We start from the raw sequence: 54,270 nt of genomic DNA, 5'->3' as shown, positions 1-54,270 counted from the left end.
CAGGTTCAGGAACCCGAGCGGGCCAAGGACTGGCATTCCCAATCGATTGGCCGGCCGCCAGCCATGTTCCCCATCTAATTGAAGTCCAAACACAACCTTCATGTGATGAACTCGTTCAGATAGAAGTGCGTGTTCACGTTACGCAATTACCAAATTCCGCCGGTGACACAAACCGGCGACCACGGCATTCCTTTCGCGCATCGGATATCCTGCGCACCGCGCGCCTCACATCGCAGAATACCTCTGTTTACAACCGCAGTCATTCGCTATTTCGCCTTCCGAGCTGCAGTCATCCTTCCAAGCGCTCATCGGGACCTTGTCCATCTTGGGCACCTTAGCCAGACAGCCTCGAACGTGATCCTCGCGACAAACCGCCGTTGCGCTGACGTCTCCACCGCATGCGGGATTGCTCAGCATGGGTTTGTACCACGTCTACGATCGAGCGCCTCTCGGTCCTGTTACTCCCGCATGTGCGTGATGTCCAATTGGTGCTGCCGCTGCCGGATGTCGTCGAACTGCTGGGCACTGCCGCGGGGTGCCGCCGGTTGGCCTTTGAAATCATAGAAGGTGCCGGCCACCGTAAGCCCGCCCGTGATAAGCCTGCCGAGAATCGCGCCTCGAATGAACGGTCGCCTAGTTTTCTCTTCCGCATCCGACACGATCAGTTCCCTTCAATTCGCCAACCCTGCCCATACGGATTCTTCGGGGAATCGGGCCTGAACGGACTCCCGGCCCCATAGGGATTGTTCAACGAGTCCGGCGAAAGGGGTGAACCGTATCGGCCATACGGGTTGCTCGTGGAATCTGGATCAAAGGGACTCGCGCTCAGCTTACCCCGGTAATTTCCCTGTTGGTCATAGAGCCTGGGCGCGTCGGTCGCGAAAGGGTTGGTCGCCGATTGGTTACTGAATGGACTGCCGTAGGGGCTGAACGGATTGTTCACACCGTTTGGCGCAAAGGGACTGCCCTGCCCCAGCGAGTTGGCCGTGGACTCGAAGAGAAACGGATTCGCACTCAAATTGCCCAGATCCTCAGCATGGGCCTCGCTTGTCACTAGCATCAGTACCGGGAGCAGAATCAACGCGAGTGTCATGGACACCTCCTGCTTGGGCTTGATCGCGCACATCTTACGAGGAGGTAAGGACAGGAGAGGTCCCAAGGCAGGTCAAAGCGGGTTTGGCAAAATTCCCTGGCAGCACTGTGAGTTAGACGGACCAGGCTGCCAGCGTCATCAGCCGCGGTGTGACATCTGAGGTCACTGGGCCAGGAGCTTTTGGGCTTCCTCTTTAACGGCATACCGGAGATGGTCAGGCTTCAGGACTTGAACCCCACTGCCAAAGCTGAGGATCCATCCAAGCAGTTCTCTCGTGTCCGCCACTGAGAGCGTCATGAGCAGTTGGCCGTTCTTAAGCGGCGTCGCCTGCTGGCTGGGATGCCAGATGCGGTCTTTCGCCCAGGCGGCCGTGGCCTTATCGAACTTGATTTCGACCGTGATCCGCTTTCCCCGCATGACGACGAGGGTGTCTTCGACATAGGCATCGAGATCAAAGTGGAGCGGCATTTGGTAGGGATGGTCCGTCATGGTGAGCGACTTGATCCGCTCCACCGCAAACATCCGCACGTCCTTGCGCCAATGGCAATAGGCAATCAGGTAGAGCCCGCCGTCAACATATCGCAGCCGGTACGGATCCACTTCGCGCCGGGTGGTCGCGTGGCGTCCTGCCGAGAAATACCGCATCTGCACCGTATGGTGATGAGCGATCGCTTGGGAGAGCCTATCGATCGTCTCGCGATGGTGGCGGTACGTCTTGTGCGGACCTAGCCCGACGGAAAACCACTGGTCCAGCCGCAGGAGATACTCAGTGGCCCCCGCCGGGATGGCTGCGGTGATCTTCGTGAGCGCGGAATTGAGCGAGGCCGCAATGAGCGTCCCTTGGAGTGGCGTCAGCAACTGCCGGCTGAAGGCCAGGGCCATCAATTCCGGCGGGGACAGGCGGAGGCTCGGAATATTCTTGAAGCCGTCGAGCAAGCGCCAACGCACCTCCCCGTTCACCCGGTCGGTGAGGAGGGGGAAGTGCGAGGCTTCGAGGGCGGCCAAATCCCGACGGACTGTGCGAGGATGCCGGGTGAGGTCCGGCGGGATCGCGTCCACAAGCTCAGCCAGCGTAAGCCCGTGACGTGCCCCGCTCAGCCGCTGCAGCAAGTGCCACTGGCGCGTGACTTGATCGTTGCGTGGCATGGCCCCTCCTCGGCGCAGTTCGATCCCCAGCGACCTGGATGATCCCCGTAGGGCCTTACCTTGCCACAATTCATTCGACCGTACTATCCCCGCAGAGGCGGGATATCGTCTCGGGGAAGTCCGTGAACACAGTTACGAGGATCAGCGCTATCGGGCCAGTGGCCTCAATCTCGTGGTGGCGGGGATTGTGCTGTGGAATACCGTCTATCTCGAACACGCCGTGGAGAAGCTGCACGCACTCAAACTGCGATTTCTAGAAGAACGGGCCACTCACCTGTCCCCGCTGGCGTGGTCCCATATCAGTTTGACCGGAGATTACATTTGGCCCACAGATAGAGGTGTCAAGCCCGACCATCAGACCGATACACGAATTACCCGGTTCTCTACTCAACCGTCAGCGTATAATTTTGGCAGAATCGGCGAATGACCCCTACCGCATGGGAACCGCTCGCCGGATTAGGAATGGCAAACCAGACAGCAGCAAGCTACCCTGTCGAATCTGACTCTTCCAAGGATTGGGGGTCAGCTCAATTGAGGGGAGGAATCTCATTTTTGCAGCAACTCTTATCCCTTGCTCTCATAGCGCCGGATCGCCGCCAACAACTCGCGACGCGGAAGTCTTACAGAAGTATCGTCCGCAAGTACGCGCAATGTGGTCGCCAGTGCTGTTGCGTTTTGAAACCCATGGATATGAATTTGATCCACAACCCAGAGCAGGCCGTGAACTTCAATGCCGTGTCGTATAGCGAGTGCCTTGAGACCGCCGTCACCGGTTACCAAGATGGATTCCTGGTGACTCTCGGCCAGTGCAAAGACAAACCCGTCATGAATGGAGAGGCGTGGCTTGGCGCGAATGACTTCCTGCGCGCGCAGCACACCTGGACCTGGTATATCGATCACTTTTAACCCACCCTGGACCAGGGCTTCCTTCTGAGCGGCGGTAAATTTGAGCAACTCCTCCTCGAACAGTGTATTAGGGATACATATCTCGTATGGTAGGCTCAAGAACGCATTGAGCAATGAGGCCTTCCTGAGGTCGATCAAACAACTGCTGTCACTGACGATGATCCTCATCCGCGTGCGGCCCCTTCAGGCCCGCCTCCACATCAGGGACGGGAAGCCGCAATAACTCGGCAGCCTTCGTCAGTGAAATCAATCCTTCCGCCAAGGAGCGGTAGCACAGGCGCTCAAAGCGTCGAGGCCGCTCCCATTGCCCACGTTGGGATTCGAGCTCAAGCTCCTCCGGCTCGTGCGTTCGCCACCCGCGCGCAATTCCCTGAAACGCATAGACCAGCGTGGACTCGTTAATGACGTTCAGTTGGTAGAGTCGCATGAGGAGTGCGGCACCACTGACGCGATACAGTCGCTTCAGATCAATCAGTTCTCGGTATCCTAGGGCATGGCGATGTTTGCCGACCTCAAGCAAGAGGTGTTCGCGCGTCATCATGAGAGCACCGGCGAAGATCGTACCAGCCTTTTCCTCCTCCTTATCCGACAGGCTCTCAGGGTCGATGAGTCGATGCGCCAGTTCATGCGCCAGCGTCAGGCGTCTGCGTTCGAGCGGAAAGTAACTGTTCACCACGATGACGGGCAGTTTCCGCTCACAGTCAGCCCGTCCCACTAGACAGGTGAACCCGGAGATGCGTTTCGAAAGCGGGACCACCAGCACCTTGAGGCCCTTCTCCTCAAGCAACTCCGTCATGTTGGGAATCGGGTCGAGACCGAGCTTCCAGGCGTTGCGCACGTCGCGGGCCAACTGCTCTGCGTCCTCCACTCTCCTGAGCTTTTGAGGGGGCGAGATGGGGGTTTGCCAATGCGTACTATCGAGTTCCAGGATGGATTCTACCTGCAAGTAGCGCTCGATCCATTCGAGCACTTCCGTCTCCACATGTGCCCTATCGCGTACAGTGGTGTCAGCCTTCTTCCTAAACTCGACGCCGGTTAGTTGGATACCCTGCGTGTCGAGCAGATAGGCCACAGACACTTTGAGAGCTACGGCAAGCGCGAGCAGAACTCCAGAGCTTGGGATGTCCTCGCCCCGCTCGTACTTGCCGATGGCCTGCGCCGTGACCTTCTCCCCCATCGCAGAAGAGAGGGCACGGAGCGAGAGGCCAGCTTTTCTCCTGGCGACTCTGATGCGGTCTCCGATCATCTTACCTCCCAGTTTACACTTGCATATAATCCGTATGTATTGTAAACTGCCACCATAAGCAATGCAAGTGGATTCAAGCTGGGCATTCTTACGCTATGAGTGAGCGCACCACATGAGCAATCCTGTAGGCGTGGCGCGTCAGTGTCAGCTGCCTCATAAAGACTTCTCTCCAGCCTGGACATCGATCAAACTGGAGGCAGGCGTCCGCGAACGCCTGCTCGCGCAGGCCCTCCTTGCACTCACGGTGCGCCAGCAACTCCCGTTCGCCGAGGCCCCGATCCACGGCCTGATCCTCCTGACCGGCGCACCCGGGACAGGCAAAACGACGCTAGGTCGAGGGCTGGCCAATCAGATCGCCGAGCGCCTTCCAGGAACCAAGACCACATTTGCTGAGATTGATCCGCACGCTCTGACCAGCTCAGCCCTCGGTCGCAGTCAACAGGCTGTCGCCAAGCTGTTCGAACAGACGATTCCCGAGCTGGGGATGGATGGCGTTGCGATTGTGTTGCTGGACGAGGTGGAGACCCTCGCCGTTTCCCGCCATCGCCTCAGCCTTGAGGCCAATCCCATCGATGTCCACCGGGCCACAGATGCGGCCTTAGCTGGCATGGACCGGCTCACACGCGACCACCGTAACATCCTGCTCATCGCAACGACAAATTTTCCGGACGCGCTCGACGCCGCGGTGCTGTCTCGCGCCGACCATGTGGAGGAGATCGGTCTTCCAAACGCGATCGCCCGTTCAGAGATCATCGCCGATACGCTGAGGTCGGTCGGCAGTGTGTGGAGAAATGTGAAGGCTCTCGAAGGGCAGGCAGACCGTTTGGCGAAAGCAGCTGATGGCCTTGATGGCCGACGCATCCGCAAGGGGATTTTCGCCGCAATGGCCTCCGATCTTGAGACCGCCAAAGACCCCAACCGGCTCACGGTCTCGCAGATTGAATCCTCGTTCCGGCAGGCCCTGAAAGTCCAGAAGGGAATAAGCCAATGAGAGTACGGCGCGACATCAGTTCCATCCCTCACCGTTCCGCGACCGAGACATGGCAGCAGATTATTGGTCTCGTTACTGGTGTGGATTCGCGCGACATCCAGCAGCTTAAGGCCGTTAGCGGAGTCATGGGCTCGCTCATCACCGACGAGCATCCGGCGGCTCGTCCCATTGTGCTCGAGGGAGTTGGCCCGCAGCTTCGTATCTATTGCCGGTATGGCATGGCGGCGATCGAGGAAGGAAGTGCGGTGGATTCTTTAGGCTGGAACCCAACCGCCGGGGATTGGACCATGCACGTCCCCTGCGCCCGCGAGGACATGGCATGGGTCACAGCGTCACTGGCGAAGACGTCGCCTCGCATACGGGTGTTCGACGTGGCTGAAGAAGAGTGGGCCGAGACCGAAGAATTCAGTGTAACTAGTAAAGCGAGCAGTCCCATCGTCGTTGATTGGCACCTGAAAGGATAATATGACCGTCGCGTATGCACAGACCACGACCTATACGCAGACCCACAGCATCGTCTTTCTCAGCGACAACCTTCGTAACACGCTCCGCGAGGTGATCCGCGAGAATGGCCTCAGCCCTGAAAAGCTGATGCAGGATTGGGAGACGATCGAACGTGGTATCCGGACGTGGCTGCGCAGCGGGCATCTGACGAACGTCGTTGTCGAATTTTATAGGCCAGGCGCGACGGCAGTCGCCGCACGTTGGGAATTTCCTGTTGGCTACTCTGGCTCAGGGATTAACGACGATATGTGGCTCGACAAGAACTATCTCCGGCAACTCATCGCGAAGGCCAGTCGACCTACGAACGACTGCGTCTATCGTATTGTGCTTTGCACAAGCGATAGGGCACCCTGGGTGGACGGCCTTTGTGATTGCGCTTTCCTGTCAACGAGCCATCTTTCGGCACGACAAGCCGGCACGGTGATCGCCACAGGTCATATGACTGCAGGCGTCACGTACTGGAGATAGGGAGCCATGTTGACTACCACGCAGGCTTTCGACAAATTCCGGCAACGCCTCGAGCTGAGTGAGACCGAGAAAAACGATGCCGCAAACCGGCAACAGGATGTGCGGAACTGCATTCGGTCATCGTTTGACCTGACACAAGATTTTCTCTCCGGTTCGTACAGCCGCCATACCAAGACCAAACCGCTGAAAGACGTGGACGTGCTGTTTGTCCTCGGTCCAGCGGAACTTTGGCGGCGTGAAAAGCCTCCGATTGACACGCTGCAGGCGTTTGAGAAGTGCCTGAAGCAGAAGTACGTCGAACCGGGGCAGGTGGAGATCGGGCGACGCTCAGTTACGGTGGAATTCGCGAAGAGCTACTATCCCGAGGAACATGACGGTAAGGTGCTGAGCATCGACTCGGTCCCTGCATTTCAGTCCGGTAAAGACGAGTACGAAATCCCTGACAAGATCACGGGGACTTGGATTAAGACAAATCCAGAAGTGCACCAGGAACGATCGACGGCCAAGAACAAGGAACTAAGCGGGCGCTGGGTGCCGCTCGTGAAGATGGCAAAAGGCTGGAACCGAACGAGTGGTAAGCCGATTAAGCCTTCGTTCCTCATTGAGGTCATGGCCCTGGAGCTCGTGGAAGCGCCATTCTCAAACTATCCCGACGAGATCCGCAACCTCTTTGCTGCGCTAGAGGCCAACATCGGTCGACCGTGGCCGGATCCAGCCGGTCTGGGCCCTCCTGTGTCTGACCAGATGACACCAACCCTTAGTGCCGCCGCGAGGAAAGCGCTGCAGGAGGCGCAACGCAAGGCTACGATTGCGCGACGAGCAGAGGAAAGCGGCCGCCAGGGCGAGAGTCTACGTATCTGGCGTGAGATTCTCGGGGAATATTTTCCCCTCTCATAACGGGTGGATGAATGAACACCTGGTCCCTTGCGAAACTATTGGCGAATCTCCACGACGACATCGAACATCGCCTCGCGCGCGCCCGGGAGTCGTTCGGGCACTCGACGACCAAGGGTGATGCCAGCGAGCACGTGTGGCTTGAGCTGCTACAAAAATATCTCCCCCAGCGCTATCAGGCCAAGAAGTCTCACGTCGTCGACAGCGAGGGGGTTTTCAGTCAGCAGATGGACATCGTGATCTTTGACCGGCAGTACTCGCCATTTATCTTTGACTACGAAGGTCAGATCGTTGTCCCTGCAGAAAGCGTCTATGGCGTGTTCGAAGCGAAGCAGGCCATCAACGCGGGCGAGGTGGAGTATGCTCAGATTAAGGTTGAAAGCGTGCGCAAACTCCACCGAACCAGCCTGCCAATTCCTCACGCCGGCGGGGTCTATCCACCGAAACCCTTGCCGCATATTCTGGGCGGACTGTTGACCTTTGAGAGCAACTGGAGCCCGGCCCTTGGGAAGCCACTGACCGACGCATTGGAGCGAAGCCAAGGGGATCGCCGTTTGGATCTAGGCTGTGTGGCGGCGCATGGGATATTTGGTTTGGACAGGGCTGGGTGTTACACCATCACGCCCCAGGGGAAACCTGCAACCGCGTTCCTGCTGGAGCTCATTGCACGGCTTCAGAGTAGCGCAACCGTTCCGATGATTGATGTCCGGGCCTATGCCAAATGGCTCGCGATGTGAACTGACAGTTGATCGCTTTTCTCCACAGAAAGAACAGTTCAATACCTCGGGCAGTCTCACATCTCGATGCCTCTGTTGAAAACTCGATACTGTCCTTCCCGATGGATTGAAATTGGGTGCTTTCCAAAGCCTAACCGTGACGGTCTGAACAGGCCGAACACCTACCCGTCAGAGGCAGTCTTTCTTGAGGCAAGTCTGTAGCCATCAGCCGGCACATGCTGAACGAGTGATGACTTAGCGCCTGTGACCAGTCAGTCGTCTAAACCGTGCGACCAACAGACGGCTCCCCGCTCACACCCCCACCCTCCCAGGTGGGGAACTCCCGCGTCATTAGACCCTCAGCCTCAAATGTAAGGAGGCCTACCCCGACGATCGCGCCGGTTAGTGCATGGGCGGTGGAAACAGGCAAACCGTTCCTTGAAGCAACCAGCTCCCACAGGACTGCGCCAGCCAGCACGCCGGCTGCAAGGATGGGCGATGAAGGAGTGTCTGGCGCCAGGAGTCCTTGTCTGAAGGTCTTCACCATCGCGGTGGCGACCCATCCCGAAAGCCCAGCGCCGATGGTCGTCCAGATCGTTCCCCACAGAATGGTGATCCGATAATCGGCGATCCCGCGCAACTCCCACAGTTCCTGGCCAGACCGGGCCACTCATATGAATCACACTTCTCCCGCCCTGATTGACGTAGTTCCTAGGACAAGCTGATCGTGTTCAGTTCAAGCACTCTCCTATGCCTTTCAATCTTTCAGATCGCCGCAGGCACAGCACCATGGGTCTGTACCAACATTGATGGCTCTGTCTGTAAGCTTATATCCCAGACCTCTCACACTCACGATCGCTCGATTCAGCATGGGAATCTTTTGCTTGAGTCGGCGTATATGGACGTCTATTGTCCTGGTCGTTCCGTAGTAGTCGTACCCCCATACGGCGTTCAGCAGAACTTCTCGGGGTCGCACATGTCCTGGATACTTGAGCAGACACTCAAGTAGATCAAATTCTTTTCTGGTCAATACGATTTCCCGACCCTGTACTACCACTTCATGCCGGGATCTATCAAGAATCAGGGAGCCATAGACATATCGAGACCGTTCCGAATGGGGACCATTCGAATCTTCCTCCGAACTGACTGGAGTGGTGATGCCACCTTGATCGAAACCTGAACCAGAATCCATTTGAACCGAACTCCCTCCCTCCGTTTCAGACAAGTCTTCGCGTGCCGCAACTAATACGGGAAGCATGACAACGTGCGCCATCGTTGAAAAATCATGGGAGGCCGGATCGAAAGCTTCTAAAGATTTCTCTCTCACAATCATAGTCCGTGCTTTACGAGAACTATCCGGCTCCCGATCGAACGTTAATTGAGCAGTCTTCGAGCGCTTGCTGTCCTCCACTATCTGAATCTGAAGAGATTTGAAGGCGACGACCGTCTCGAGGGATTTTGCTCTGTTAGTTGCTTTCATACAACGCAGGCCTCCACGTAATCGATATCCTCCCGTGACTTCTGCCGAAGGCCGCCCAGATAGGCTACCCATGCCGCCCTCTACTCGATAGAGCTTGATCGAAGAAGCAGCCTGCGGCTATCCTCTCATTCCACTGACATAGGCCGCAGTCAGTGGATCACGGGGTTCTTCAAATATCTGCTTGGCGGTTCCCGTCTCGATCAACCGTCCCGTTCCGTTTTGAACCCAGAAGAGCGCGGCATAGTCCGCGATGCGTCGAGCCTGCGCCAGGTTGTGGGTGACGATCAGGATGGTATAGCGTCCCCGCAGACTCACAATCAAATCTTCGACCACGCCGCTGGAGAGCGGATCGAGTGCGCTACACGGCTCATCCATGAGCAGCACTTCCGGTGAAAGGGCCAGTGCTCTGGCAATACAGAGGCGTTGTTGTTGGCCGCCGGACAAGGCCAAGGCCGGCGAGTCCAGGCGATCCTTGACTTCGTCCCATAATCCGACATCGTGGAGCGTGCTCTCAATCGTCCGCGCCATCTGCTCTCGATTCCGTAGCCCATGCTCGCGCAAAGAGAATTCGAGGTTTTTCCGAATCGATAAGGGAAAGGGATTTGGTTTCTGGAAGATCATGCCGACGCGACGACGAAGTCGGATGACATCGGTCTCCGATGCCAACACATCGAAGGTATCAATGGTGATACGTCCCGCTACACGACACCCGGCGATCAGATCGGTCAGGCGGTTCAAACATGTGAGGAAGCTAGTCTTCCCGCATCCTGACGGTCCCACGAGAGCCGTGATGCATCCCTTGTTGATCGCCAACGTCACGTCCTCAAACACCGGCTTGTTGCCGTAGTGCAAGCTGAGCCGATCTATTGCAACGAAGGGTTGAGGCTCACAGCAAGCAGGTCGATCTTCGAGCGGATGTCGGGGGCGCGACCCTGTAATGGGTTCGACCGGCATCATACTGTCACGACCTTTCGGTGGAGCCCGTATGTTGCCAGCCAGGAGGCGGTACCGTTGATGGCGAGTAACATGATAATTAAGACCAGCGCTGAGGCATAGGCATTCGCGTCTCCGCCGGACACATTCATGGAGAGATCGAAGATGTGGATAGACAGCGCGCGACCGGAATCGAGCAGCGACTCCGGCATCCGATCCACATAGCCACTTGTGAAGATGAGTGCAGCCGTCTCGGCAATCGCACGGCCGACTCCAAGGACCAGACCAACCAAGAGACCGGGTACCGCTGCCGGTAGCAAGAGGTGAACAAGGGTTGTGGTGCGCGACAGTCCTAGTGCCGCGGCGGAAATCCGGTAACTAGTCGGCACGGCGCGAAACCCTTCCTCCGTTGATCGGATCAAGATCGGCAACACCATGCAGGCCAGAGTCAGCCCGCCGGAGAGGATCGAAAAGCCGAGCCCCAGCGTCTTGCAAAAGAACGCGTTGCCGAACAGGCCGAAGACGATCGACGGCACACCAGCCAGGACGTCGAGGCTACGGCGGGTCATCCGCCCGAACAGGCTTTGGTCCGATGTAAATTCGGCGAGGAGGACGGCGGTGCCGATACCAATGGGGAGGGATACAGCGAGACAGACTCCCAGAATCAAGGATGTCGAAACCAGGATAGGGCCGATCCCGCCTCGGCGCCCAGCGTTCTCCGGGGGGGCAGTCAGAAACGTCCAGGAGACGTGGCTCAGTCCATGCCGAACGATGTCCCCCAGCAGCCAGCACAATGTGGCGGTCACGAGCGCTGCCGCTCCCCAGACGAGAACGAATGCAAGCCATTCACGGGAATTCTGTGGTTGGCTCAGAGTCTCAGCCATAAATTCTCCCGCGACTGATCCATTCCGCCGAGACGGCAAGCGCCACAACCATGGCCATCAAGACCAGCCCACTGACGAATAACGCGGAACGATGGTCACCGAGCGCATAGGCCATTTCTAAGGCAATATTGGCGGTCAGTGTCCGGATAGGGTCGAAGAAGCTGGAAGGAGTCTGGACCACGTTCCCACAGACCATCAGAATCGCCATCGTCTCGCCGATGGCCCGACCAGTCTCAAGGATGACTCCGGTGAACAATCCTGATTTCGCTGCAGGGAACACAATTCCTTGGACCGTTGCCCATCGTGGCAGACCTAATGCTGCCGCGCCACGCAAGTAATGTGGCGGCACGTTAGCCAGACTCGCGTCTGCCATCAAGGCGATGGTGGGAAGAATCATAATCGCGAGGATTACGATACCCGCCAATAGGCTGGGTCCAGGGGGGTGTATCTCCCCAATCAGCGGGACCAGCACCACGAGTCCCCACAAACCATAGACCACAGATGGAATGCCTGCGAGCAACTCGATCAGGCGCCGATAGGGTCGGGCAACGGCTGGCGGCGCATAGTAGTGGCAGAATACGGCAGAGAGAATGCCCAGTGGGGTGGCGACCATCACCGCCCCAGCCATGGCGAACAGGGTACCCCACAGCATCGGCGTGAGGTTGTACAAGCCCTGGGCTGGATGCCAGGAAGGATCGGTAAAGAATCGTCGCAGACCTACGTGATGGAGGACGGGAAACGCTTCCACGATCAGGAAGGCCACGATGAGCACAACGATCACGCCGGCGATTGTGGCAATGCCGCGCAAGAGCCAGCACAGGAGACCGTCAGTCGACCAATGGGACAAAGTATTGCTCCTTGATGATGTCATGCGCGGCTTTGGACTGTGCATAGCCGATAAAGGCCTTGGCCAATCCAACAGGGGGAGTCCGGGTGATGATGTGCAGAGGACGGGCAAGGGGAAAGGTTCCGTTCCGCACATTTTCGGTGGAAGCAGCAACTCCTCCGATCGGAAGGAGTTTAATGGGTACGCCTTGAGATTCATCGTATTCGGCCGTGCCGATGGAGACATACCCGATGGCATTTCGATTGCCCGCGACGGTTTTAACTCCCTGTTCGTTGTCACCGATCACGACCTGAGCCCTCACGTCCACATTCTTGATCTTGAAGTGATGCAAGAATAATTCAAGTGTAGATCGGCCCTCCGCTTTGTTCACGACGGTGATGGCCGCGTCTTTCCCTCCTATCACCGTCCAATTGGTGATCTTGCCCGTATAGATCGCGATGATTTGCTCGTCGGTGAGAATCTGGACCGGGTTCTCCTTATGAACAATGATCCCGATACCATCACGGGCAATCATAAATGCATGGAGGTCTCCCTCGTCCTCCTTCAGTGCACGCGAGACCATTCCAATATCAGCGAGTCCTTGGCGAGCATCCGCGATGCCGCGTGAGGAGCCACCGGTTTGCACGTCTACCCGCGTGCCGGGGTGTACCGATTCAAACCGTTTCCCAATCTCGGAAATGACCGGAGCTATGGTACTCGATCCGGTGATGATGAGCTTTCCGGTCAGTTGATCGGCGGCTGATGCCGGGAGAGACAGAAGGCCAGCGATCGAGTATGCGGCCAGGAACAGGGACTTCTTGGGGACGATCGAGCATAACCATGTCAGCATGTAGATATCTCCATGTAATAGAGATGCGGAATGAATCACGCGACCGCTCCTCCGCAGGACGAGCCAGCGCCGGCTGTGCACCCGTAGCAGTGATTGCCCATCACAATCCTGCGTGTGCCGAGGCGGGTCGGATCAAAGTCGCGAATATGGCGCGGCATCTCTTCCTTGACCGGCAGCGTGAGCATCTGATTGAAGTCGCAATCGTACAGGATGCCGTCCCACCCCACGGAAATCATCGATCGGCACATGACGCCTGCCGCAGCGGTAGGATTGAAGGCAGTGACCAGCCGTTCCATATAGGCGTCGTAATTACCACTCTCGGTCAGGAACTCTAGAAAACGGCTGATCGGCATGTTGGTGATGGTATAGAGACGGGTAAACTCGATACCATACCGCCTCCGGAGCTCTTTCCGAAATTGAGCTTCGATCGCCTCTTGCTTTGGGGGGAGAAACGCGCCGACCGGATTGTACACAAGGTTCAGGGCGAGGCCGCTCTCCGGTCGCCCGTACCCGAGTCTGTTCAAACGCGTGAGGGCCTCGATGGATTTCTCAAAGATTCCCTTCCCCCGCTGCGCATCAGTTTGACTGGCAAGATAGGCCGGAAGCGAGGCAATGATTTCAACATGGTGGGCGGCCAGAAACTCAGCCAGATCCGCTTGGGAGGGAAGCAGCAACACGGACAGGTTGCATCGATCCATCACATGACGGCCGAGCGCACGGGCCCCTTTGACCAGGCGGCGAAAGTTCGGGTTGAGCTCCGGTGCCCCGCCCGTGATATCGATGGTGGGAATGTCTGTCCTCGCCAACGCCGCGAGACAGAGATCGGCTATCTCGTCCGACATGATTTCAGTACGATCCGGCCCCGCATCCACGTGACAATGTCCGCAGGTTTGGTTGCAGAGTTTGCCGACGTTGATCTGAAGGATGGTGATCCCCGTGGCATGGAGCGGAAAGAGGCTGGCCTGCTCGAGACGCCGTTCGAACGGAGGACAACCACCTGTGCTCATAAGCACCTTGAGCTGTTCATTGGAGGAGGCCAGAGGATTCTGTCGTCCGAGTAAAGTCAGTGGCATGTGTGTCTCCGTGAGCACGCGAGAAGCACCTCGAAAATCCACCATCACGTCAGGAGGTGCGTCCTATGCTTACCATGGCTCAACACCGGGTCCGGGAATCGCAGCTCGCAACATCCGAAGTTGAGCGCCCGTCCTTGCCGATTGGCCAGCACGTGTTGAACCCGTGGCGCAATGCGATAACACACCTGCTGGCCCTCCCGAATTCCTTCAACTAATCTGGCATCTCGGAGAATCCGGAGATGATGGGAGATCTGCGGTTGTGGACAGTGTAAGTACCGCACAAGGTCCATCACGCATTTCTCCTCAACCAGTAACGACTCCAGGATGCGCAACCGCGTGTGGTCCGCCAGGGCCTTGAGCGTCAGGGCGCATTGGTCCACGGTGAGCATAATTCCGGTGGAGTCGGACTTCATCAGCAGCAGCCTCCATTGGGCGCACAGGTGACCTCGCCGCCATTCACACGTTGGCCAGCGCGATTGATGATCGCGAAATGCGGAGCGTACCCCTCGGTTGTCAACACCGTGAGGGTCTTGGAGCACACCTCCAGCGGTGCTCCCCGTCGATAGACGTGATGATCGTCATCGGCCACTTCGAGAAACGGTCCTGCGAATAGCGCGAAGTCCCCTTTCCACATGCAAGGGGCTTGTGCGGGCAACACCGCCCACCAGCGCGCATCGGATCGTTCGAACGAGATTGGTTCATGGGAGAGCACAAAATATGGGACGAACGGAGGCTGACTCAGCAGCAGCGCCGTCTCGGGCCCGATTGGCTGTGAGACCCCTCGTGGGTAGCTGATGCCACATTCATCCACCACGCGGCTGAAGGGGCCCCGAAGTGTCGCGTAACAAGCGGTCGGGTCCGTGGGTTGCGCCGCGAGTTTATAGCCGGTCAGCGTTACGGAGAAAAAGTGAATGCCGTCGATGACCTGCCAGGGAGAGAATGAGACGAGATGGATACCGAGAAACCCGGCTTCCACCATACCGGCAATATAGTTCGCGAGCGTCAACGCACCTGAGAGACAATCACCCCATTTCTCTGCATCATGAATCAGGTATTGCGGGGCCTGCTGGTCCGACACGATATCGGAAATCGTAAAACGTCCCCCTGGATTCGTGACACGGAACATCTCACGGAAGACCTTGTGCTTATCCGGTGCCAGATTAATGACGCAATTGGAAATGATGAGATCGATCACGTTGTCGTCCACCGGCATCGCGTCCGCCATCCCTTTTCGAAACTCCACATTCGTGGAGGCATAGCCCAGATTGACTGCTACGATCGGCGCATTGCGGCGCGCGATCTCCAACATCGTGTCCGTCATATCGATGCCAATCACATGCCCGGATGGTCCGACCAGGCGTGAGGCTTCGAAGCAGTCGATTCCTCCACCGGAACCAATATCGAGGACCGTCTCGCCGGAACGGACGGTCTTTAAACCGGCTGGCGTGCCGCACCCATAGGAAATCTTGAGTACCTCGTCCGGAATAAACGACTTCAATTCTGGGAGGTCGTAACTCGTCGGACAACACATCTGCTCGCCTGTCGCGGCAGCCCGCGCATACCGGTCACTGACTTTCTGGGTGATGTCATCGATCAGCATAGTCTCCTCTTGTGACACTACTTTTCGTGAAAGATCTGTTCTTTTTATATCGATCCTACGTCTATCGAGATACGTGTATAGGTCCATATACAGGGAAAAGCCTCTCGCTTCTGTGAGCTAGCTTACAGTCACACCATTACCAGTCTCTGGACCGTGGAGGCAGTCGAGGAAAGTCACCCGTGAAAGAGATCCTTATGGCTTGGAAGAGGATGAAAGACACACAGCCCTCTTGACTCAGTACTATGGTACAGGGTGTATCGTCATCGATGAGGTGGACATGCCGACCGAACTCACAATTGGACAATTCGCAAAAGCTGCTGCGGTGAATATCGAAACGATTCGCTACTACGAACGACGCCACATACTCGGCCCCACCTCTCGGCTGCCATCCGGCTACAGGCTCTACAACAGAGAAGCTCAAAGGCGGCTGCGGTTCATCAAGAATGCGCAGGCGTTGGGCTTCACGCTCCATGAGATCAAGGAACTGCTTGATCTTCAGGTCAGCTCGAAAGCCCGCTGTGGTGATGTTCAACGAAAAGCCGAGGCCAAGTTGAAACACGTGGGGGCGAAAGTGCGGGATCTGCAAGCGCTGGCGACGGCGCTGCGACACTTGATCCGAACCTGCCGGGCCAGACGGCCGACGAATCGATGCCCTATTCTGGCGAGCCTGGACAGTGAAGACAAGGCGTTAGGAAGAAGTCGTACAGGGAATGAGTGAGAGCAAGCCAATACTGACGATTGACGGCGTTGTGAACGAGGTGAGGGCCATGTGTCCGTATGAAGAATGATCGGGGTTCTGTCTGTTCGCGGTGGTGAGTCAGGTATGGACGCTGATCGGAAGGCTGTTTACATGACGAAAGGCGGGACGGCAACGATGATTGGCGGGCTGGTGGCCTCGGTTTTCGCCTCGATCTGCTGCATCGGGCCGGTGGTGTTCGCAGCACTCGGTGTGGGTGTGGGGGCCACAGGGTTCCTGGCCGGCACAGCCGGAACCTTGAAAGCCTTGTTGCCCTACAGGCCGTGGTTTATCGGCCTGACCTTGCTCTTACTTGGCATGAGTTTCTATTACGCGTACCGGAACCCCTCGGCCGCGTGCGCGACAGAGGTCGGAAGTGCTGCTCGATCAGCGAGTGGGCCGAACCGGACGTGGCTGTGGCTGATAGCAGCCCTGGCCTTGCTGTTGGTCTTGGCACCGTATTGGTTAGCTCTGTGAGAGGGAGAGGTGACGGGTGATCAGTGAGGGATCGGTCTGATGCGGCCGGCACGACTATTCGCTCTGAGTTATCTCTTGGAGGAAGGTGATCAGGCATGTGGCACGTGATTCGGACGTGTCTTCTTGTTGGGGTGGCGACGCTTCCGCTGACGGAGTTCCATGGTCTTGCGGCTGAGAACCGGAGGCTTCGGACGGTGACCTTGCAGATCGACGGCATGACGTGCGGGGCTTGCGTCAAGGACGTGAAGGAAGCGCTCGCCAAGGTTCCGGGCGTCAGCACGGTCGAGTTCAGGGTGGGAACAAAGTGGGTCATTTTCTCCGATTATTCGGATACGCGAGCCTCGGTGACGTTCGATGCGAACAAAGTGGGTACGGAGGCGCTGGTCAAGGCCATCGAAGGGGCTGGTAGCCCGCTGTCGGCATACAAGGCGCGGGTGCTCGAAAAGTAGGCGAGGGGCAGGAGGTGAGCGGTGCGCGGGAGGAGGAAGACAACATCATGGATCAGACAACCAATGTTGAAGCTGGACTATTCGCCGAACTCAGGAAGTTGAGTCCGAAAGTCACTGGCGGACTGCTGCGTATGCGCCAGGAAGCCTATCGAGACGCGGCGGTCCCAGCGAAGTATAAACTGCTCTCGTCCATGGCGATTTCAATCGCGATCCGCTGCGAACCCTGCATTCGTGCGTACGTGCAGATGGCGTACGACAAAGGCATCACGCAGGAGGAACTGATCGAGTTCCTCGAAGTCGCCATGACCATGCAGGGCTGCCCCGGAGAGGAGTGGGCGCTGAAGGCCTTTGCTGCTTACAAGGAATGCCTCGATAGTAGGCCGGCTTCGGCCGCGTCGGGTTGCTGCGACCACCAATCTATGAGCCATAAGAGTGAGGAGAGCGCATCATGAATCACCGAATTATGTTCTTCGTCATCGGAATGTTCATGGCACTCATGGTAAGCGTTGGATTAGGGGTAAGAGAAGCCTCCGCAGCCAACTTACTGATCCATATGAAGACATCCCTCGGGCTGGATGATGCGCAAATTTGTGCCGTGCCGAATGTGGCCTGGGCTGCGGTGAAAGCGGGCCACAAGGTCACGATTCTGGTGGATGCGAGCGCCGTCACGTCAGTGACCAAGGGATTCGGATGGTTCAGGAAGCTCGTCGGCTCCGAGTCCACTGCGCTGGATCGCGCTGGCCTGCCTGAGCGAGAACGACAAAGCCTGTCGGAGCAGATGGGCGTGCCGCTGGAGCAGGTGCCGCACAACTATGGCGAGTACTTCGATGTTCTCAAGAACAAGTTGGGCGTTGAAATCTACGGAAATCAGACCATGATGCTCCTCTACAACATCGATCCTGCGCGAGTTGCCTCTTCAGTGACCCCTGTTTCGCTGACCAACATGGTGGAGATGTTCGCATCCGCTGACCGAGTGATTGTGTATTAGAGATACCGTTGACGCTTGACCTGGACGAGGGATAGACTGACGCTATGCGATTAGGTTCCTATCACTCCCGATCATTTCTTGCCGCAACGATCGTGGTGTTTCTGCTGGCGTTCAGTTTCAACGCCTACGCCTGTCTCCTGCCACTATCGGGGACCACCGATGCCTCGATGGCAAACGGCTGTTCAACTCCCGTGGAGGAACCGGTTCGGCAGTTGTGCGACGCCTTCAAAACTCTAGGAGTCGGGTCCTCCTCTCAGTCTTTTTCGTTACTCATGGACCATCATTGGTCGGCAGATCATGCTCCGGTCGCACTCCCAGCCGTGAGCTACCAGTTCAAGAGTATTTTCCACCCATCTCAGTCTCTCGAATCGAGTTCTCCTCCGCATCAGTCTCTCGCAAGCACCGTGCTTCGTATCTGATCTCCTCGGTTCTTCCTTCAACTGTCTCATCGTCGCGTTCCCGGCCCGACGCCGGACCGCGATTCACTCAGCTGCTCCTTCTGGAGCAAGACAGGGCCCGAGATCCGCGGCAATCGTGGACGGGAAAGTTTTTGGGAGGGCCATCACATGACTCTATCAATTCGGTTTTGGCTGCTGACCATAACAGTTGTGAGCATGACCTTCGCGATAAATGCGCGCCATATCGCCCATGCCGTCGAACACACTGCGCAACCGTCCTTGGTGTTACCAGACTTGATCCCGGAAGCCTTGGCCAAAAATCCTGAACTTGTGGCGGCGCGCAAGCAATGGGAAGCTGCCACGAATCGGATTACGCCAGCTCGGTCATTGGACGATCCGATCCTGTCAGTTCAGTTGTGGAATTTCCCGCAGACCTTCAACGTCACGCAAACGGGCAACACGATCTTCGGCTTTTCGCAGAATGTCCCATTCCCTGGCAAACTTGCGCTCAAAGGCGATGTGGCAAGCCGTTCAGCCGACATGACCGCGCAGGTGGTTCGTGCAAAGGAACGAGAACTGGTCGCCCGCCTGAAGCAGGCTTACTACGAACTGTTTCTCGCGCAAAAAGCGGTTCAGATCCATCATGAACAGGTGGATCTGGTCAGACAATTCGTAGAGATTGCGAACGCGAAGTTCCGCACGGGAAAGGGATCGCAGGCCGATGTCCTCAAGGCCCACGTCGAGCTATCCCTGCTCCAGCAGCAGCTTCCTGTCCTGGAACAGCGCCGCGAAACCGCCGAAGCGTTGCTGAATACGCTCCTGGATCGGGATCCTGCATCACCTTTGGGAATTGCTCCAGAGCCGTCTCAGAAGCCGTTCGACAAGACCATCGAGGAACTGCACCGCCTCGCGCTGAACGACAGGCCGGAGCTGAAAGTCGCTGAACTGACGGTGCTGCGGAACGAGCAGTCCCACGAGCTGGCCCAGCGTCAGTACTACCCGGACTTCAACGTGGCGTTTCAGCGCTTCCAGAACTATCAGGCCAACAACGGATTCGGCGCCTACGTGGCGATGAGCATCCCGTTCGCGTTTTGGACCAAGCCGAAGTATGACGCAGGCGTGCAGGAAGCCGCGGCAGCGGTCTCGGCCGCGCGGGCGCAGCAACATACCTTAGAAAACCTGACCCGGTTTCAGATCAACGACCTCCTGGCCAAGGTCCGGGCGAGTGAACAGGTGGCGACGTTGTATCACACCACGATCCTGCCGCAGGCCGTGCAGCACTTGGAAGCGGCGCGAGTGGGGTATCGCGCGGGAAAAGGAGGGTTCTTGGATCTTATTGACACCCAGCGATCCTTGCGAGGATTTCAGCTGGAGTATTACCGGGCGCTTGTCGAGCGGGAGAACCGACTCGCGGAACTTGAACAAGTGATCGGAACCGACCTGAACGAAAACAGCTAATAGGGAGGAATCCGCCATGAGTCATGCCATAGGCAGAAAAAGTCTTGTTGTCGGTGTCGCAGTAGCCGGCCTGTTCGTCGGAGTCGTCGCCGGGTTCTTCGCCGCGCATCGGGCGATGAACGATATGTCGGGGATGAAGGGAAGTGGGGAGATGAAGGGCCATGAGTTGGAAGATATGTCCATGAAGGGGATGTCGATGGAAGGCGCAAAGCCCACGAGAGACTTGGAACCGATGCCAGGCATGTCCGACGCTCCGTCCGGGGCTGTGGCTGTTCCGGCTGTGGCGAGACAGTTGATCGGCGTCCGCAGTGCTCCGGTGAGCTACGCGACATTGGAGCAAGAGATTCGCACGGTCGGGACGGTCGACTACGATGAACGTAGGTTTACCCAAGTCACTCTCAAAATTTCAGGATGGATCCGCAAGGTCTTTGTTGATTCGATCGGCCGGCCGGTGCGCAAGGGCGAACCGCTCTTTACCATCTACTCGCCAGATCTCCTTACAACCCAGGAGGAATACCTGTTGGCAGTCAGGACGCAGGCTCAATTGGCTGCCAGTCTGCTGGCCGACGCAAAGGAGAATGCCGCCGCCCTCGTCGTGAGCGCACGAGAACGGCTTCGCCTCTGGGATGTGACCGATGCACAAATCGCCGCGCTGGAGCGTCGTGGCAAAGCAGAGCCGGTGCTCACGGTGTACGCTCCTTCCTCCGGGATCGTGATGAAACGGGAGGCCTTGCCGGGGAAATATGTGGAGCCGGGCACGACACTATATGAGGTCGCAGATCTCTCCACGGTCTGGATCTACGCCGATATTTATGAATCAGAAGTGGCGGCCACAAAGGTCGGTCAGCCGGCAACGGTTACCTTTGCCGCCTATCCGGGAGAGGCGTTCCACGGCAAGGTCGCCTATGTCTATCCGACCCTGAATACCGAAGCCCGCACCGTGCGGGTACGGTCGGAATTTCCGAATCCTGAACTGAAGCTGAAGCCAGGCATGTATGGGAACGTGATCTTGCAGACGGCTGCGGTCAAGACGTTGGTCGTGCCGAAGGAGGCAGTGCTGGATACCGGCCTCCGGCAACTGGTGTTTCTCGATCGAGACCAAGGGATCTATCAGCCCTATCCGATCAAGCTTGGCCGACAGAGCCAGGATCGCGTGGAAGTTCTCGAAGGTCTCAAAGAAGGAGATCGTGTTGTGACCTCGGCCAATTTCTTGTTGGACGCCGAGAGCAAGCTGGCCTCGGCCGGGAGTATGCAGGCCATGATGGGCCAAATTGGCATGGCTGACTGGCAAATGCGCGGTGCCCATGAAGGCAAAATGGAAGGGATAGAAGGCATGCAAGGCTTGAAAGGGATGGAGGGCATGAAAGGGATGAGCGGAATGTCTGGCATGGCTTCGGACTCAGCCAAAGCCACCTCCGAAGCTCGCAAGGTAGCAGGATATGTTCTGACCTTCACAACCCTTCCCGAAACACCCAAGGTCGGTGAGGTTCTCCTCAGGCTCAAGGTCACAGATCAGACCGGCCAGCCGGTGACCACTGCGCAAGTCTTGTTCGTCTATACCATGCCGATGCCAGGCATGACTGATTCCAAGGTGACGGCGCACCATACCAAAGACGGACTCTATGAAAGCACGGTGATGTTCGGCATGGGCGGAACTTGGCTAGTAACGGTCAATGTGGCAGTGCCAGGACGGTCGCCCATTGCCGAGAAGTTTCAGTTTTCGGTCGTAGCGGGAGGCCTGTAGTTGGGAAAAGCGGGCGTCTCGGCACCCGCGGGATGGGAGGGGTGAAAAACAATGATCGCACGACTCATCGAAGGGAGTGCACGCAATCCAGTCCTCGTCATCCTCTGTGTGTTGCTGCTGGCAGGTTGGGGCCTGTGGACGGCTTTTAAGGTTCCGCTGGATGCGGTGCCGGACCTGTCCGATGTCCAGGTGACCATCTATACCGAGTGGCAGGGGCGCAGCCCGACGTTGATTGAAGACCAGGTCACCTATCCGATCGTCACCTCTCTGCTGGCCGGTCCGAAAGTCAAACGGGTTCGAGGAGTCTCAGAATACGGGGTCTCATACGTCTACGTGATCTTCGAAGACCGGACGGACTTGTACTGGGCACGCAGTCGTGTGCTGGAATACCTGCAGAAGCTGACCGGGAAGTTACCAGCCGGAGTCGCACCGACTCTAGGTCCCGACGCGACCGGTGTTGGGTGGGTCTATCAGTATGCATTGGTCGACGAGTCTGGCGCGCACGATCTGGCGCAGCTCCGCAGTCTTCAAGATTGGCACCTGCGCTACCAACTGGAAAGTGTGCCGGGGGTGGCAGAAGTGTCGGCAGTCGGCGGATTCGTCAAGCAGTATCAAATCGAAGTGGACCCCAACACATTAGCGGCTTATCGGCTGCCGATTCAGACGGTCATCGAAGCAGTTCGGAACAGCAATGCTGAAGTGAGTGGCCGTGTCTTGGAAATGGCTGGCACGGAATACATCGTTCGTGGGCGTGGCTACCTGCGTTCTATTGATGATATCGAGCTGATCCCTGTCGGGACGGATGGGCGGGGCACACCTATCTTGATCCGGGATATTGCCCATGTCCAAATCGGACCGGACCAGCGTCGGGGTATTGCCGAGTTGGACGGCAAGGGCCAAACAGTCGGCGGGATCGTGATCATGAGGGCCGGTGAAAACGCGCTTGCCGTGATCGAGCAGGTCAAAGCCAGGCTGGCAGAGATCACGCCGGCTCTACCCGACGGCGTCCGCATCGTCCCCACCTATGACCGGTCTGATCTCATTCATCGGGCTATTGCAGTACTTCACGAGAAACTCCTGGAGGAGTCTATTATTGTCAGCCTGGTCGCGGTCGTCTTTCTGTTTCACCTGCGTAGCGCCCTGGTGGCGATTCTCATCCTGCCCGTAGCAGTGCTGCTCGCGTTCATCCCAATGGCGTACCTGAACATCACCTCCAGCATCATGTCGCTCGGAGGAATTGCCATTGCCATCGGCGCGATGGTGGATGCAGCCATCGTGATGGTGGAGAACGCGCACAAGCGGTTGGAACAAGGACCGAATGCGGACCGGATTGAAACCATCATCGCAGCAGCCAAAGAAGTCGGCCGTCCATTGTTCTTCTCGCTCTTGGTGATCGCCGTGTCGTTCCTGCCGATCTTCGCACTAGAGGCGCAGGAGGGCCGGTTATTCACGCCCTTGGCCTATACCAAAACCTTCTCGATGCTGTTCGCCACCGCACTCTCGGTAACCTTGGCTCCTGTACTAATGGTTCTCCTGATCCGGGGGCGCATCCGGGCGGAAGCCAAGAATCCGCTGAATAGGCTGCTCGTCGCTTTGTATCGGCCGATCCTCGCCGGTGCGTTACGGGTCCGGTGGCTGACACTCGGTCTGGCGGTCGTGATATTCGGATTCACGACGCCGATCTTTTCACGTTTGGGCGCAGAATTCATGCCGCCACTGAACGAGGGGACCATTCTCTACATGCCGACCACCGTCCCTGGTCTCTCCATTCCTGAATCGGCCAAGGTGCTGCAGGTTCAGGATCAGTTGCTCGCGACCTTCCCGGAAGTGGAACGGGTTTTCGGAAAAATGGGCAAGGCTCCGACTGCCACTGATCCGGCCTTTGTCGGCATGGCAGAAATTACAGTCACCCTCAAACCTGAATCGCAATGGCGGCCCGGCATGACCTGGGATCGTTTGCTGGACGAGATGGATGCCAAGCTCCGCATTCCCGGATTTCCGAACATCTGGTGGATGCCGATTCAGACTCGCACCGAGATGATCACCACCGGGGTGCGCAGCCCGGTCGGCATCAAAGTCCTGGGACCGGATCTGAAGACCATCGAGAGAATCGGCTTGGAGATCGAGCAAGTCTTGGCCACTGTGCCTGGCACCAAGAGCGCCTTTGCAGAACGGCTCAACGAGGGCTATTACCTGGATTTGACCGTCAATCGACGTGAAGCTGCCCGCTACGGTCTGACGGTGGGAGACGTGCAGGCTGTCATCACCTCGGCCATTGGCGGCGAGACCGTCACGACTACGGTCGAGGGACGGGAACGGTATTCAGTCAATGTGCGCTACAAGCGCGAATTACGTGATGATCCGGACCGGCTTAAACGGGTGTTGGTTCCCACACCGAGCGGGGCGCAGATCCCCCTTGGACAAATCGCGGAGCTGGTGATCACGCAGGGGCCCCCGTCGATCGCGGATGAGGCGGGATCGCTCGCTGGCCTGGTGTCGGTGTCGGTCAACGGCCGCGATCTGCGCGGCTATGTGCATGATGCCCAACGAGCAGTTCGCGAACTGGTCACACTCCCCTCTGGGTATCGGCTGATCTGGACCGGTCAATACGAGCATCTGGTGCGCGCGGAAGAGCGGCTGAAGCTGGTGATCCCCGTGACCCTCGCCGTGATTCTGTTGCTCCTGTATCTCAATTTCCGATCGCTCGCGAAATCACTGATCGTGCTCTTGTCTGTCCCCTTCGCTGGGATCGGAGCGATCTGGTATCTCCATTACCTGGGCTACAATCTCAGCGTGGCGGTCTGGGTGGGCATTATCGCACTGGCCGGTGTGGCGGCGGAGACGGGCGTGGTGATGCTCGTCTATCTCGATGAAGCGTATGATCGGCGCGTGCGCGAAGGTCGAATGACAACGGCTCAGGACCTTCGCGACGCCATCATGGAGGGTGCGGTTCAACGAGTGCGGCCGAAGATGATGACGGTGGCTGCGATCATGGGCGGCTTGCTCCCCATCATGTGGACCACCGGCACCGGCGCCGATGTGATGAAACGGATTGCCGCGCCGATGATCGGCGGTATGGTCAGCTCAACTATTCTGACGCTTCTGGTGATTCCAGTTCTCTATGCTTTGTGGCGCGGGCGGTAGCCAAAGTCCGAGGCATACCCGTCGGACAGGCCAGCTTAGAACGTGATGACCTGATACCCCTGCGCCACGAGTTTCCTGAAGCTCGGATGTCCGTCATACTCCCCTGTCAGCTTCACGCCGCAGGCAACCACTTTTTCCTTCACGCCAAAGGCTCCCGCGCAAAACTCGCATGCGCCTCCGATCCGGTCCTTCACTGCAACATAAAGGCTGTGTGCCATGTGATCGGACTTCTCCAGTTCCGGAATCCACTTGGGGCCTGCTCCATCAAAAATGAGTTGCACGTCATCGTGGCCGTCCTTGAACTCTTTGACGGCTTCCAGCGCGTTCACCACACGCCCCAATCCTTCATGGGTGTCGGTGTCGGCTAATACCACAATCGCCACTTTGGACATGCGGCACTCCTTTCATCACGAACAGGTGAATCACGAGAACGATCTCCGCCTCATGAGTGGTGAGAAAGCGGCCTCATGCTGCGATGATCTCCACTCTACTGTAGGCCTACCCAGAGGATCTGTGGGCTGGATTACAAGTAAACGGATGAATATTGCGGAAACTCGTAAGGCGCCTTACAGAAGATCGGCGAGACTGCGCATAGGATCACGCTCAGGATGCGAACATATCTATCGCTCACAAGGAGGTGCGCCATGACTTGCACGAGATGCAATGGTCTGATGGTCAGCGAGCGGATTGTCGATCTTCAAGGGATGAGCAGTGATCTCTGCGCAGATGGCTATCGTTGCCTGCTCTGCGGTGACATTGTCGATACGGCGATTCTCGAAAACAGACGCCGTTTGACGAATGCGTGCGCGCCGCTCACGGGTTCCAGTCCTTGCATGCCACGGCTCGTGACCGCATGAGATGTGACGGACACATTGAGGAGGTGGCGTATGACAGCCCAAGACGACACGGTCATGGCATTGCGCATTCAACTTCACGAACTGCCCTGTCCGGCCTGCGGCGTGCACGAGCTGGTTCCGATGCTCCAGTGCGATTACTACCCCGATGGATGTCTCTGGATCGTGCGATGCCTTGCGTGCCGGACGCGGTATCATCTCGACCATCGCAGTGTGCCGGTATACGGGTAATACGAGTGTCCCGCTTTGCGAAACCTCTGGAATCATGGGCTGTAGAACAAGAAGCTCACATATCAAGAGAAGGGAGTGACCATATGCCACTTGCACAATTGAAAGGGCTCAGCGGGTTTCTCAGTCTGGAGCAGAAACAGGAGCTGATCCGCAAGGTCACGGACGCGATCGTCTCCGTAGAGGGAGAAGGGGTGCGGCCCGTCACGTGGGTCATCGTAGAGGAAGTTCCGTCGGGTCAGTGGGGTGTCGGCGGCTCACCTGTCACGACTGAGGCGTTGAAACACATGGCTGCGCAGGGGAAGTAACCGGTTAATACCACGAAGGAGGGTCATCATGAAGTTTCAGGTTCATACGGAGGAGACGGCACCGGAGGCATCGCGGGCGACACTCGAAGCCACCGCAAAGAAATACGGATTTGTGCCAAATTTGTACGGCGTGCTGGCCGAGTCACCCACGGCGGTCCAGGCCTACGCGGCCATCAACAAGGCGCTGGAGCAGAGCGCCCTCACGCCGGTGGAACAGCAGGTCGTGACGCTGGCCGTCAGCGCCGCGAACGATTGTGCCTACTGTGTGGGAGCCCATTCCACGGTGGCCCAGATGGTCCACATGCCCGAGGATGTGCTTGACGCGCTGCGCTCGCAGCACCCGCTTTCCGACCGGAAACTCAATGCGCTTCGCACGTTGGTGCTGTCCATTCTGCATCATCGCGGTTGGGTACCAGAGGACGATCTGGAGTTCTTCGCAGCAGCGGGATACGGACAGCGACAGCTGCTAGACGTGTTGACGATCGTGGCCCTCAAGACGTTGAGCAATTATGTGAATCACATCGCGCACACGCCGCTTGATCCACAATTTTCAGCGCAAGCATGGAAGGCGCAGGCCAAGACCGTCGGCTGAGACGCGTACGTCGCTGAACAGGAACCAAGCCGTTGCGGACTGTTGCCGCACAGGTCGGAGATTGGGAGATCAGAGATCCGGTTTCGTTTTCTTGATCCCGAGCGCTTTGATGCGCGATGCGAGCGTCGTCGGTTTCATGCCCAACAACGCGGCGGCACCGTGTGTTCCAAATATCTTCCCCTTGGTGAGGCGCAAGGCTTGCGCGATGTTCTCCCGCTCGTGCCCCCTCCACTCTTGTCGGGTCGCTATCTGCGCTGCTGAGGGAGCCGGGGCGGATGGCGCCCCAGGGGCACGGGAGGGAGCGGATTGGAGATGAATGTCCAGGGTGCGGCCTGGGGAAAGGATGACGGCACGCTCAACGACGTTTTGGAGCTCGCGCACATTTCCCGGCCAGCTATGGGCGGCCAGTTGGCTCAAGACCCCTTGAGTCAGGCGCGGGACACGGCGGTTCATGCGTTTGGCGCTCTGAGCGATGAAATGGGCCGCCAGCTTCGGAATGTCTTCACGGCGTTCACGAAGCGGAGGAATGTGAAGCGGGAAGACGCTGAGTCGATAGTAGAGATCTTGGCGAAAGCGACCGGCGTCGACCTCGTGCTTCAGGTCTCGATTGGTCGCGGCGAGGATTCGGACATCCACGTGGCGTGTGCGGGTGTCGCCGACACGCTCGAATTCGCGCTCTTGGATCACGCGGAGGAGCTTTGCCTGCATCGGGAGCGGCACCTCCCCGATTTCATCGAGGAAGAGGGTGCCATGATCGGCCATTTCGAAACGGCCCGGGCGATCGGCCAGCGCTCCGGTAAAGGCGCCTTTCACATGACCGAAAAATTCGCTCTCGAATAGGGCATCCGGTACGGCACTGCAGTTCACCTTGATTAGGGCCCGGTCCTTGCGTGGACTGCGGTCATGAATTGCGCGGGCAACGAGTTCCTTGCCCGTCCCGCTCTCACCGGTAATCAAGACCGCTGCGTCAGTGGGAGCGACCAACTCCACCTGACGCAGGACGTGCTGCAGGGCCTGGCTCTCGCCCACGAATTCTCCCATCCCAAGGGCGGCGGTCACTTCTTCGCGCAGATAGAGGTTCTCTTCTTCCAAACGAGCCCGCAGGACATCGATCTCTTCATACGCCTTGGCGTTCGCGATACTCACCGCCGCGTAGTCGGCGAAGATGCGGAGCCACTCGAAGGCTTCCTCGTTGAGCAAGCCGCGGTCGAAGAGCCCCAGGACTCCGAGGATCTCGTCCTGGAAGATCAAGGGCTGCGCCGCAAACGTCCTGACACCCTCTCGCGTAAACCAAGCCGGGTGCGCCATCCACTCTTCGTTGCCCTGCAGCCCGGCCAGCCAGAGAGGTTCTCCTGTTGCGGCCACGCGCCCTATTTTGCGATCTCCGATAGGAAACCGGTGAAAGGAGCCGTCGAGACGGCCATAGTCGGCCTGTGGATCACGGGGAATGCCGGCACTGGCGACGAGGTGCAGAGATCGCTGACTTTCGGAGGCATCCTCCCGACTTCGGCACAGGTCGCAGAGGATATCTGGCTCGGCAAGCCAGATGCGGATCAGGACTGTGTTGGGGCATTGGGCGATCCCATGGGTGATCGTCCTGAGTACATCACAAAGACCGCGCTGACGCGCTGTCGCGACCATGACCTGAGGAAGTTGCTGTGTGTCCATGGGACGACACTACGAAATCTCAACCGAAGAAGCAACGAGTATTCGTAGATTACGAATACTCGTAACGAATCAACGCTGGTCTGAATCTATGCTAATCATTGTTTATCAGAGGCTTATCACCACAGGCCATCATGGCATCCTATCTGCTCAAGTCAAGGTGAACCGCGACAATCTCGACGCGGTCGAACTTAGCAACCACCCAAGGAGGCATCATGACTCGCATCGCACAACTTGACCCACAGACAACCACCGGACCTGCCAAGGCGCTCTTCGAGGGCGTCCAGAAAAAGTTGGGTGTGGTCCCCAATCTCGTTCGAGTCTTGGGGAACGCTCCAGCTGCGCTCCAAGGCTACCTCAGCTTCAATGCCGCGCTCGCGGACGGAAGCTTCTCCCCAAAGCTTCGCGAACAGATTGCGCTCACGGTCGCCGAGACCAATCACTGCGCCTATTGTCTCAGCGCCCACTCGTTCATTGGCGGCAAGCTTGGCTTGACCCAGCAGGACCTCGCCGATGCCCGGCTGGCTGCGGCTGTGGACCCGCGCACCGATGCCATCTTGAAACTCGCACAGAGCATCGTGGTGCAGCGGGGAGAACTCGGGGAGGCAGAGATCAAACAAGCGCGTCAGGCCGGACTGACCGACGCTGAGATCGTGGAAACGGTCGCCCATGTCGCGCTGAATATCTTCAGCAATTACATCAATCATGTGGCAGGGACCGTCATCGACTTCCCGGAGGTCACGCTCACGAGCGGGTGCGCCGCTTCTTCTGGCGCCTGCAGCTAGAGGCGGAAAATGCGTCGCGTGTCAAGGAATGTACCTTCATCAATACCTAGAAAGGATGCCATCATGACCCCGTTCATTGGTTTAATCATCTCGTCCCTCACGGCTGTTGTCGTGAGTCTTCCCCTACCATCCGCTGTGTACGCACAGGACCCGACACCGACCGTGTCACACTATGCCGGGCCACGGGAGGATGCACCGATCCCTCGGCCCGGCCTGACACCCAAGAAGGGCCGGGTGGCCGTGGTGATCACCGATCCCCACAACGATTTCCTCAGCCCGAAGGGAGTGGCCTGGGGCGTCGTCGGCCAGAGTGTGCAGGAGAACCACACGGTCGAGAACATTGAGAGTCTCTTCAAAACAGCCAAAGCGAGCGACGTGCCGGTCTTCGTCAGCCCGCACTATTACTATCCGCATGACCACCAGTGGAAGTTCGGCGGCGCCTTGGAAGTACTCATGCACAACATCGGGATGTTCGATCGTAAGGGAGCGTTGACGCAGGAGGGGTTGGCCGGATCGGGCGCCGACTGGCTGGACCGCTACAAACCCTATATCGAAGACGGCCGTACGGTCGTGACCAGCCCGCACAAAGTGTACGGGCCCGAGACGAACGATCTGATTCTGCAACTCCGCAAAGCCGATATCAGCCAAGTGATCCTCGCCGGGATGTCGGCGAATCTCTGCACGGAATCGCATCTGCGCGAACTGCTGGAACAGGGATTCGCGGTCGTCGTGGTCACCGATGCCACGGCAGCCGCCAAGCTGCCAGGGTTCGATGGCTATGAAGCGGCATTTGTGAACTTCCGCTTGATTGCAAGTGATGTATGGAGCACAGCGCAGACGGTCAAGATTCTCTCGGCGCTCAAGTAATGATTCGCATCAATAGTCTCACCATCTCTAACCAAGGAGAACCCATGAAAACAGCCATCATTATCGTGTCGGATCCGAAGAGCGGCTCAGAGGAAGCGCTCGGGCGAGTCTTTAACGCGCTGGCGCTCGCAGCCGAAAGCAAACAGAAGGGAGACGAGGTGGCCGTGATGTTCAACGGTGCCGGCACGCGGTGGCCGGCGGAACTTACGAAGCTGACGCACCCGGCCAACGGCCTCTATAACGCGGTGCGTGACGTCGTGCAGGGTGCCTCCTGCGGATGCGCAGATGTCTTTGGGGCCAAAGACGGTGTGGAGGCGTGCGGTGTGCCGCTGAAGAAAGACAATGCCCTAGCCGGAACGTCCGGACTCTTGAGCCTGCGCCAATATATGGCGGACGGGTGGCAGACGATCGTATTTTGAGACTCGCTCTGTGAGGCGGCCAGGAGCGGACTCTTGGCCGCCAGAGGGCTGATACCTGCAAGGGGGAAAATGATGGCAACAAAATATCTCGATCTGATGTTTACGGATTCAGTGTGCCGCGCACAGAAGCAGTATTATGGGCGCACGGGCGTGATCACCGGCGCACCCGAACGGGACCCGCTCAGCCAGGCCGAGGTCGAGTTCATTGCGACGCGAGACAGCTTCTATCTGGGGTCCATCAGCGAAAGCGGATGGCCCTACATCCAGCATCGCGGGGGCCCTCAGGGATTTGTGCGAGTCATCGACGAAACAACTCTGGCGTTCGCCGATTACAAAGGAAATCGGCAATTGCTCACGACCGGCAACGTCTCCGTGAACGACCGCGTCGCGTTGTTTCTCATGGACTACAAGAACCGCGCGCGGCTGAAAATCCTTGGTCATGCCCGCGTCGAGGACGCCCGCCTCCATTTGGAACTCGTCGCGCAGATCGCCGATTCGACCATGCGGTCGAGCGTGGAGCGCCTGGTCTTTATCGATGTCGTCTCGTTCGACTGGAACTGCCCGAAATACATCACACCCCGCTACTCGATTGGTGAGGTCGAAGAACTGGCAGAGCCGCTGCGAAAGCGGATACTCGAACTCGAGACGCAACTGCGAGCCCATAACACATGAACGGCACCGGCGCGACAGCCCGCTTGTGATCCGGGCGGGCTGGCATATACAGGTTCTGCATGCGTACACAACCGCGCCTCACAATCAGAGCGATGACCCATGGATACGATGTCTCGCAGGCAATTTTTGCAGCTGGCGGCGGCGACCGGCGGCACACTCGCGTTCGGCAATCTAGCCGCGCAGGGGTTGGGACTGCCACCCGGACCACGCGTCGCTTACGCAGGCGAATCCATCAAGATCGGCATCCTCGACCCGCTGTCCGGCCCCTATAACACCTCCTCGGTCCACGACGTTCATGGGGCGACCGTGGCAGTGGATCGCTTCAACAAGGATGGCGGGGTGTTAGGACGTCAGATCGCGATTCTGGAAGCCGACGACGCCTCGAACGTTCAGACCGCATTGAAAGCCGCCACCACGTTTATCAAGGAAGACCGCGTGGATGTCCTCATGGGCACCTTCAATGGAGAGGTCGCACTCGCCGTTTCTGACCTGGCCAAGAAGGAGAATACGCTCTTCATGGTGACCGGCGCGCATGTGCAGGAGCTGACAGGGGCCGGGTGCAACTCGCACACGTTCGTCTTCATGCCGAGTGCCCGGATGTTGTCCAGGGCCATCACGCCCCATCTCGTGAAGACCTACGGGAATCGCTGGTTCATGGTTACGGCTGAGACGATGGACGGGCGGGCCGCAGAACAGGCCATGGCCGACACCCTCCTGGCCGCAGGGGGCGACGTGCTTGGCTCGGTCAGCACACCCTTCGGGTCCACCGACTTCGCCGCACCGTTGGCTCAAGCCAAATCTGCAAACCCCAGCGCCGTGATTCTGAATCTCTACGGCTGGGATCTAGTTCACGCGCTGAAGGCCTACACAACAGCAGGGTTAGCCAAAGAGCACATCGGTGTCGGTGGAATGATCAGCGGCGAACAGATTGGCCGCCCGCTCGGCTATGCCCACAACGCGGGGATTTGGGGGTTGATCTGGGACCCGAAAGTCCCGAGCGACAGCTCTCGACGATTTATCCAAGGGGTGATCGACAAGTATCAACATACTCCGACCTCCCGCTGCTACCACGGCTATGCGGCGATGACGCAGATTCTGGAAGCGATCCAACGGGCCGGCACGACCGACACGCAGGCGGTCATCAGGGCGCTGGAGGGCCATGAGTTCGACGGGCTGAAGGAGGGCCGCTCCTACTTCCGCGCCTCGGATCACCAACATGTGCAGGACGTGCTCGTGGGGAAAGCCTATGGTAAGGAGCTGGGCCTGGGCCACTACCAACTGCTGGCCACAGTCCCGGGCGAGGCGGTTGCAGGCACGCCCAATCAGCCGGGCTGTTGGGTGGCGTGAGCTCCCATTATGACGATGCATCCACACCTCAAAGGAGGGGCGAACAAGAACAGGTCGGAATTGCCATGTGTTCAACTCCCTCGTGGTTTAGCAGTCCATCATGCATCGTACGTCACGGTCTCGAGTTGCCTCTTGACTGAGACTCTATTCACGGGAGGTTATCAATGGAACCGTCGAATCACCCCATCGCCCTCATTGTAGGAGGCTCCAGCGGAATCGGGCTTGCCACCGCGAAGCGCGTATTGGAATGTCACATCCCCGTCGCGATGGTCGGCAAGTCGCAAGATAAACTGAAAACGGCGCTACGCGAGCTGTCGGCGCTCGGGACCGTTGAAGGAATCCTCGCTGACTTGTACGCACCGGACGATGTCCGGCGTATTATTGCGTTTGCCGAGCACCACAGCCGCCATATCAAATATCTGGTGAATGCGGCAGGGTACTTCAAGCCCACCCCATTCCTCGAACATACACACGAAGACTATAATAGATATTTGGATCTCAATCGAGCCCTCTTCTTCATTTCGCAAGCTGTCGCCACGAACATGGCGGCCAACGGCGGTGGCTCGATCGTGCATATCGGATCCATGTGGGCGCGACAAGCGATTAAGGCAACGCCGTCCTCTGCCTATTCGATGGCCAAGGCAGGACTGCATGCGCTCACCCAACACATGGCGATGGAGCTGGCGGGCCACAACATCCGTGTCAATGCCGTGTCACCGGCCGTGGTACACACTCCGATTTACCAGGCGTTCATCGAGCCAAGTCAAGTCGACGAGACGTTGGCCTCCTTCAACGGGTTTCACCCACTCGGCCGGATTGGGACGCCTGACGACGTGGCGCGGGTCATCCAGTTTTTACTGAGCGACGATGCTGCGTGGGTGACCGGGGCGATTTGGGATGTCGACGGCGGTGTGATGGCGGGACGCAACTAATCAGCGGCGGGAAAGAAGGACCCTGTTCGGACTGGAGAACTCACTGGTATTTTCCCTCCAGCAGTGATGCCGGCCTGAACAGTAGTCACGATTATGTGCGGGTTGTATCACGCCCTAACTGCGTCACGAATGGGAAGCGGAGCATCATGAACAGGTTCAGACAGACCGGCGGACCGAGATGCTCCAGGCCGATCGTCATGCCCGTCTGCCCCAAGGCCGGTTGGGGGCAATAGGTGCCGAACAGGCGATCCCACCAGGGCACGTTGAATCCGTAGTTGCTGTTGGTTTCTCGTACATCCGTCGAATGATGAATCCGATGCATGTCCGGCGTGACGATGAACCACCGGAGCATCCGATCGAGGGCTACAGGCATTCGGACATTGCTGTGGTTGAACAGGGCTGTGCTGTTGAGGACGATCTCGAAGATCACGACCGCAAGCGGAGCCACTCCCAGCACGAGTACTGACAGGGCCTTCATTCCCGTCGAGATGATGATCTCCACCGGGTGAAAACGCACCCCACTGGACACATCCAGATCCAGATCGGAGTGATGCATCATGTGAAAGCGCCACAGGATCGGCACGTTATGGAAGACCTGATGCTGCCAATAGATGATGAAATCGAGGGCTACAATCGCCAGGGCGAGTTCGAGCCAGGCCGGCCCTTCGACCCAGTTCAAGAGTCCCCAGCTATGGTCCTGCGCCATCGCCGCTGTTGTCACGACACCGCCCATGAACAGCAGACGGGCGAGGACTGTATTCAAGACCACGATCGTCAGATTGCCGCCCCAACGACAGAGCTTTGATGCCGTCAGCTTCCGCCGCGGCGCCAACACTTCCCACGTCGCCATCACCCCGAGGACGGACACGTACGATCCAATCCGAATGAGATCCACAGACTCCATCGGTTTCCCCTCCTCCCGATCACACTCTACGCACCAGGCGATCATCCACCCGTTCTAGGAAGTCAGAGGCATGAAACGGGGAATGGATTCAGGCGGACGGAGCAGTTCGAATCAAGAGAACTAATCGCTCGACTCTTTTTCCGAACTGTAAGCTGCCTCACAGCGGGGTATTCGCTCGATCAGTAGGATGTGAGTGTGCCACTGTGCCGTGAAACCACACTCGGTCGGGAATACGATATTCTCGTATTGCAGAAAGGAGGGAACTCGATAAGCCTGTGGTGACGTACGGTTGGACGGAGAGCAGGTGCGCGAGGTCAACAAGAGAGCCGTGTCAACAAAACACTTTTAACAGGAGTATCACATGAACGCGAAGACAAAGAAGAACGCCGTGATCCATTCAGCCTTGTTGATTGCCTTGAGTTTTGCCGGGACCCAGGCTGCCAACGCCGAGCCCAAGGCCCCACAACTGCCGGCTGGGTGGGAAGCGTGCGGCGGGGTCGCGAAGGCGGGCATGAACGACTGTGCCGTCAGAACCAGTCTCCATTCTTGTGCAGGCATGGCCAAGAGCGACAACGAGCCTGATTCGTATGTGTTCCTGCCGAAAGGCTTGTGCGCCAAGGTTGCGAAGAGCACCGTGCTGACAATCACGAAAGAAGACATGGCCAAGATGAAAGAAGACATGAAGAAGATGTAGGACGACACCCGATGTCTTTTCAATCTTCCGCCCCGATCCCGGCTCGAGCCGGGATCGGACTGCGGTCGCATCACTATCGCGAGATATTGGAATCGCCGCCGCCAGTGGCCTGGATGGAGACCCATCCGGAGAACTATTTTGGCGAGGGAGGCGTCGCGCTCCGCATCCTTGAGCGGATTCGAGCCAACTACCCATTGAGTTTTCACGGAGTCGGGCTCTCGTTGGGTTCCACCGATCCGATCGACCGCGCCCATCTGGGTAAGTTCAAACTCTTGATCGATCGATTCGCACCGACGTTTGTCTCCGAACATCTGTCATGGAGTTCCGTTGGGGGGCGTTTCCTGAACGAGCTACTCCCTTTGCCCTCGACCGAGGAAAGCCTGAAACATGTCTGTTCACGGATTGACGAAGTTCAGACTGTCTTGCAACGGACCCTCCTGATCGAAAACATCACCCGGTACCTGACATGGCGGGGTTCCACAATCCCGGAGGGTGAGTTCATGGCCGAAGTCGTCAGGCGAACTGGCTGTGGGATTCTGCTGGATCTCAACAATGTCTATGTCAATGCCGTGAACTTCCATCTGGATCCTGTAAAATTTCTGGATGCGCTGCCGCGCGAGGCGGTGCACGAAATCCATCTGGCCGGCTTCGATCAGTCCGGGCGTGTCCTGGTCGATACGCATGGCCAGCCCGTCTATCCGGAAGTCTGGAGTCTCTATGAGTGGACCATCCACCACGTCGGTCCGCGTCCGACGCTGATTGAATGGGATACGAATCTCCCCCCGCTCTCGGTGCTAGTGGAACAAGCCATCCACGCCGATGCCGTTGTAGGAGCCTGTCATGTCCTCACTGCGTGAACTCCAGCACGCGTTCGCGGCATCGATTTCGGAAGGGACGTCATCTCCAGTCGCGGCGGAGCTGGTACTGGATAGGATGGCCCGGCGAAGCCTGGCCCTCTACCGACGACTCATCAGGAACAATTACGTCCACACGCTCACGATCACCTACCCGGTGCTGCGTCGGTTCATCGGCGACGCCTATTTCCACATCCTGGCGAGAGGCTATGTCAGGTGCTCTCCCTCGACCACCGGTGATCTGTTTCTCTACGGGTGCCACTTTCCCGCGTTTCTCAGCGAGTTGCAGCTTTCTCCCCTGTTGATCGAATTGGTACGACTGGAATGGGCCTGCCATGAAGCGTATCAGGCTGCCGATGCTCCACCGCTCTCCCATAACCAACTCGATGCCATCGCATCGGCCGATCCGTCGGACGTGACGTTCCGTCTGAACGCGGCTGTGCGACTGCATCGATTCTCCTTGCCGATCCAACGCGTGTGGGTGGCATTGCAACCGGACGCTCCGACGGACATCGGAGTCGACCTGCCGCTGCCGGACGAGGAAACCTGCGTCGTGGTCGTAAGGGCCGAAGGGAGAATCCGCGTGGAAACGCTCGCTGATCTCGACTACCGGTTGGTCGAAGCCATGGCCGATCGAAAGACCGTGGCCGAGATCGAGCAGATCGCCACACAGTGCGATCCCCGGTTTGACTTCAATCGCTTCATGGCATCCGTCCTCGCGCTAGGCCTGCTGAGCAGCATTGAGACGGAGGTGCGCTTATGAAAGAGGACGACGGATTCTTTGCATGGACGGTCAATCGTGCTGCTCTGATGTACGGTCGATTGGTCTGGGGGCTGGAGGCCTTGCTCCCGTTCTTCGACTTGTCCGTCCGTCTGTACCTGGCGCATATCTTCTGGAAGGGCGGGATGGTCAAGCTCTCCAGTTGGATGTCCACGGTGATGCTCTTCACCATGGTCTACGATGTGCCGTTGCTGTCGCCGGAGATGGCCGCTTACGTGGCCACCGCCGTTGAATTGGGCGGCTCGTTCCTGCTGGCCATCGGCCTGGCAGGTCGGTGGGCAGCCCTCTCGCTGTTCGGCCTCAATATCGTCGCTTCAATCTCGTACGGACAATTGTCTGATGCTGCGCTCCAAGAAGCGTTCTATGTCGGGATTTTGTTCCTATATTTCGTCCTACATGGACCAGGACTGCTCTCCGCCGACAGGCTGTTGAGCCACCTCATTCGACGTCGGCACTCGAAGAGCAATACCGAGTCCGATCTTTCCGAACAGACTGCTCCTCACCGTGTCTAGAATGCATCGGACGCAGAGAGGAAGGTGGGCTTGCCATGTAGGGATAACCGGGCAGGCTACGTGTGAAACAGGGAAGGTTGGGTGGGCTGGATCCTCGGACCACGTCTAAGCTCAAGTAGTTCCGTGGGAGGCAACTAATGGGTCTAGGGAGTTCCTTCGGACTGAGTGTCACACGGGTCCTCGGGTGCTTGCCTCTACATGCCTCGGAGGCCGCCGGCTTCTGTTTCCGGCGCACAGGCCTTCTCCAGCAGGAAATGCACGGGGCAGAACCCGGTGAATGCGCTCTGAATCAGAGTGACTCCGATCGCGCCAGGTAGGAATAGCCAAGCCGGATGCAGGCTATAGCCCAATGTGATACCAAGGGTGATCACCGCCCCGACGATCCCATCGTGGATTCGTCTCTTGGTGTGGTTCATGATCCATCCTCCCGTAAAGCTCTCCGTTGATGATTGCACGTTTCAATTCAATAGGAGAAGGTTGTTATTGTTGCTTCTTGGATTGAGCCAGAAGGATGGGTGACACCGTAGCGACCCGTCCTTGCTGATCGGTGGTAAAGAGATAGTGGTCATAAGCTCCAAATGCCTCCAAGGGAGGCGACTCGATTCTGAATTCCATATATTTTGCCCAAGAAGCGTACATCGAGTCGAGCGCCTCTAGAAACTCCTGCTTGGTCTTGAACGAATGTTCTGGGATAACCTGTCCAGCCGATGGTTCGTTCATGTTGCAATAGAGCCGGATCCGGAACACTGGGGAAGCAGGGAAACCCGCCACATAAGTTACGTCGAGCACATGTCGCTTGCAGGCTGCGCTGGCCGGCTGATTCTCAGGCTGCGTTGCGCCCGGCACGTTTTTGACCCCCATGTCGACCATGTAGTCGGCTAAACCGGAACCAAATACTTCGCCCATGGTCATGCCCGGACGAATGGCGTCATGGGATGCCATGAACAACTGGTAGCTCCGCTCCGAGCACTCAAGAATTCCGGCAGCCACGAGGCAACCAATGGCTACTGCTGAGGCCACCCGCGCCGCCACTGACACTGACCGGTTCGTAGGTAGGTGTTTGATTGGCATGACTCGAGACATGCAGTGCTCCTCAAATGGTCCGTCCCCGCATATAGATATGAACCCGTTGGTTCTTTCCGGAATATCTCCCACGGTCCTCGATACCCCCAGATCGAAACTTCCGACAGCGCGATGCCTTCAAATCCATCTGTTGCTTTCGTTAGGATACACCGGAATAGTTGTGTGTCAGCGTTCCCCTTTATAAAGTAATCATCGCCAAGTGGATATTCTCCGTACACAAACGCTTTCAGCGGATCATCTGTTCGGAATTCTTCGCTGGATGCCGTGCCAACCATGAACAGGAAGGCTAGACCTGCCAGGACGCTGAACATAGCGGCTTCTCCCTTGCTCTGTATCACAAGGATCTCCCTGCTGTGTTGCCTTCGAAAGTCCGCCGATGCACGGTTAAGCGATATTCAAAGTGCTTTCAACCAATCGTACAGCGGCTTTCCTTTCGCAAACTGATCAAGGCACATTCCCATAAATTCCGGGCCATAAACCTGTGTGGTTACAGGCAGACAATTCTCGACGTATAGGCCTTTGAGCTGCAAGAGATCGGCTCTGACGTGGTCGGTGGGGTATCCTCGAGGCACCTTCTGCAACGGTTCTCCTTGAAAACTTGCACCGTCGCGTCGCATCTTCTTCACCACAGCATCGAGGACTCGGCCCGTTTCAGTATCCATCACCGCCGCACGATACCGATCTAGGGTAGTACCTTCGAACTCCTTTTGCCCAATAGCAAAGAGAAGCTTCTCTGCCTCCAGCTGAACATAGAAAAATGGCGCCATGCAGTTCTTCGAGGCATTGTTGCTGAAGCGAATGCCAATGTGGGTCTTATAGGGCCTCTTGTCCTTGCTGAACCGAATATCTCGATGGATCCGGAAGACCTTGCCTTCCAGATGCTTGATGTCCTTGAACGTATGAATCAGGCAAGCGCACAGGGCAGAAACGAATTCCTGCACCGGTTGTTCGACCACGCGTCGGAATCGATCCTTGTTCGCATCAAACCAGGCTTTCCGATTATTAGACGACAAGTTGGAAAGAAATGAGAAGGTTTCTTTCGGGAACCCCAGAAATCCCGTCTGGTTTGTCGGCATCTTGTCCTCACGTTCTAAGACTCAACGTGTCTCGATCACGTACTGAATGAAGGGACCAGAAAAGTCTCCCTCCAAAGAATCACGCCACTTTCTCGCCCGGTTCGGCCATTGCCACAAACTCGGGATTCGGGTGAGTACCCGTCAGATGATTGCTGTAATTGGTTAACGTCTTGAGGGCGACTCCCATCACCACTTCGAACACTTGCGCGTTCGTATAGCCAGCATCGAGAAACTGCCGGACTCGCTGCTCGTGAATCCGGCCTCGCTGCTCGACCATCGCTTTGGTGAAATCCCGCAGCGCATTAAGTCTTGCGTCAGAAAGCGGAGCGAGTGCTACAAGCGCCTTCAGTGTCGTGTCATCGATTCCCGCCTTTCGACCCAGCGCGGCATGGACGGTCTTGCAATAGTTACAGCCGTTCACCACGCTGCTCGTGATCAGGATGACTTGCCGCTCGGCCTCTGTGAACGAGGTCTTATCGAACGCACCGCTCAGATTCAGCACAGCGTCGAGCGTCACCGGACTCTCCGCGAGGGTGGCGGCGAGATTGGGGATAAATCCGTATCGATCCTTTGCTTTTGCCAGCACTGCGGCTGCGCCCTTCGGCGCAGTTGCATCCGTGTGTTTCGTAAAGAGACTCATACCTGGCTCTCCTTTTCTATTTCAGCAGGTCCAGACACGCATAACGCGATCATGGTGCTTCTCACATCGCGCAAGCCATTCAAAAGCGTGTCTTCCTCTCGCCAAATTCGTTTGAGATCGAGGCAGGCGCGCTCGCCTGTGCCTCACGGGGCAGGTCAACGCCAAACACCACGGACTCGATGCGCAGGTCATGCAGCACGACGTTCTTTTCCGCATTGTGGTAGGACGTGATCCGAGACGGAACTTTGAGCCCATCGATCATTTTCCAGTCGCTGAATCCCATCATGCCGGCAGCTCCCTTCATCAGCTCGCGATCGGTCAATTGGAGGTAGGCAAGTTCATGGGTCAGGGGATCGACCCAGAGGACATACTGATTCGTGTCTTTCTGCGGCTCTGCCGTATGCCAGGTGGTGTAGATCAGGTCATATCGTTTCCCCCGTAGCGAGCCTTGCCCTCCATAGCGGATGACCTCAGCATTGGCGCTCCGGAACGGCAGCTGCAGTGCATAATTCATCGTGGCAACATAGAAATGAATCTTCTTCCCGGCTCCATAGTCAGGCTGATCGCCAAGGGCGGCTCGATACAGGGGCCAGTCCTGCATCACCCATTTCTCACCCTTGTTGGGGCCCTCCTGCATTTCGATAGACACCTGGTCCCCCCCGAGACTCGTTTGCCAACGCATCAACTGTCCGCTCTCCTTCTGCGGCATGAACATCAGCCTTCCCATCCAATGCTCCCAATGGTCCCGCGCCGTCACTTCCACCGTCTTGGCCTGCTTCCAGCGATCGAGGCCTCCGTGCGCGGTGATCACTTCCGTTAGGAGTTGTCGCCCGCGTGCGTCGGCGTCAAGCCTCGTAGTCGATTTGAGGGAATCTGGCCTGATATCAGCGAGACAACCAGACAGAATGCCTACGGCCAGGATGAGACATGTCGTAATACCCCTTCTCATAAGAACCTCCGTCGGGCGGTGAAGTGTGATGTGGAAATACCTATATAGTAGAACGATCGTTCTATATTGTGGCAAAAAAAGTTATGCCATAAGCGTCTGCTTGACGGTCCTTATGACCGCTTCGATGTGCGGCTTATGATCCTCGACCCGTCCATACAGCACCATGCCTTGGATCAGACAAAGGAGATAGTGTGCGAGCGCCACCGGATCTTTCTTAGCCGGGATCTCACCTGCTTTCTGCGCGGCACGTATGGCCCCTTCAAGGATGGTTTCCAACCTGGTGCAAAACTTCTCCACACGCCTGACGGCTCCCGTGCTGACCACTTCCTTCTCGACAAGGGTATTCATCATGAGACAACCGTTAAAATCAGGGTTCGTGGCATTCTTGATCACGCCTTGCAAGAAGGTCTCGATGCCCTGCATGTTCGGCTCGTCGATCAGCGGTCTAATGAAGGGCTCAAGCTCCTGTTGGCGATATTCCTCCAGAGCAGTTTCGTACAACCCATCCTTGCTTCCAAACTCTTTGTACAGGCTGGCGCTATTCAGCCCCGTTGTCTTGATGAGTTCACTCATCGATGTGGCTTCAAAGCCCTTCTTCCAGAACACGGAGATCGCCCGGTTCAACACGCCCCGCCGATCATATTCTTTGGTCCGTCCCATGGGGCACAATATACAATGATCGTTCTAGTATTGCAAGCCTTCCGTCGAAGGAGGCTTCTCGGTGCACCGTCCCCAAGATTGCGGACAGGACTGAGGCTCTCTGAGATCTTCCATCAAGGAACGTTCCGCCATAATGCCAGTTCAAGTGACTGCGCCTATTTCTCCTTACCCCAAAATGGCTCATGTTCAACTCCTCATGGCCGTGGGTTACGCTTGTCCTGTTTCGGCAAGCCGCTTGATGTTTATCAAGACTTCTTGCCGCAAGGATTGAAACTTCTTACGAATCATGAGCGCAATCATCATGCGGGCAAACTAATTCTGCGGCTCGAAGTAGGACGTATGGACGAGGTCAGTCCTCTGGGGGTCTACCGGCTTCAGCGCGAAGTCGAACCTAAAGTGTTTGAGCATCTGGAAACACCGAGAGAATCTTCGATCATGAGCCAACCCAACCGGTGCGGTTTTTCATATGCGACGCACCGTTCAACAACATGTCCACACTGCCCCTCAAGGTTTACGTCGCATCTTCGTACCGTTCCAAGAGACTCATGGTGACCATTGGTATGCTGTACCGCAGGCATCCACTGCGGAAGGAGTTGCGAGTGTCCAAGGATACCCCAGATGTGATCAGGAGCCACGTTGATGACGATCTCGTCTGCCCCTTGTACGACCCAGGTTTCAGAGTGTTCACTCATTTGATCCCTCCGTTTTTTCCCACTCGTTGAAGAACACCTCGACCAATTCCAATCACGCGTCTGCCGGGTCCTTGTTGCGGAACGATCATTCCACTCCCCGCAACGGTCCGATGAGAGGGAAGGGAAGGGACTGGCTGCCGATGAAGGACTAGTGACAAATCCAGCATTGCCACCTCCTTCCGCTCCCTGAAATAGGCCGGCTTGAACGTCTCACCGATGCCAGGCTATGCCCCTTCTATCGGAAGCCCGTTCATTCTCTACAAGGAAGAGGTAAAGCGAATGGCGTGACGGAGAAAGGTCTGGAGTGCGCGATCCGTCTTTAACCCGTCGGGGACCACATAGACATATCCCTTCATAGGGCGTCCGGTGAAATCCATTGGCCGCACATACGATCGTTTCAATGCCGATTGCGCTTGCTCAGCTCCAAGCCGCGCGACGAGATCGTGACCGAGCACACCACAGAACATTTTCCCCTTCAGCAAGAACGCCAGCCCACCAAACATCTTTCGCTCTGAAATCCCATCCTGTTTCTCCAGGAGTCGACGAACGCGCATGGCCAGATCCTGATCAAAGGCCATGTGCGTGCTCCCGTGGGGCAGGACCGTAAATCAGCCCAATCCCAACCCCGACAACTGTGAATTGAATGAGGTGAAAGGCAGTCTGCACCATCAGCCACGTGGACATGGAGGCGACGTGAATCTTCGCTGCGTTCGCCAGTGTCGAGACACTGAACATGAACAGACCCATCAGCAGCGCGAATTTGATCCCCTGGCCGATCGGGTGACCACCCTTGTTAAACGATGGGTAAAGATAGGCGATGATCAAGCCTTGAAGGAGCATGGAGGTAAATCCCAGCGGGATGATCGGCTCCTGCCGATTGTAGATCCCCAAGCTGTCATAGAGATCTTTAAACAGGATGAAATGCCATGTCATGCCCAAAACGAGCGTGATCGCTGCATAGACAAATGTGGCCAACAGAAATGTCCTCGTCATAAGCCCTCCTCTGTTGTGTGGAGCGAGAACGCCGTTGACAGATTACTTGTTAACTGCAAGTATTGGGAGGGTAGCACCATTACTTGTGTTTTGCAAGTATATGGTTGCGGTGGAGGCCATGCCTAAACCGTCATCCAAGAAGTGCCGACACACTGGATGTCCGATCGCGTTCACTCTCGATGTCCTCGGAGATCGGTGGACGTTGCTGATCATTCGCGATCTGATCTTTATGGGGAAACGGTACTATGGCGAGTTCTTGGACTCAGGCGAAGGTATTGCGACCAATGTGCTCGCCGATCGACTCAGTCGTCTTGAGTCTGAGGGGATTGTGTCCAAACGGGTCGATCCGAAGGATCAGAAGAAGTATCTCTATCAGCTGACGAACAAAGGGGAGGATCTGTTACCGGTGCTCCTTGAGGTAATTCTTTGGGGAGCCACGTATGACCCGAAGTCCGCAGCCCCCAAGGCCTTCATTGATCGGCTGAAGTCTGATCGATCAGCCGTGATACAAGAAACGCTTGCTCAGTTACGAGCCAAACAGCCCAAAGAGTCGAAGTAGTTCCGGTGTGACATGCCATTCGCAGCTAAAGAAACAGCAGAAGAACACGCTGCAGATCAGGGAGACAGTTTCTTGAGCACGATGTCTCCATAGTAGGCTTCTGCAAATTCGCCAGTGTTGTCAGTATCCGTCATGATGGCAATACCGGAAATCATCGGCGGCTCGTCTCCAAATGCCCGTTTGTAGTCGTCATAGACGTTGCGCTCTTCAGTCATCCAGGTATTGAGCTTGGTCGGCCCGCTTTCCACCACAATCATGTGCACTTGCTCGGTGTAGGGGTTGGGCACCGCCGTCCCCACCGGCGCCCGACTCTCCCAGATATAATTGAGGGCGCCGAGCGGTGGATAGCGCCCATAGATGAGTTTGGCCGCTTCGTATTTCGCCTTGCCAAAGAGGCCTACTTTCGCGCTGTCATATTGAAAGGTGACGTAGATGCGGGCTGGATAATCATCGCCCTCTTTCTTCGCCACATTGCCGGCGTTCAAGGTGTTCAACACTTTCCACTGCCATTGGAGGATGGGATATTCCTTCGGATCGATCAGAATTTCTTTCGTGTACCCCGACGAGGAGGCATGACTGGCGGCTTTGACGGCGACGCGCTCCCCATCGCGTACCAGGCTATAGGTCGTGTGTTGGGGAATTTTGGGAAAGGTGAGTGGTTTCCAGCCGTCCGGCCAGGGTCCACTCGGAGCAGTGGTCGAAAAGGGACCGACCTCTACGGTGGCGGAGGATCCGGCTTGTAGCCGGTTCGGATCGCCGAGGATCATCCCGACCACCACGAACGACGCGAGACCGACGAGCACGGAAGAAATAGACGGTGCCATAGGGTGAATCCTTTTCACGTGATGAAGTGAAACATCCTTGTTCACGGTACGCCACGCTATCGCCGCATCCAGGTAAACAATTTGATCAAGAGATCTTTGGTCCTCTGCGTGAAATGCGCTTTTCGCCAGAGATTGACGACTTTCTTGGTAACCTCAGCCTGTGTGGGATAAGGATGGATGGTCGCCGCGATTGTCTTGGCCCCTGCTCCTGCCTTCATGGCGACGGCAAATTCGCTGATCATGTCGCCGGCATGGCTGGCCACGATCGTCGCGCCAAGGATCGTATCGGTCCCCTTTTCGATGTGAATCCGCGCAAAGCCTTCGTCCTCTCCGTCCAGGATCGCCCGATCAACCTCGTCGAGCTTGTAGGTGTAGGTTTCGACTTCGATGCCTTTCTCTTTTGCATCCTGCTCGTACATCCCGACATGGGCGACTTCCGGTTCAGTGAACGTGCACCAGGGCATGACGAGCGAGTCGACACTGGCGTAGCCCAACCCAAACGGATGAGGAAACAACGCATTCTGGATGACGATCTGTGCCATGGCATCGGCTGCATGGGTAAACTTGTAGCGTGAACAGACATCGCCGGCCGCAAAGATCTTGGGGTTCGTCGTTTGCAATCGCGCGTTCACCGTGATCCCGTTCTTGTCATAGGCGACTCCCGCTGCTTGCAACCCAATCCCCTCCACGTTCGGTGTGCGTCCGACCCCGACAAGAATTTCGTCGACGGTCACATCGTACTGCTGGCCATGCGACCCGACCGTTAGGCGTTTGCCGCCCTCGGTCTTTCCGACCTGCAACTGTTTTCCACAACACAGCAGCTTCACTCCATCACGCACTATCTGGTGCTCGACAAGGTCCGCCGCGTCGCGGTCCTCGTTCGGCATGATGCCATGGGCCGCCTCGATCAAATAGACCTGACTTCCAAAGCGGGCGAACGACTGGGCCAGTTCGCATCCGATGGGACCGGCTCCGATCACACCGATTCGCTGTGGCAACTCAGTTAGAGAGAAGACGGTTTCGTTCGTGAGGTAGCCAGCTTCCTGCAGTCCGGGTGTTGGAGGAGCCGATGCTCGTGCGCCGGTGCAGACGGCGGCTTTCACAAACGTCAGGGTCCGATCACCCGCCGGTCCTTCGACTTGGATGGTATCGGGACCGGGAAAGCGCCCGCTGCCGATGTAGATGTCCACGCCGAGTGTGGTATAGCGATGAGCTGAATCGTTGTGACTGATCCGCGCGCGCAACTTTCTCATGCGCGCCATGACTGCGCCGAAGTCATATGTCACGCCGGCTGGGATATGCAGACCGAATTCCGTTGCTTTCCGGAGGTCGGCCCAGGCCCTGGCGGCTCGGATCACCCCTTTCGACGGCACACATCCCACATTCAGACAGTCTCCGCCCATGAGATGCTTTTCGATCAACGCAACTTTGGCCCCCAGGCTTGCCGCAACGACCGCTGTGATGAGTCCCGCCGTGCCGGCTCCAATGACCACCATGTTGTAGCGACCGGTCGGCTCTGGGTTGACCCAATCGGCAGGATGCACATTGGTGACGAGCTGCTGGTTGTACTCGTCATGGGGAAGAACCAACGACTGTCCATGCGCACTCATTGCAACGGTTTCTGAGACAGGCTTCATCATCGCGTAGCCCCATTTGTTATAAGTTATCGGTTGATCGATGACCTCTTCATGACGCCGGTTTGGTCGCAAACCTTTTATAGACGACCGGCACGAGGGCCAGCAGTCCCAAGAGGATAAAGGCGCCGATGACATTGGGCGATGCGATTTCCTTCAGTGAGTTGATGGTGCCGAGTTGGCGTCCCGCATAGGCATAGACGAAGGAACCAGGAATAATGCCGAGCGCGGTGGCTCCGATATAGGTTCCCGCGCTGACGCGAGTCAGCCCGGATACGAGGTTGACCACGAAGAACGGAAAGAGTGGAATTAGCCGGAGGGTCAGCAGGTAGCTGAACGCATTCTTGGCGAAGCCTTCTTGGAACGGTCTCAGCGAGTTCCCGAACTTCTGCTCCACGGTGTCCCGCAACACATACCGTGCGGTCAGAAACGCCAGGGTGGCGCCGGTTGTCGCCCCGAGATTGACGAACAGCGTACCAAGGACGGCACCGAACGCGAACCCTCCAGCCAACGTGAGAATGACCGCACCAGGCAGCGATAAGCCGGTGACGATCGCATAGGCGACAATGAAGATACCGACCGCTGCGACATAATTCGAGTCCGTAAATGCCAGCAGATGGTTCCGATTGTCTTTCAGGGCAGCTAACGATAAGAACCGTCCAAGATCAAAATAGAAGAACGCCCCGATGGCCAGTCCGATCACCAGAGCGATGATCACCTTGCCCGAAGGATGCGCCTTAGCGGGCGTAACGGGTAACGTGCCCTGATTCAAAGGGGGCATCGGATGGGGTGTGTCATTCTGAGGCTCGTCTACGCACTGTGTTTCCATGGACTGGACTCCCTTCGTGTGGCTGAGCGAAACCTGATGGAGGTTCTCCTGCACATCAGGCTTTCCGGAAGTATCACCTCTCAACATGACTTCACAATAACCGACGTGCCGTTGAGATTCTGTGAGCCAGTTCACAGTGTGATAGGTTGAGGACGGCCAGGAGAACAGCCCCATCACACGGCACGATGTCGTTGTTCTTTCGCACGAATGTGTCAGGTAGATGACAGACCCTTTTCGAACAGACGATGCCACCGAAGGACTGTGGCATCAAGAGATGTCTTGCCTTATGGTAGGTGAAATCATTAGACTTTCGGTCTGAACCGGCGGTAGAGCACATGGAACAGCCTTCCTCATCCACGAATAAGCTGTGGTACCTCAAGCACATTCGCTTGTTCGACGGGATCTCTTCGTCTGACATGCAAGAGATGGAGAAGATTACGCGTATGGAGGAAGTCAAGAAACGGCAGCCTCTCTATCTTCCCGGTGATCCGAGCAGCAGTGTGTATTTGCTGAAAAAGGGACGCGTCAAAATTGCCAACACGGCGCCAAACGGGAAAGAGGTCACGTTTGAAATCCTGGAGCCTGGCGAAGTCTTCGGTGAGTTGGAGGTGTTGGAAGATACCCCCCGCTCGACCTCAGCGGAGGCCCTTGATGACACACTGATTTGCGTGATCCCACGCAAAGACTTCGACCAGTATCTAGCGATGCGTCCGAACGTAACGGTGAAGTTGACCAAGCTTATCGGCCTACGGCTGAGAAAAATCCAGAGCCGCGTCGAAGACCTCGTCTTTCGGGATGTCCCGGCGCGTTTGGCCCATCTCCTATTAGAGTTGAGCAAGACCGATGGCGTGACAGACCAGCAGGGGATTCGCCTGAAGGCAAAGTTGACCCACCAAGAAATGGCGAACCTGATCGGCTGTAGCCGCGAAACCGTGAGCACCATCATCGGACAGTTTCGGGATCAAAGGCTCATCCAGATGGACGGACGAACGATCACCCTTCTGAAACCAGACACACTTTCTCGCCTCGCTTCCTGACCATTGTCTTCCGCCCTTCAGTCAGCCGGCTTCTTGCGGGCGATGGGATCAGACGCTGTTCCCATCACCTGCAAGGACCTAGACCCGTTGCCCAAGCCTAGGATTTCGGTTTCACAAGTTGAACCGAACGGGTCATGCCAAAGACAAAACTGGTTCCCTGCGCAAGGTTGTTGTTGGCATCCCGTGCCAAGGGAATTTGGGCCATAAAATACAATGAGGTCGCTTCCGTATATCGAGAGTTGAAGAGTTGTCCAATATCGAGTTGGAATCCTGGCGTATAGGCCAAGTAGGTCGATCCGGTATTCGGGACTCGTCGATCGAGGACGCGGGAGTCAATCACGATCGGTTCCTCCCCTGAAAACGGTGCGGCCGATTGCTCCAGATTGGCCGTGACGTTGTCGTGCGTGAGATAACGGAAGTTGAATTGCTGAGACAACACCAGCCAGGGGGTCGTGACCAGATTCACGCCGGCATTGAACTGATATTCGTCTCCAAACTGATACCCATCCCGATTGCGGAAGGTATGGCGATAGCTGGCGAAGGCGAACTGGCTCAACCGGTGGGGAATCAGCTCATAGGTTTGGTACATCGAACCGATGAGACCAACCTGGCCACGCCCCAGTTGCCCCGGGGATTCCAAAATCTGCCCTGAGCTGTCCCGTGCTTGGGTGTCTCCGGTCGGTAATTCCAGGCCGAACCCCATGACGATAGCGTGGCGAAGCGCCGGCAACACATTGTACTTGGCCGTGATCCGCACGTCGCCGAAGCCGTTATCTGAAAAGTTGACGGGCTCGCCGGCCTCCGTTGCCGACTCGCCGAGCCCATCGATGTGCAGATGCGTTCGCTTGAGATAGGGCACGGTCATTTGAAGAGCAAGCCGGTCCGTGAGGCCATAGTTCAAGTCGAGCGTATAGGTCTGGGTGATGGTTCGAATTTCCTGGTGGTGATCTAGAATCAACCGTTGCTGCGCCTGATCCGCCGCCGGAATAATCCCTGTGGCGCCGCTCAGCAACCGCATCGGAGTATAGTTGTAGATCCCACTCACCGTCAGCACGCCTTGTTGCGGGACCTGTTGCTGTGCTCCGATCACCACAAAGCAGCTCACGGCGCCACAGGAGGCCAGCGCCTCCGATCGGAGAAACACGGTGAGGAGTGCCAGGAAGAAAAGAAATGACACGTGTCGAGTCAATCGCATGGTACGAGCTCCTTCAATGGTCGGTTCGCGTCTTCCGCCGAAACGAAGACGTCCCGAGAGAATGACGAGAGCGCCCGCCCGTGATCCTCCCTGGGTGGACGTGCCAGGGGCACGGATACCAGTCCACGCGAGGTCGCACTCGGGCTGACGAACGATCTGTTGCTGAAACCGGTCAGGCCTCGGAGGGCGGTCCTCGGGTGAACGAGTGAGACGGTGGGACATTCCGCCTTGGGGGCGGATGGTTGCAGTCGAGAACCGCTGCCTCTGCAAGCTGAGCGCCGGCCAGGGAGAAGGAGGTATTCATGGCCTGACCGGCTGCACAGAACCAGGCACAGAGAGAATTCGAATGGCTGTTCGAGTGATGGTTCCCGTGCTCGAACTCGTGCACGATCAGGTGAGGGCCGACCAAGACGGTCGAGGCGAACAGCACCCCTGCCAGCACGATCATGAGAGGCAATCGGAATGGAGCGCACATAGACGGAGAGGTTCCTCAGTCAAAGAAGCCGTATCCACGATAAGGGCATCCATCGGCTTCTTGTCGTTTCTGGCGCCGTTCTACGAGAGATGGAAGAAAAGAACTGTGAGGTGGATTACAGTTTGCAACCAGCCCCAACCTATTAGCACCCCCATGCAAGAGCTGGGAAGGAGTGGCGCGGGTATTGTCTAGTGGAGCGAAGAGCTACGAGATTCCTTCTCCATTTCCTTGATCCCGTGTGAGTATCCGTCGTTCGGCCTCCAACCAATGCTCCACATCGTGTCCATGTTCACATCCGTGTTCACAAAAGAGCTGGTAGGCGAGAGCGCGGATGTCTTCTTGCGCTGCCTCACGGTTTGTCTCGGACGAGTTTCCTTTGTTGGCTTCTTTTTTCTTTTTGCTCATACACCCTCCTTCTTTGTGTAAGGTGGACCGAATGTTCCAGCTTACCCGTCCTTTTACCAGCCTTTTCAATCTGCTGGCTGTAAGGTACCTCACAATCATCGAGAGATTGCACCATGGTAGGGCCCAGGGGCTGAGGCGAGGCGGATGATAGAGAAGCGTGCCGAATCGATGGCTGTTGAGAGCAGGGCCTGCATTGCGGGGAAGTGGTGACGGCGGCGAGCACGGTCAGGATTGTTGGATAAAGCAGAAACCAAGACCACTGACACCCCTAGGTCAGTGGTCCCCCACAGGAATCGCATCGTGGGGCACCGTCTACAACAGGACATCCCGGCTGGCCGGGTGCAAGATGGACGTGAGCCGCCACCGGCATGTCGCCGCGCAGCAAACGAACCCAGCGCGCCGTGGGGTAGCGGAGCACCAGCTTCGGCAGGAGCAGCATCACCGTCACCATGGCCGTCCCCGACAGAATCATCAGCCACGCGCCTGAAATCACTTGACTGCCGGCATAGGTCAGCGCGAACGTCGGCGGAATCATCCCCACGAAAGTAACCAGGGCGAAGGTCCGGAGGGACATGTTCGTCAAGCCGGCGCCGTAACTGATCACGTCGAACGAGAAGAGCGGGACCAGCCGGGCCAGCAGAACAAAGATCGCCAGATGGCGGTCCGAACATCGTTCGCAAAATACAACATTGGTCCGCAGCAGTTTGGTGAGGATCTCCTGCCCCAACGTGCGTCCGATGAGAAAGCTCGCAATCGCGCCGATCTCTGCACCGATGACGGAGTAGGTTGTTCCCAGTATCGTTCCGAAAGTGGCGCCAGCAGCGATAACCAGGGGGAGATCGGGAAGCGGGCTGATGACAACAGAGGTCGTCATCAGCGCCATGAACAAGAGCGGTCCGAAGGGGCCGGCTGTGCGTAGCTGGTCGGCTACTTGCTCAGGCTTCAGCAGTTCTCCGAGATCAAGCCAGGATGCCACCGCGTAGATGCCGACCAGGACGGCGAGAAGTGCTCCGAGTTTCAGCCAACCGGTTCTTGTGGCCGCCATGCGGTCTCCCCTTCCGTCAAAAGAGCCCAGGTGTGAAGAATGAAAGCCCGACATAGGGCAGCACTCCGTTGATCCCGGTATTTCGGTCACCGAGATTCGAATTAGAGATATGGTGCAACCGCACGCCCATGGTCCAGGTGATCCGGTCCGTCACAAAATAATGCACCCCCGGGCCGGTCTCCAAGATGAACTCGAACTGTGTGCTCTGTTCAGGAATCCGCGGCGCCAAATTGGTCCAGATCATGCCCGCGCCGACATCCCAGAACGGCACCCATCGCCCAAACGACAGAAAATTGTATTTCAGGAGGAACGACCCTCCTGCCGCTTCCGCCGCAAACGGTTCGGTAAAGCGTGCGAACACGGGTTGAACTAAGAATTCGACGTTGCCTTGCCACCAGCCGGTTCCCAGGGGATCGGTCAAGACCACCCCGAGACGCGGCATCACAAAGACGGCGCTCCGGTTCGCGGAGGGGCCGTTTCCAACGACGGTCGTGCCCTGCGCATAGCCCAGCGCCCCGCCGATTTCTACCGTGCCTTTGGTCATCACATCGTGCGCTTCGAAGGAAGATTGCGCGCTCGCTACACGGCTCTCGACACCGCATGTAACGACGACGAATGTCACTATGGATAACAAGACGCCGATTTGTCGACGCCGCTCATGTCTCAGCATTATTACGCTCCTTGCGCAGCCACAACGTAGCTCCACCCATACAACAGGGTCTTCATTCGCATGGCCATTCACGCCTACTTTTTATCCCTCATTGGATGATGGCATGGTACGGCACATTCATGTCGCAGGTCTGTGATGTGTCTTACAGAGCAGGTGTGGTCAGGATTGAGCCGAGTCCGGCACGGGCGGGCATGACCGGCAGATCAACGGAACCCAAAAACCCTTTGCGAACGGATTGACATAGGACCATCCCAGACGACGATACGTCTGCTCTGGAATGCCGATGTCAGCTAGGAAGAGCTGTCCAGTTCGTTCAGGCAGCAGACCGGTCTTGGGGAGAGCCAGCGTCATGGTCCAATGGGGCTGGATACAGTCTCCAGGCCTGTGACCGGTTGTAGCGTCCAATCCCGACGGCACGTCGAGCGCCAGAATCGGCATGCCCGTGCCGTTCGACCACCGAATCAAGTCAGCGACCGGACTTCTTGGGGCGGAACGGAGTCCGTATCTGATCAGGCCGTCGAGGATCAGATCGACCGGTTCCGCGCTCAAGGAGGCGTCGTCGATTTCTCTGCCCTGTGTGGACCGGAAGATTGTTCGTTGAAATGCCGGAACATCTTCAAGGCGGTCAGGCTCAGCGAGGCAGAGTCTGACGTTGATACCGTGATTGGCCAGGTGGCGAGCGGCGCAGATTCCTCCTCCGCCATTGCCTCCACTCCCAGTCAGCACGACGATGCGCGATGGCGAGCAGCGCCAGGTTGCGCCCGGCGTTCTCCATCATTTGAAACAGGTTGGGTCCGGTCGCTTCGCTGGCGAGGCGGTCCCCTTCCCGCATCTGCTCCGCCGTCACCGCGGGAACTTCGACTCCCGTGTCCGTGAAGAATCGCATGGTGTTCGTTGTGACCGTCATTCTGTATAGACCAGCAGCTGCGCGCCGATGATCAGGATGAAGATTCCCCAAGCTCGTGTCATTCAGAGACCGCCGTTTCCGCAGAGATTGTCTGTCGCGTCTCTAGGAGATGCATAATGGCAACAGCACCCCTCAGTAGCCCTCCGTTCCAACGACGAACGAGCCGAAGATAATTCACATCCCCATAGCTAGGATCCAGGCGAATCGCCTGGCGGTAGTTTTGGAGTCCCTTGTCGACGGAGCCAGAGGAGAAGCATCCTAGCCCCAGGCCAGCCCAGGCACTGGCAATGGAAGCATCCTGGCTCACTGCGGTCTGCCATTGCACGATGGCAGACTCCAATTCCCCATGTTCGAACAAGGCGAACCCGAGATTGCTCTTGGCTACGGCATTGTTCGGGCTCAAACGGACGGCGGTGGAGAACTCCCCAATAGCACCAACGTAATTCCCTTGGACATACAGGACCATCCCAAAATAATTATGTGGGGTAGGGCTTTTCGGATCGAGTCGAATCGCCGTTCGAAGCTCCTCGGAGGCTTTGGGGAGATCTCCCAGCAAAAACAGCAGCGCCCCCAGTTTGTTATGTAAGTTGGCTACTTCGTGTGGGCTGTAGATGACGTTTGTCTCCCCACGCTGAGTCACGAGTTGGTCGGGGCTTGATATGTCCAAGCGGGTTGCACACCCGACACTGATCAGAGACAGTCCCGCAAACGCCGATGCAACAATGTGAAGTTTCATCATATCGAACTCCTGTCGGTCACCTGCCTGAACTAAGCCAGATTTCTTCGAGTTGCTAAATAATCCCGGATTCCGCAGTGGAAACAATGACTTTTGTTCTGTGCCGTTTCGACCAGCAGAAATCTGTTCTGCACTCCCGTTTCAAGATTTCTCACTCCGTTCACATGACAAAGGACATAATGGCTGATCGTCTGATTGATACACGGGGTGATCGCTGGTGTCTGCTCCGGACGTCGTTTGAGCAGTGTCCCTAACCCGCATAGTAAGAAGTGAATACCTGTGTGTCCGGATGAAACGCGTACCATGCGAACCAGAAGGCCATCACGGAGAGGATTGGCTTCCCCTGTTCGTCGACCACCGAGGCGCTGCGAGACGCTGCGTTGTAACGTACGGTCACTCGCTGTCCGTTCACCTGGTCGGCCACGGGTGACGACACCTTGTTC

The 54,270-nt window shown here is 57.2% G+C and carries 68 protein-coding genes and 1 pseudogene (2 of these 69 running past the window's edge); 31 read left to right on the top strand and 38 right to left on the bottom strand.

What is annotated here, in order from left to right; translation table 11 throughout:
• The 4 genes from H8K04_20385 to H8K04_20370 form a co-directional block, all read right to left on the bottom strand.
• Window positions 1-102, bottom strand: the start of a protein-coding gene (locus H8K04_20385; protein ID UVT18284.1) for a PD-(D/E)XK nuclease family protein. 2,529 nt of this gene lie to the left of the window's left edge; the window shows 102 of its 2,631 coding nt (coding positions 1-102); the start codon lies at window positions 100-102; its stop codon lies off the left edge, out of view.
• A 356-nt stretch (window positions 103-458) separates the two neighbouring features.
• Window positions 459-659 carry a hypothetical protein gene (locus tag H8K04_20380; protein UVT18283.1) on the bottom strand — a complete coding sequence of 67 codons (201 nt, stop codon included), beginning with the start codon at window positions 657-659 and terminating at the stop codon, window positions 459-461.
• Between the two features lie 2 nt (window positions 660-661).
• A complete protein-coding gene (locus tag H8K04_20375; GenBank protein UVT18313.1) occupies window positions 662-1,126 on the bottom strand; it encodes a hypothetical protein in 465 nt (154 codons plus the stop codon).
• 129 nt (window positions 1,127-1,255) lie between these two features.
• A complete protein-coding gene (locus tag H8K04_20370; GenBank protein UVT18282.1) occupies window positions 1,256-2,239 on the bottom strand; it encodes a WYL domain-containing protein in 984 nt (327 codons plus the stop codon).
• Between H8K04_20370 and H8K04_20365 the strand changes: the two genes are divergently transcribed.
• Window positions 2,238-2,666, top strand: a complete 429-nt coding sequence (locus H8K04_20365) for a Tn3 family transposase (GenBank protein ID UVT18281.1) — start codon at window positions 2,238-2,240, stop codon at window positions 2,664-2,666. The two genes, H8K04_20370 and H8K04_20365, sit on opposite strands and share 2 nt — an antisense overlap.
• 137 nt (window positions 2,667-2,803) lie before the next feature.
• On the opposite strand, the gene H8K04_20360 is transcribed toward H8K04_20365, so the two are convergent.
• Together H8K04_20360 and H8K04_20355 are read right to left on the bottom strand one after the other, a co-directional pair.
• Complete coding sequence (locus H8K04_20360; GenBank protein UVT18280.1) at window positions 2,804-3,313, bottom strand: hypothetical protein; 510 nt, start codon at window positions 3,311-3,313, stop codon at window positions 2,804-2,806.
• Window positions 3,294-4,391, bottom strand: a complete 1,098-nt coding sequence (locus tag H8K04_20355; protein UVT18279.1) for an ImmA/IrrE family metallo-endopeptidase — start codon at window positions 4,389-4,391, stop codon at window positions 3,294-3,296. Before H8K04_20355 ends, H8K04_20360 begins: the two co-directional genes overlap by 20 nt.
• A gap of 112 nt (window positions 4,392-4,503) precedes the next feature.
• Here H8K04_20355 and H8K04_20350 point away from each other — a divergent pair, with 112 nt between their 5' ends.
• The 5 genes from H8K04_20350 to H8K04_20330 are packed head-to-tail and all read left to right on the top strand — an operon-like array spanning window position 4,504 to window position 7,985.
• A complete protein-coding gene (locus H8K04_20350; protein UVT18278.1) occupies window positions 4,504-5,382 on the top strand; it encodes an AAA family ATPase in 879 nt (292 codons plus the stop codon).
• Window positions 5,379-5,846 carry a hypothetical protein gene (locus H8K04_20345; protein ID UVT18277.1) on the top strand — a complete coding sequence of 156 codons (468 nt, stop codon included), beginning with the start codon at window positions 5,379-5,381 and terminating at the stop codon, window positions 5,844-5,846. The genes H8K04_20350 and H8K04_20345 overlap by 4 nt, the downstream gene beginning before the upstream one ends.
• A gap of 1 nt (window position 5,847) precedes the next feature.
• The gene (locus H8K04_20340; GenBank protein UVT18276.1) at window positions 5,848-6,354 is read left to right on the top strand and encodes a hypothetical protein; all 507 of its coding nucleotides are present in this window, start codon (window positions 5,848-5,850) and stop codon (window positions 6,352-6,354) included.
• A gap of 6 nt (window positions 6,355-6,360) precedes the next feature.
• Complete coding sequence (locus tag H8K04_20335) at window positions 6,361-7,251, top strand: nucleotidyltransferase (GenBank protein UVT18275.1); 891 nt, start codon at window positions 6,361-6,363, stop codon at window positions 7,249-7,251.
• An 11-nt stretch (window positions 7,252-7,262) separates the two neighbouring features.
• Entirely contained in the window at window positions 7,263-7,985 is a 723-nt protein-coding gene (locus tag H8K04_20330) for a hypothetical protein (GenBank protein ID UVT18274.1), read from the top strand.
• Between the two features lie 259 nt (window positions 7,986-8,244).
• Here H8K04_20330 and H8K04_20325 read toward each other — a convergent pair whose 3' ends face one another.
• From H8K04_20325 to H8K04_20285, 9 genes are all read right to left on the bottom strand, one after another.
• Entirely contained in the window at window positions 8,245-8,634 is a 390-nt protein-coding gene (locus H8K04_20325) for an inorganic phosphate transporter (protein ID UVT18273.1), read from the bottom strand.
• Between the two features lie 87 nt (window positions 8,635-8,721).
• Window positions 8,722-9,444: a winged helix-turn-helix transcriptional regulator gene (locus tag H8K04_20320; protein ID UVT18272.1), complete on the bottom strand. Its 723-nt coding sequence runs from the start codon at window positions 9,442-9,444 to the stop codon at window positions 8,722-8,724.
• A 117-nt stretch (window positions 9,445-9,561) separates the two neighbouring features.
• Entirely contained in the window at window positions 9,562-10,398 is an 837-nt protein-coding gene (locus H8K04_20315; protein ID UVT18312.1) for a phosphate ABC transporter ATP-binding protein, read from the bottom strand.
• Window positions 10,398-11,261, bottom strand: coding sequence for a phosphate ABC transporter permease PstA (gene pstA / locus H8K04_20310; protein UVT18271.1), 864 nt, complete (start codon window positions 11,259-11,261; stop codon window positions 10,398-10,400). The genes H8K04_20315 and pstA overlap by 1 nt, the downstream gene beginning before the upstream one ends.
• Entirely contained in the window at window positions 11,254-12,132 is an 879-nt protein-coding gene (gene pstC / locus H8K04_20305; GenBank protein UVT18270.1) for a phosphate ABC transporter permease subunit PstC, read from the bottom strand. The genes pstA and pstC overlap by 8 nt, the downstream gene beginning before the upstream one ends.
• The gene (locus H8K04_20300) at window positions 12,089-12,937 is read right to left on the bottom strand and encodes a phosphate ABC transporter substrate-binding protein (protein UVT18269.1); all 849 of its coding nucleotides are present in this window, start codon (window positions 12,935-12,937) and stop codon (window positions 12,089-12,091) included. The genes pstC and H8K04_20300 overlap by 44 nt, the downstream gene beginning before the upstream one ends.
• Window positions 12,938-12,972: 35 nt before the next feature.
• Window positions 12,973-14,010, bottom strand: a complete 1,038-nt coding sequence (arsS, locus tag H8K04_20295) for an arsenosugar biosynthesis radical SAM protein ArsS (GenBank protein ID UVT18268.1) — start codon at window positions 14,008-14,010, stop codon at window positions 12,973-12,975.
• Window positions 14,011-14,054: 44 nt separating this feature from the next.
• Window positions 14,055-14,423 carry a winged helix-turn-helix transcriptional regulator gene (locus tag H8K04_20290; GenBank protein UVT18267.1) on the bottom strand — a complete coding sequence of 123 codons (369 nt, stop codon included), beginning with the start codon at window positions 14,421-14,423 and terminating at the stop codon, window positions 14,055-14,057.
• Complete coding sequence (locus H8K04_20285) at window positions 14,423-15,610, bottom strand: methyltransferase domain-containing protein (protein UVT18266.1); 1,188 nt, start codon at window positions 15,608-15,610, stop codon at window positions 14,423-14,425. Before H8K04_20285 ends, H8K04_20290 begins: the two co-directional genes overlap by 1 nt.
• Before the next feature lie 277 nt (window positions 15,611-15,887).
• Here H8K04_20285 and H8K04_20280 point away from each other — a divergent pair, with 277 nt between their 5' ends.
• The 9 genes from H8K04_20280 (at window position 15,888) to H8K04_20240 (ending at window position 25,004) form a co-directional block, all read left to right on the top strand.
• A complete protein-coding gene (locus H8K04_20280; protein UVT18265.1) occupies window positions 15,888-16,328 on the top strand; it encodes a heavy metal-responsive transcriptional regulator in 441 nt (146 codons plus the stop codon).
• A gap of 105 nt (window positions 16,329-16,433) precedes the next feature.
• On the top strand, window positions 16,434-16,823 hold the full coding sequence (locus H8K04_20275) for a mercury transporter MerT (protein ID UVT18264.1): 390 nt from the start codon (window positions 16,434-16,436) through the stop codon (window positions 16,821-16,823).
• Window positions 16,824-16,918: 95 nt separating this feature from the next.
• The gene (locus H8K04_20270; GenBank protein UVT18263.1) at window positions 16,919-17,272 is read left to right on the top strand and encodes a heavy-metal-associated domain-containing protein; all 354 of its coding nucleotides are present in this window, start codon (window positions 16,919-16,921) and stop codon (window positions 17,270-17,272) included.
• A gap of 47 nt (window positions 17,273-17,319) precedes the next feature.
• Window positions 17,320-17,724, top strand: coding sequence for a carboxymuconolactone decarboxylase family protein (locus H8K04_20265; protein UVT18262.1), 405 nt, complete (start codon window positions 17,320-17,322; stop codon window positions 17,722-17,724).
• The gene (locus H8K04_20260) at window positions 17,721-18,260 is read left to right on the top strand and encodes a hypothetical protein (protein UVT18261.1); all 540 of its coding nucleotides are present in this window, start codon (window positions 17,721-17,723) and stop codon (window positions 18,258-18,260) included. Before H8K04_20265 ends, H8K04_20260 begins: the two co-directional genes overlap by 4 nt.
• A 44-nt stretch (window positions 18,261-18,304) precedes the next feature.
• Window positions 18,305-18,679 (top strand): hypothetical protein, encoded by a 375-nt coding sequence (locus H8K04_20255; GenBank protein ID UVT18260.1) that lies wholly within the window; start codon window positions 18,305-18,307, stop codon window positions 18,677-18,679.
• Between the two features lie 147 nt (window positions 18,680-18,826).
• On the top strand, window positions 18,827-20,116 hold the full coding sequence (locus H8K04_20250) for a TolC family protein (protein ID UVT18259.1): 1,290 nt from the start codon (window positions 18,827-18,829) through the stop codon (window positions 20,114-20,116).
• Between the two features lie 16 nt (window positions 20,117-20,132).
• Entirely contained in the window at window positions 20,133-21,860 is a 1,728-nt protein-coding gene (locus H8K04_20245; GenBank protein ID UVT18258.1) for an efflux RND transporter periplasmic adaptor subunit, read from the top strand.
• Between the two features lie 51 nt (window positions 21,861-21,911).
• On the top strand, window positions 21,912-25,004 hold the full coding sequence (locus H8K04_20240) for an efflux RND transporter permease subunit (GenBank protein ID UVT18257.1): 3,093 nt from the start codon (window positions 21,912-21,914) through the stop codon (window positions 25,002-25,004).
• Between the two features lie 35 nt (window positions 25,005-25,039).
• On the opposite strand, the gene H8K04_20235 is transcribed toward H8K04_20240, so the two are convergent.
• Window positions 25,040-25,396, bottom strand: a complete 357-nt coding sequence (locus H8K04_20235; GenBank protein ID UVT18256.1) for a DsrE family protein — start codon at window positions 25,394-25,396, stop codon at window positions 25,040-25,042.
• Window positions 25,397-25,648: 252 nt separating this feature from the next.
• On the opposite strand from H8K04_20235, the gene H8K04_20230 reads away from it, so the two are divergent.
• From H8K04_20230 to H8K04_20215, 4 genes are all read left to right on the top strand, one after another.
• The gene (locus H8K04_20230; GenBank protein ID UVT18255.1) at window positions 25,649-25,861 is read left to right on the top strand and encodes a hypothetical protein; all 213 of its coding nucleotides are present in this window, start codon (window positions 25,649-25,651) and stop codon (window positions 25,859-25,861) included.
• 30 nt (window positions 25,862-25,891) lie between these two features.
• Complete coding sequence (locus H8K04_20225) at window positions 25,892-26,089, top strand: hypothetical protein (protein UVT18254.1); 198 nt, start codon at window positions 25,892-25,894, stop codon at window positions 26,087-26,089.
• An 83-nt stretch (window positions 26,090-26,172) separates the two neighbouring features.
• A complete protein-coding gene (locus H8K04_20220) occupies window positions 26,173-26,394 on the top strand; it encodes a 4-oxalocrotonate tautomerase family protein (GenBank protein UVT18253.1) in 222 nt (73 codons plus the stop codon).
• 28 nt (window positions 26,395-26,422) lie between these two features.
• Window positions 26,423-26,986 carry a carboxymuconolactone decarboxylase family protein gene (locus tag H8K04_20215; protein ID UVT18252.1) on the top strand — a complete coding sequence of 188 codons (564 nt, stop codon included), beginning with the start codon at window positions 26,423-26,425 and terminating at the stop codon, window positions 26,984-26,986.
• 69 nt (window positions 26,987-27,055) lie between these two features.
• Here the strand turns inward: H8K04_20215 and H8K04_20210 are convergent, their stop codons facing one another.
• The gene (locus H8K04_20210) at window positions 27,056-28,627 is read right to left on the bottom strand and encodes a sigma 54-interacting transcriptional regulator (protein UVT18311.1); all 1,572 of its coding nucleotides are present in this window, start codon (window positions 28,625-28,627) and stop codon (window positions 27,056-27,058) included.
• 239 nt (window positions 28,628-28,866) lie between these two features.
• Between H8K04_20210 and H8K04_20205 the strand changes: the two genes are divergently transcribed.
• From H8K04_20205 to H8K04_20180, 6 genes are all read left to right on the top strand, one after another.
• A complete protein-coding gene (locus tag H8K04_20205; protein UVT18251.1) occupies window positions 28,867-29,436 on the top strand; it encodes a carboxymuconolactone decarboxylase family protein in 570 nt (189 codons plus the stop codon).
• Between the two features lie 63 nt (window positions 29,437-29,499).
• Complete coding sequence (locus H8K04_20200; GenBank protein UVT18250.1) at window positions 29,500-30,303, top strand: isochorismatase family protein; 804 nt, start codon at window positions 29,500-29,502, stop codon at window positions 30,301-30,303.
• A 44-nt stretch (window positions 30,304-30,347) separates the two neighbouring features.
• Window positions 30,348-30,722: a DsrE family protein gene (locus H8K04_20195; protein UVT18249.1), complete on the top strand. Its 375-nt coding sequence runs from the start codon at window positions 30,348-30,350 to the stop codon at window positions 30,720-30,722.
• A gap of 72 nt (window positions 30,723-30,794) precedes the next feature.
• Entirely contained in the window at window positions 30,795-31,394 is a 600-nt protein-coding gene (locus H8K04_20190; protein UVT18310.1) for a pyridoxamine 5'-phosphate oxidase family protein, read from the top strand.
• A gap of 99 nt (window positions 31,395-31,493) precedes the next feature.
• Window positions 31,494-32,741, top strand: coding sequence for an ABC transporter substrate-binding protein (locus H8K04_20185; GenBank protein ID UVT18309.1), 1,248 nt, complete (start codon window positions 31,494-31,496; stop codon window positions 32,739-32,741).
• A 164-nt stretch (window positions 32,742-32,905) separates the two neighbouring features.
• Entirely contained in the window at window positions 32,906-33,673 is a 768-nt protein-coding gene (locus tag H8K04_20180; GenBank protein ID UVT18248.1) for an SDR family oxidoreductase, read from the top strand.
• A gap of 91 nt (window positions 33,674-33,764) precedes the next feature.
• Here H8K04_20180 and H8K04_20175 read toward each other — a convergent pair whose 3' ends face one another.
• Window positions 33,765-34,577, bottom strand: coding sequence for a sterol desaturase family protein (locus H8K04_20175; GenBank protein UVT18247.1), 813 nt, complete (start codon window positions 34,575-34,577; stop codon window positions 33,765-33,767).
• 361 nt (window positions 34,578-34,938) lie between these two features.
• On the opposite strand from H8K04_20175, the gene H8K04_20170 reads away from it, so the two are divergent.
• From H8K04_20170 to H8K04_20155, 4 genes are read left to right on the top strand one after another with little or no spacing between them, the layout of a single operon-like run.
• A complete protein-coding gene (locus H8K04_20170) occupies window positions 34,939-35,271 on the top strand; it encodes a DUF2282 domain-containing protein (protein UVT18246.1) in 333 nt (110 codons plus the stop codon).
• Between the two features lie 11 nt (window positions 35,272-35,282).
• The gene (locus tag H8K04_20165) at window positions 35,283-36,128 is read left to right on the top strand and encodes a DUF692 domain-containing protein (protein UVT18245.1); all 846 of its coding nucleotides are present in this window, start codon (window positions 35,283-35,285) and stop codon (window positions 36,126-36,128) included.
• Window positions 36,112-36,888: a putative DNA-binding domain-containing protein gene (locus H8K04_20160; protein UVT18244.1), complete on the top strand. Its 777-nt coding sequence runs from the start codon at window positions 36,112-36,114 to the stop codon at window positions 36,886-36,888. Before H8K04_20165 ends, H8K04_20160 begins: the two co-directional genes overlap by 17 nt.
• Before the next feature lie 47 nt (window positions 36,889-36,935).
• On the top strand, window positions 36,936-37,418 hold the full coding sequence (locus H8K04_20155) for a DoxX family protein (protein UVT18308.1): 483 nt from the start codon (window positions 36,936-36,938) through the stop codon (window positions 37,416-37,418).
• A gap of 194 nt (window positions 37,419-37,612) precedes the next feature.
• Here the strand turns inward: H8K04_20155 and H8K04_20150 are convergent, their stop codons facing one another.
• The 9 genes from H8K04_20150 to H8K04_20110 all read right to left on the bottom strand — a co-directional run bounded on the left by H8K04_20150 (window position 37,613) and on the right by H8K04_20110 (window position 43,511).
• Window positions 37,613-37,834: a DUF2892 domain-containing protein gene (locus H8K04_20150; GenBank protein ID UVT18243.1), complete on the bottom strand. Its 222-nt coding sequence runs from the start codon at window positions 37,832-37,834 to the stop codon at window positions 37,613-37,615.
• Window positions 37,835-37,898: 64 nt separating this feature from the next.
• A complete protein-coding gene (locus H8K04_20145; protein UVT18242.1) occupies window positions 37,899-38,501 on the bottom strand; it encodes a hypothetical protein in 603 nt (200 codons plus the stop codon).
• 395 nt (window positions 38,502-38,896) lie between these two features.
• Complete coding sequence (locus tag H8K04_20140; protein ID UVT18241.1) at window positions 38,897-39,577, bottom strand: DUF2461 domain-containing protein; 681 nt, start codon at window positions 39,575-39,577, stop codon at window positions 38,897-38,899.
• A 79-nt stretch (window positions 39,578-39,656) separates the two neighbouring features.
• Window positions 39,657-40,217: a carboxymuconolactone decarboxylase family protein gene (locus H8K04_20135; GenBank protein ID UVT18240.1), complete on the bottom strand. Its 561-nt coding sequence runs from the start codon at window positions 40,215-40,217 to the stop codon at window positions 39,657-39,659.
• A 79-nt stretch (window positions 40,218-40,296) separates the two neighbouring features.
• A complete protein-coding gene (locus H8K04_20130) occupies window positions 40,297-41,166 on the bottom strand; it encodes a hypothetical protein (protein ID UVT18239.1) in 870 nt (289 codons plus the stop codon).
• An 81-nt stretch (window positions 41,167-41,247) separates the two neighbouring features.
• The gene (locus H8K04_20125; GenBank protein ID UVT18238.1) at window positions 41,248-41,826 is read right to left on the bottom strand and encodes a TetR/AcrR family transcriptional regulator; all 579 of its coding nucleotides are present in this window, start codon (window positions 41,824-41,826) and stop codon (window positions 41,248-41,250) included.
• Between the two features lie 374 nt (window positions 41,827-42,200).
• The gene (locus tag H8K04_20120) at window positions 42,201-42,518 is read right to left on the bottom strand and encodes an SRPBCC family protein (GenBank protein ID UVT18237.1); all 318 of its coding nucleotides are present in this window, start codon (window positions 42,516-42,518) and stop codon (window positions 42,201-42,203) included.
• Window positions 42,519-42,775: 257 nt separating this feature from the next.
• Window positions 42,776-43,096 carry a TfoX/Sxy family protein gene (locus tag H8K04_20115; GenBank protein UVT18236.1) on the bottom strand — a complete coding sequence of 107 codons (321 nt, stop codon included), beginning with the start codon at window positions 43,094-43,096 and terminating at the stop codon, window positions 42,776-42,778.
• On the bottom strand, window positions 43,086-43,511 hold the full coding sequence (locus H8K04_20110) for a DUF1761 domain-containing protein (GenBank protein ID UVT18235.1): 426 nt from the start codon (window positions 43,509-43,511) through the stop codon (window positions 43,086-43,088). Before H8K04_20110 ends, H8K04_20115 begins: the two co-directional genes overlap by 11 nt.
• A gap of 118 nt (window positions 43,512-43,629) precedes the next feature.
• Here H8K04_20110 and H8K04_20105 point away from each other — a divergent pair, with 118 nt between their 5' ends.
• Window positions 43,630-44,070, top strand: a complete 441-nt coding sequence (locus tag H8K04_20105; GenBank protein ID UVT18234.1) for a helix-turn-helix transcriptional regulator — start codon at window positions 43,630-43,632, stop codon at window positions 44,068-44,070.
• A 56-nt stretch (window positions 44,071-44,126) separates the two neighbouring features.
• Here H8K04_20105 and H8K04_20100 read toward each other — a convergent pair whose 3' ends face one another.
• From H8K04_20100 to H8K04_20090, 3 genes are all read right to left on the bottom strand, one after another.
• On the bottom strand, window positions 44,127-44,837 hold the full coding sequence (locus tag H8K04_20100) for a DUF3047 domain-containing protein (protein ID UVT18307.1): 711 nt from the start codon (window positions 44,835-44,837) through the stop codon (window positions 44,127-44,129).
• Between the two features lie 113 nt (window positions 44,838-44,950).
• Window positions 44,951-46,504, bottom strand: a complete 1,554-nt coding sequence (locus H8K04_20095; GenBank protein ID UVT18306.1) for a mercuric reductase — start codon at window positions 46,502-46,504, stop codon at window positions 44,951-44,953.
• A gap of 76 nt (window positions 46,505-46,580) precedes the next feature.
• Window positions 46,581-47,309: a TVP38/TMEM64 family protein gene (locus H8K04_20090; GenBank protein ID UVT18305.1), complete on the bottom strand. Its 729-nt coding sequence runs from the start codon at window positions 47,307-47,309 to the stop codon at window positions 46,581-46,583.
• Window positions 47,310-47,692: 383 nt separating this feature from the next.
• Between H8K04_20090 and H8K04_20085 the strand changes: the two genes are divergently transcribed.
• Window positions 47,693-48,394 (top strand): Crp/Fnr family transcriptional regulator, encoded by a 702-nt coding sequence (locus tag H8K04_20085; GenBank protein UVT18233.1) that lies wholly within the window; start codon window positions 47,693-47,695, stop codon window positions 48,392-48,394.
• A 97-nt stretch (window positions 48,395-48,491) separates the two neighbouring features.
• On the opposite strand, the gene H8K04_20080 is transcribed toward H8K04_20085, so the two are convergent.
• The 8 genes and pseudogenes from H8K04_20080 to H8K04_20045 form a co-directional block, all read right to left on the bottom strand.
• Window positions 48,492-49,589 (bottom strand): transporter, encoded by a 1,098-nt coding sequence (locus H8K04_20080; protein ID UVT18232.1) that lies wholly within the window; start codon window positions 49,587-49,589, stop codon window positions 48,492-48,494.
• Between the two features lie 172 nt (window positions 49,590-49,761).
• Entirely contained in the window at window positions 49,762-50,064 is a 303-nt protein-coding gene (locus H8K04_20075) for a hypothetical protein (protein ID UVT18231.1), read from the bottom strand.
• A gap of 204 nt (window positions 50,065-50,268) precedes the next feature.
• On the bottom strand, window positions 50,269-50,469 hold the full coding sequence (locus tag H8K04_20070; protein ID UVT18230.1) for a DUF2934 domain-containing protein: 201 nt from the start codon (window positions 50,467-50,469) through the stop codon (window positions 50,269-50,271).
• A 268-nt stretch (window positions 50,470-50,737) separates the two neighbouring features.
• A complete protein-coding gene (locus tag H8K04_20065) occupies window positions 50,738-51,514 on the bottom strand; it encodes a TVP38/TMEM64 family protein (GenBank protein UVT18229.1) in 777 nt (258 codons plus the stop codon).
• A gap of 16 nt (window positions 51,515-51,530) precedes the next feature.
• Window positions 51,531-52,184 (bottom strand): acyloxyacyl hydrolase, encoded by a 654-nt coding sequence (locus H8K04_20060; protein ID UVT18228.1) that lies wholly within the window; start codon window positions 52,182-52,184, stop codon window positions 51,531-51,533.
• A gap of 159 nt (window positions 52,185-52,343) precedes the next feature.
• Window positions 52,344-53,070 (bottom strand): annotated as a pseudogene (locus H8K04_20055) (NAD(P)H-hydrate epimerase).
• Window positions 53,071-53,149: 79 nt separating this feature from the next.
• Window positions 53,150-53,830, bottom strand: a complete 681-nt coding sequence (locus H8K04_20050) for a tetratricopeptide repeat protein (GenBank protein ID UVT18227.1) — start codon at window positions 53,828-53,830, stop codon at window positions 53,150-53,152.
• A 247-nt stretch (window positions 53,831-54,077) separates the two neighbouring features.
• Window positions 54,078-54,270 carry the final stretch of a DUF3179 domain-containing protein gene (locus H8K04_20045; protein UVT18304.1) on the bottom strand. Its footprint extends 707 nt past the window's final position, so only the last 193 of its 900 coding nucleotides appear in the window; the start codon falls outside the window, past its right edge; the stop codon is at window positions 54,078-54,080.

The sequence above is a fragment of the Nitrospira sp. genome (genome assembly GCA_024760525.1).
GTDB lineage: Bacteria > Nitrospirota > Nitrospiria > Nitrospirales > Nitrospiraceae > Nitrospira_D.
This window is presented reverse-complemented; position numbering and strand designations above follow the sequence as displayed.

Bases quoted from the DNA above. Each gene is read 5' to 3' on its own strand.
- H8K04_20375 (UVT18313.1), bottom strand. From the start codon at position 1,126: ATGTGCGCGATCAAGCCCAAGCAGGAGGTGTCCATGACACTCGCGTTG.
- H8K04_20365 (UVT18281.1), top strand. From the start codon at position 2,238: ATGGCCCCTCCTCGGCGCAGTTCGATCCCCAGCGACCTGGATGATCCC.
- H8K04_20370 (UVT18282.1), bottom strand. From the start codon at position 2,239: ATGCCACGCAACGATCAAGTCACGCGCCAGTGGCACTTGCTGCAGCGG.
- H8K04_20360 (UVT18280.1), bottom strand. From the start codon at position 3,313: ATGAGGATCATCGTCAGTGACAGCAGTTGTTTGATCGACCTCAGGAAG.
- H8K04_20355 (UVT18279.1), bottom strand. From the start codon at position 4,391: ATGATCGGAGACCGCATCAGAGTCGCCAGGAGAAAAGCTGGCCTCTCG.
- H8K04_20350 (UVT18278.1), top strand. From the start codon at position 4,504: ATGAGCAATCCTGTAGGCGTGGCGCGTCAGTGTCAGCTGCCTCATAAA.
- H8K04_20345 (UVT18277.1), top strand. From the start codon at position 5,379: ATGAGAGTACGGCGCGACATCAGTTCCATCCCTCACCGTTCCGCGACC.
- H8K04_20340 (UVT18276.1), top strand. From the start codon at position 5,848: ATGACCGTCGCGTATGCACAGACCACGACCTATACGCAGACCCACAGC.
- H8K04_20335 (UVT18275.1), top strand. From the start codon at position 6,361: ATGTTGACTACCACGCAGGCTTTCGACAAATTCCGGCAACGCCTCGAG.
- H8K04_20330 (UVT18274.1), top strand. From the start codon at position 7,263: ATGAACACCTGGTCCCTTGCGAAACTATTGGCGAATCTCCACGACGAC.
- H8K04_20320 (UVT18272.1), bottom strand. From the start codon at position 9,444: ATGAAAGCAACTAACAGAGCAAAATCCCTCGAGACGGTCGTCGCCTTC.
- H8K04_20315 (UVT18312.1), bottom strand. From the start codon at position 10,398: ATGCCGGTCGAACCCATTACAGGGTCGCGCCCCCGACATCCGCTCGAA.
- pstA (UVT18271.1), bottom strand. From the start codon at position 11,261: ATGGCTGAGACTCTGAGCCAACCACAGAATTCCCGTGAATGGCTTGCA.
- pstC (UVT18270.1), bottom strand. From the start codon at position 12,132: ATGACATCATCAAGGAGCAATACTTTGTCCCATTGGTCGACTGACGGT.
- H8K04_20300 (UVT18269.1), bottom strand. From the start codon at position 12,937: ATGCTGACATGGTTATGCTCGATCGTCCCCAAGAAGTCCCTGTTCCTG.
- arsS (UVT18268.1), bottom strand. From the start codon at position 14,010: ATGCCACTGACTTTACTCGGACGACAGAATCCTCTGGCCTCCTCCAAT.
- H8K04_20290 (UVT18267.1), bottom strand. From the start codon at position 14,423: ATGAAGTCCGACTCCACCGGAATTATGCTCACCGTGGACCAATGCGCC.
- H8K04_20285 (UVT18266.1), bottom strand. From the start codon at position 15,610: ATGCTGATCGATGACATCACCCAGAAAGTCAGTGACCGGTATGCGCGG.
- H8K04_20280 (UVT18265.1), top strand. From the start codon at position 15,888: ATGCCGACCGAACTCACAATTGGACAATTCGCAAAAGCTGCTGCGGTG.
- H8K04_20275 (UVT18264.1), top strand. From the start codon at position 16,434: ATGGACGCTGATCGGAAGGCTGTTTACATGACGAAAGGCGGGACGGCA.
- H8K04_20270 (UVT18263.1), top strand. From the start codon at position 16,919: ATGTGGCACGTGATTCGGACGTGTCTTCTTGTTGGGGTGGCGACGCTT.
- H8K04_20265 (UVT18262.1), top strand. From the start codon at position 17,320: ATGGATCAGACAACCAATGTTGAAGCTGGACTATTCGCCGAACTCAGG.
- H8K04_20260 (UVT18261.1), top strand. From the start codon at position 17,721: ATGAATCACCGAATTATGTTCTTCGTCATCGGAATGTTCATGGCACTC.
- H8K04_20255 (UVT18260.1), top strand. From the start codon at position 18,305: ATGCGATTAGGTTCCTATCACTCCCGATCATTTCTTGCCGCAACGATC.
- H8K04_20250 (UVT18259.1), top strand. From the start codon at position 18,827: ATGACTCTATCAATTCGGTTTTGGCTGCTGACCATAACAGTTGTGAGC.
- H8K04_20245 (UVT18258.1), top strand. From the start codon at position 20,133: ATGAGTCATGCCATAGGCAGAAAAAGTCTTGTTGTCGGTGTCGCAGTA.
- H8K04_20240 (UVT18257.1), top strand. From the start codon at position 21,912: ATGATCGCACGACTCATCGAAGGGAGTGCACGCAATCCAGTCCTCGTC.
- H8K04_20235 (UVT18256.1), bottom strand. From the start codon at position 25,396: ATGTCCAAAGTGGCGATTGTGGTATTAGCCGACACCGACACCCATGAA.
- H8K04_20230 (UVT18255.1), top strand. From the start codon at position 25,649: ATGACTTGCACGAGATGCAATGGTCTGATGGTCAGCGAGCGGATTGTC.
- H8K04_20225 (UVT18254.1), top strand. From the start codon at position 25,892: ATGACAGCCCAAGACGACACGGTCATGGCATTGCGCATTCAACTTCAC.
- H8K04_20220 (UVT18253.1), top strand. From the start codon at position 26,173: ATGCCACTTGCACAATTGAAAGGGCTCAGCGGGTTTCTCAGTCTGGAG.
- H8K04_20215 (UVT18252.1), top strand. From the start codon at position 26,423: ATGAAGTTTCAGGTTCATACGGAGGAGACGGCACCGGAGGCATCGCGG.
- H8K04_20210 (UVT18311.1), bottom strand. From the start codon at position 28,627: ATGGTCGCGACAGCGCGTCAGCGCGGTCTTTGTGATGTACTCAGGACG.
- H8K04_20205 (UVT18251.1), top strand. From the start codon at position 28,867: ATGACTCGCATCGCACAACTTGACCCACAGACAACCACCGGACCTGCC.
- H8K04_20200 (UVT18250.1), top strand. From the start codon at position 29,500: ATGACCCCGTTCATTGGTTTAATCATCTCGTCCCTCACGGCTGTTGTC.
- H8K04_20195 (UVT18249.1), top strand. From the start codon at position 30,348: ATGAAAACAGCCATCATTATCGTGTCGGATCCGAAGAGCGGCTCAGAG.
- H8K04_20190 (UVT18310.1), top strand. From the start codon at position 30,795: ATGGCAACAAAATATCTCGATCTGATGTTTACGGATTCAGTGTGCCGC.
- H8K04_20185 (UVT18309.1), top strand. From the start codon at position 31,494: ATGGATACGATGTCTCGCAGGCAATTTTTGCAGCTGGCGGCGGCGACC.
- H8K04_20180 (UVT18248.1), top strand. From the start codon at position 32,906: ATGGAACCGTCGAATCACCCCATCGCCCTCATTGTAGGAGGCTCCAGC.
- H8K04_20175 (UVT18247.1), bottom strand. From the start codon at position 34,577: ATGGAGTCTGTGGATCTCATTCGGATTGGATCGTACGTGTCCGTCCTC.
- H8K04_20170 (UVT18246.1), top strand. From the start codon at position 34,939: ATGAACGCGAAGACAAAGAAGAACGCCGTGATCCATTCAGCCTTGTTG.
- H8K04_20165 (UVT18245.1), top strand. From the start codon at position 35,283: ATGTCTTTTCAATCTTCCGCCCCGATCCCGGCTCGAGCCGGGATCGGA.
- H8K04_20160 (UVT18244.1), top strand. From the start codon at position 36,112: ATGTCCTCACTGCGTGAACTCCAGCACGCGTTCGCGGCATCGATTTCG.
- H8K04_20155 (UVT18308.1), top strand. From the start codon at position 36,936: ATGTACGGTCGATTGGTCTGGGGGCTGGAGGCCTTGCTCCCGTTCTTC.
- H8K04_20150 (UVT18243.1), bottom strand. From the start codon at position 37,834: ATGAACCACACCAAGAGACGAATCCACGATGGGATCGTCGGGGCGGTG.
- H8K04_20145 (UVT18242.1), bottom strand. From the start codon at position 38,501: ATGTCTCGAGTCATGCCAATCAAACACCTACCTACGAACCGGTCAGTG.
- H8K04_20140 (UVT18241.1), bottom strand. From the start codon at position 39,577: ATGCCGACAAACCAGACGGGATTTCTGGGGTTCCCGAAAGAAACCTTC.
- H8K04_20135 (UVT18240.1), bottom strand. From the start codon at position 40,217: ATGAGTCTCTTTACGAAACACACGGATGCAACTGCGCCGAAGGGCGCA.
- H8K04_20130 (UVT18239.1), bottom strand. From the start codon at position 41,166: ATGAGAAGGGGTATTACGACATGTCTCATCCTGGCCGTAGGCATTCTG.
- H8K04_20125 (UVT18238.1), bottom strand. From the start codon at position 41,826: ATGGGACGGACCAAAGAATATGATCGGCGGGGCGTGTTGAACCGGGCG.
- H8K04_20120 (UVT18237.1), bottom strand. From the start codon at position 42,518: ATGAGTGAACACTCTGAAACCTGGGTCGTACAAGGGGCAGACGAGATC.
- H8K04_20115 (UVT18236.1), bottom strand. From the start codon at position 43,096: ATGGCCTTTGATCAGGATCTGGCCATGCGCGTTCGTCGACTCCTGGAG.
- H8K04_20110 (UVT18235.1), bottom strand. From the start codon at position 43,511: ATGACGAGGACATTTCTGTTGGCCACATTTGTCTATGCAGCGATCACG.
- H8K04_20105 (UVT18234.1), top strand. From the start codon at position 43,630: ATGCCTAAACCGTCATCCAAGAAGTGCCGACACACTGGATGTCCGATC.
- H8K04_20100 (UVT18307.1), bottom strand. From the start codon at position 44,837: ATGATCCTCGGCGATCCGAACCGGCTACAAGCCGGATCCTCCGCCACC.
- H8K04_20095 (UVT18306.1), bottom strand. From the start codon at position 46,504: ATGAGTGCGCATGGACAGTCGTTGGTTCTTCCCCATGACGAGTACAAC.
- H8K04_20090 (UVT18305.1), bottom strand. From the start codon at position 47,309: ATGCCCCCTTTGAATCAGGGCACGTTACCCGTTACGCCCGCTAAGGCG.
- H8K04_20085 (UVT18233.1), top strand. From the start codon at position 47,693: ATGGAACAGCCTTCCTCATCCACGAATAAGCTGTGGTACCTCAAGCAC.
- H8K04_20080 (UVT18232.1), bottom strand. From the start codon at position 49,589: ATGCGATTGACTCGACACGTGTCATTTCTTTTCTTCCTGGCACTCCTC.
- H8K04_20075 (UVT18231.1), bottom strand. From the start codon at position 50,064: ATGTGCGCTCCATTCCGATTGCCTCTCATGATCGTGCTGGCAGGGGTG.
- H8K04_20070 (UVT18230.1), bottom strand. From the start codon at position 50,469: ATGAGCAAAAAGAAAAAAGAAGCCAACAAAGGAAACTCGTCCGAGACA.
- H8K04_20065 (UVT18229.1), bottom strand. From the start codon at position 51,514: ATGGCGGCCACAAGAACCGGTTGGCTGAAACTCGGAGCACTTCTCGCC.
- H8K04_20060 (UVT18228.1), bottom strand. From the start codon at position 52,184: ATGCTGAGACATGAGCGGCGTCGACAAATCGGCGTCTTGTTATCCATA.
- H8K04_20050 (UVT18227.1), bottom strand. From the start codon at position 53,830: ATGATGAAACTTCACATTGTTGCATCGGCGTTTGCGGGACTGTCTCTG.